43 protein-coding genes and 3 pseudogenes are annotated in these 41220 nt (G+C 58.7%); 12 read left to right on the top strand and 34 right to left on the bottom strand.

The window, feature by feature from the left end:
- Window positions 1-159: 159 nt before the first annotated feature.
- The 5 genes from JCM12296_RS10610 (at window position 160) to JCM12296_RS44115 (ending at window position 4156) form a co-directional block, all read left to right on the top strand.
- Window positions 160-423: a hypothetical protein gene (locus tag JCM12296_RS10610; protein ID WP_054692443.1), complete on the top strand. Its 264-nt coding sequence runs from the start codon at window positions 160-162 to the stop codon at window positions 421-423.
- 159 nt (window positions 424-582) lie between these two features.
- The gene (locus JCM12296_RS10615; RefSeq protein ID WP_054692446.1) at window positions 583-2520 is read left to right on the top strand and encodes a cache domain-containing protein; all 1938 of its coding nucleotides are present in this window, start codon (window positions 583-585) and stop codon (window positions 2518-2520) included.
- Window positions 2517-2888 (top strand): response regulator, encoded by a 372-nt coding sequence (locus JCM12296_RS10620; protein WP_054692449.1) that lies wholly within the window; start codon window positions 2517-2519, stop codon window positions 2886-2888. The genes JCM12296_RS10615 and JCM12296_RS10620 overlap by 4 nt, the downstream gene beginning before the upstream one ends.
- A gap of 18 nt (window positions 2889-2906) precedes the next feature.
- Window positions 2907-3521 carry a response regulator gene (locus JCM12296_RS44110; RefSeq protein ID WP_246804142.1) on the top strand — a complete coding sequence of 205 codons (615 nt, stop codon included), beginning with the start codon at window positions 2907-2909 and terminating at the stop codon, window positions 3519-3521.
- Window positions 3410-4156 (top strand): formate/nitrite transporter family protein, encoded by a 747-nt coding sequence (locus JCM12296_RS44115; RefSeq protein ID WP_246804143.1) that lies wholly within the window; start codon window positions 3410-3412, stop codon window positions 4154-4156. Before JCM12296_RS44110 ends, JCM12296_RS44115 begins: the two co-directional genes overlap by 112 nt.
- A 77-nt stretch (window positions 4157-4233) precedes the next feature.
- Here the strand turns inward: JCM12296_RS44115 and JCM12296_RS44120 are convergent, their stop codons facing one another.
- The gene (locus JCM12296_RS44120) at window positions 4234-4389 is read right to left on the bottom strand and encodes a hypothetical protein (RefSeq protein WP_246804144.1); all 156 of its coding nucleotides are present in this window, start codon (window positions 4387-4389) and stop codon (window positions 4234-4236) included.
- A 7-nt stretch (window positions 4390-4396) separates the two neighbouring features.
- A complete protein-coding gene (locus JCM12296_RS44125) occupies window positions 4397-4969 on the bottom strand; it encodes a type 2 periplasmic-binding domain-containing protein (RefSeq protein ID WP_246804145.1) in 573 nt (190 codons plus the stop codon).
- A 251-nt stretch (window positions 4970-5220) separates the two neighbouring features.
- On the opposite strand from JCM12296_RS44125, the pseudogene JCM12296_RS50385 reads away from it, so the two are divergent.
- A pseudogene (locus tag JCM12296_RS50385) lies at window positions 5221-5628 on the top strand (chromate transporter); the annotation flags it as partial.
- Here JCM12296_RS50385 and JCM12296_RS39760 read toward each other — a convergent pair.
- Complete coding sequence (locus tag JCM12296_RS39760) at window positions 5571-5855, bottom strand: hypothetical protein (protein WP_172683844.1); 285 nt, start codon at window positions 5853-5855, stop codon at window positions 5571-5573. The pseudogene JCM12296_RS50385 and the gene JCM12296_RS39760 overlap by 58 nt on opposite strands.
- 44 nt (window positions 5856-5899) lie before the next feature.
- Here JCM12296_RS39760 and JCM12296_RS38135 point away from each other — a divergent pair, with 44 nt between their 5' ends.
- Window positions 5900-6505 (top strand): chromate transporter, encoded by a 606-nt coding sequence (locus JCM12296_RS38135; RefSeq protein WP_218188041.1) that lies wholly within the window; start codon window positions 5900-5902, stop codon window positions 6503-6505.
- 79 nt (window positions 6506-6584) lie between these two features.
- On the opposite strand, the gene JCM12296_RS10650 is transcribed toward JCM12296_RS38135, so the two are convergent.
- From JCM12296_RS10650 to JCM12296_RS10785, 30 genes are all read right to left on the bottom strand, one after another.
- On the bottom strand, window positions 6585-9695 hold the full coding sequence (locus tag JCM12296_RS10650) for an ATP-binding protein (RefSeq protein ID WP_054692464.1): 3111 nt from the start codon (window positions 9693-9695) through the stop codon (window positions 6585-6587).
- Between the two features lie 34 nt (window positions 9696-9729).
- Entirely contained in the window at window positions 9730-10542 is an 813-nt protein-coding gene (locus JCM12296_RS10655; RefSeq protein ID WP_172683846.1) for an NAD(P)H-dependent oxidoreductase, read from the bottom strand.
- Window positions 10512-11108 carry an NAD(P)H-dependent oxidoreductase gene (locus JCM12296_RS10660; protein WP_054692470.1) on the bottom strand — a complete coding sequence of 199 codons (597 nt, stop codon included), beginning with the start codon at window positions 11106-11108 and terminating at the stop codon, window positions 10512-10514. Before JCM12296_RS10660 ends, JCM12296_RS10655 begins: the two co-directional genes overlap by 31 nt.
- On the bottom strand, window positions 11105-12202 hold the full coding sequence (locus tag JCM12296_RS10665; RefSeq protein ID WP_054692473.1) for an ATP-binding protein: 1098 nt from the start codon (window positions 12200-12202) through the stop codon (window positions 11105-11107). Before JCM12296_RS10665 ends, JCM12296_RS10660 begins: the two co-directional genes overlap by 4 nt.
- Window positions 12187-14031 carry a CHASE2 domain-containing protein gene (locus JCM12296_RS10670; RefSeq protein WP_054692475.1) on the bottom strand — a complete coding sequence of 615 codons (1845 nt, stop codon included), beginning with the start codon at window positions 14029-14031 and terminating at the stop codon, window positions 12187-12189. Before JCM12296_RS10670 ends, JCM12296_RS10665 begins: the two co-directional genes overlap by 16 nt.
- 81 nt (window positions 14032-14112) lie before the next feature.
- The gene (locus JCM12296_RS47330; protein WP_054692478.1) at window positions 14113-14715 is read right to left on the bottom strand and encodes an OmpA family protein; all 603 of its coding nucleotides are present in this window, start codon (window positions 14713-14715) and stop codon (window positions 14113-14115) included.
- Between the two features lie 80 nt (window positions 14716-14795).
- The gene (locus JCM12296_RS10680; protein WP_054692481.1) at window positions 14796-15239 is read right to left on the bottom strand and encodes a FecR family protein; all 444 of its coding nucleotides are present in this window, start codon (window positions 15237-15239) and stop codon (window positions 14796-14798) included.
- 18 nt (window positions 15240-15257) lie between these two features.
- Window positions 15258-17609, bottom strand: coding sequence for a PAS domain S-box protein (locus JCM12296_RS10685; RefSeq protein ID WP_054692483.1), 2352 nt, complete (start codon window positions 17607-17609; stop codon window positions 15258-15260).
- Window positions 17610-18027: 418 nt separating this feature from the next.
- Entirely contained in the window at window positions 18028-18456 is a 429-nt protein-coding gene (locus JCM12296_RS10690; RefSeq protein WP_054692486.1) for a response regulator, read from the bottom strand.
- A complete protein-coding gene (locus JCM12296_RS10695) occupies window positions 18453-18770 on the bottom strand; it encodes a response regulator (protein WP_083456044.1) in 318 nt (105 codons plus the stop codon). The genes JCM12296_RS10690 and JCM12296_RS10695 overlap by 4 nt, the downstream gene beginning before the upstream one ends.
- The gene (locus tag JCM12296_RS10700; RefSeq protein WP_083456045.1) at window positions 18743-19255 is read right to left on the bottom strand and encodes an ATP-binding protein; all 513 of its coding nucleotides are present in this window, start codon (window positions 19253-19255) and stop codon (window positions 18743-18745) included. The genes JCM12296_RS10695 and JCM12296_RS10700 overlap by 28 nt, the downstream gene beginning before the upstream one ends.
- Window positions 19198-20766 (bottom strand): PAS domain-containing sensor histidine kinase, encoded by a 1569-nt coding sequence (locus JCM12296_RS10705; RefSeq protein ID WP_054692501.1) that lies wholly within the window; start codon window positions 20764-20766, stop codon window positions 19198-19200. Before JCM12296_RS10705 ends, JCM12296_RS10700 begins: the two co-directional genes overlap by 58 nt.
- 87 nt (window positions 20767-20853) lie before the next feature.
- On the bottom strand, window positions 20854-21360 hold the full coding sequence (locus JCM12296_RS10710; protein ID WP_054692502.1) for a response regulator: 507 nt from the start codon (window positions 21358-21360) through the stop codon (window positions 20854-20856).
- A 40-nt stretch (window positions 21361-21400) separates the two neighbouring features.
- The gene (locus tag JCM12296_RS41670; protein ID WP_157067526.1) at window positions 21401-21940 is read right to left on the bottom strand and encodes an ATPase, T2SS/T4P/T4SS family; all 540 of its coding nucleotides are present in this window, start codon (window positions 21938-21940) and stop codon (window positions 21401-21403) included.
- A 23-nt stretch (window positions 21941-21963) separates the two neighbouring features.
- On the bottom strand, window positions 21964-22773 hold the full coding sequence (locus JCM12296_RS41675; RefSeq protein WP_157067527.1) for a GspE/PulE family protein: 810 nt from the start codon (window positions 22771-22773) through the stop codon (window positions 21964-21966).
- Complete coding sequence (locus JCM12296_RS41680) at window positions 22773-23843, bottom strand: response regulator (RefSeq protein ID WP_157067528.1); 1071 nt, start codon at window positions 23841-23843, stop codon at window positions 22773-22775. The genes JCM12296_RS41675 and JCM12296_RS41680 overlap by 1 nt, the downstream gene beginning before the upstream one ends.
- Before the next feature lie 11 nt (window positions 23844-23854).
- On the bottom strand, window positions 23855-25018 hold the full coding sequence (locus JCM12296_RS10720; RefSeq protein ID WP_054692504.1) for an ATP-binding protein: 1164 nt from the start codon (window positions 25016-25018) through the stop codon (window positions 23855-23857).
- Between the two features lie 8 nt (window positions 25019-25026).
- Window positions 25027-25251, bottom strand: a complete 225-nt coding sequence (locus tag JCM12296_RS10725) for a hypothetical protein (protein ID WP_054692506.1) — start codon at window positions 25249-25251, stop codon at window positions 25027-25029.
- Window positions 25248-25904 carry a GTP-binding protein gene (locus JCM12296_RS10730; protein WP_054692508.1) on the bottom strand — a complete coding sequence of 219 codons (657 nt, stop codon included), beginning with the start codon at window positions 25902-25904 and terminating at the stop codon, window positions 25248-25250. Before JCM12296_RS10730 ends, JCM12296_RS10725 begins: the two co-directional genes overlap by 4 nt.
- A gap of 14 nt (window positions 25905-25918) precedes the next feature.
- Window positions 25919-26758, bottom strand: a complete 840-nt coding sequence (locus JCM12296_RS10735) for an ATP-binding response regulator (protein ID WP_054692512.1) — start codon at window positions 26756-26758, stop codon at window positions 25919-25921.
- A gap of 6 nt (window positions 26759-26764) precedes the next feature.
- A complete protein-coding gene (locus JCM12296_RS10740; protein WP_172683847.1) occupies window positions 26765-27592 on the bottom strand; it encodes an HDOD domain-containing protein in 828 nt (275 codons plus the stop codon).
- Entirely contained in the window at window positions 27480-29021 is a 1542-nt protein-coding gene (locus JCM12296_RS10745) for an HD domain-containing phosphohydrolase (RefSeq protein ID WP_172683848.1), read from the bottom strand. Before JCM12296_RS10745 ends, JCM12296_RS10740 begins: the two co-directional genes overlap by 113 nt.
- Before the next feature lie 32 nt (window positions 29022-29053).
- Window positions 29054-29737: a sensor histidine kinase gene (locus tag JCM12296_RS10750; RefSeq protein ID WP_157067529.1), complete on the bottom strand. Its 684-nt coding sequence runs from the start codon at window positions 29735-29737 to the stop codon at window positions 29054-29056.
- A gap of 38 nt (window positions 29738-29775) precedes the next feature.
- Window positions 29776-30429, bottom strand: a complete 654-nt coding sequence (locus tag JCM12296_RS44140; protein WP_083456047.1) for a PAS domain-containing protein — start codon at window positions 30427-30429, stop codon at window positions 29776-29778.
- Window positions 30338-30805, bottom strand: a complete 468-nt coding sequence (locus tag JCM12296_RS10760; RefSeq protein ID WP_054692531.1) for a response regulator — start codon at window positions 30803-30805, stop codon at window positions 30338-30340. Before JCM12296_RS10760 ends, JCM12296_RS44140 begins: the two co-directional genes overlap by 92 nt.
- Before the next feature lie 98 nt (window positions 30806-30903).
- Entirely contained in the window at window positions 30904-32103 is a 1200-nt protein-coding gene (locus JCM12296_RS10765; protein ID WP_054692533.1) for a response regulator, read from the bottom strand.
- Entirely contained in the window at window positions 32100-34130 is a 2031-nt protein-coding gene (locus tag JCM12296_RS10770; protein WP_054692536.1) for an ATP-binding protein, read from the bottom strand. The genes JCM12296_RS10765 and JCM12296_RS10770 overlap by 4 nt, the downstream gene beginning before the upstream one ends.
- A gap of 155 nt (window positions 34131-34285) precedes the next feature.
- On the bottom strand, window positions 34286-35473 hold the full coding sequence (locus JCM12296_RS10775) for an HD domain-containing phosphohydrolase (protein ID WP_083456048.1): 1188 nt from the start codon (window positions 35471-35473) through the stop codon (window positions 34286-34288).
- Window positions 35454-35939: a response regulator gene (locus JCM12296_RS10780; RefSeq protein WP_054692537.1), complete on the bottom strand. Its 486-nt coding sequence runs from the start codon at window positions 35937-35939 to the stop codon at window positions 35454-35456. The genes JCM12296_RS10775 and JCM12296_RS10780 overlap by 20 nt, the downstream gene beginning before the upstream one ends.
- Before the next feature lie 226 nt (window positions 35940-36165).
- Entirely contained in the window at window positions 36166-36534 is a 369-nt protein-coding gene (locus JCM12296_RS10785) for a response regulator (RefSeq protein ID WP_054692539.1), read from the bottom strand.
- A gap of 416 nt (window positions 36535-36950) precedes the next feature.
- Between JCM12296_RS10785 and JCM12296_RS44145 the strand changes: the two genes are divergently transcribed.
- From JCM12296_RS44145 to JCM12296_RS44155, 5 genes and pseudogenes are all read left to right on the top strand, one after another.
- A complete protein-coding gene (locus JCM12296_RS44145) occupies window positions 36951-37730 on the top strand; it encodes a carbon starvation CstA family protein (protein WP_281491972.1) in 780 nt (259 codons plus the stop codon).
- Window positions 37730-38695 (top strand): carbon starvation CstA family protein, encoded by a 966-nt coding sequence (locus JCM12296_RS47335; protein WP_281491973.1) that lies wholly within the window; start codon window positions 37730-37732, stop codon window positions 38693-38695. The genes JCM12296_RS44145 and JCM12296_RS47335 overlap by 1 nt, the downstream gene beginning before the upstream one ends.
- A gap of 87 nt (window positions 38696-38782) precedes the next feature.
- Window positions 38783-39217 carry a hypothetical protein gene (locus JCM12296_RS10795; RefSeq protein ID WP_054692541.1) on the top strand — a complete coding sequence of 145 codons (435 nt, stop codon included), beginning with the start codon at window positions 38783-38785 and terminating at the stop codon, window positions 39215-39217.
- The gene (locus tag JCM12296_RS10800) at window positions 39214-39504 is read left to right on the top strand and encodes a DUF7990 family protein (RefSeq protein ID WP_213182396.1); all 291 of its coding nucleotides are present in this window, start codon (window positions 39214-39216) and stop codon (window positions 39502-39504) included. The genes JCM12296_RS10795 and JCM12296_RS10800 overlap by 4 nt, the downstream gene beginning before the upstream one ends.
- Window positions 39504-40429 (top strand): annotated as a pseudogene (locus JCM12296_RS44155) (ArsA family ATPase). Before JCM12296_RS10800 ends, JCM12296_RS44155 begins: the two are co-directional and overlap by 1 nt.
- On the opposite strand, the pseudogene truD reads toward JCM12296_RS44155, so the two are convergent.
- Window positions 40413-41215 (bottom strand): annotated as a pseudogene (truD, locus tag JCM12296_RS10815) (tRNA pseudouridine(13) synthase TruD). The pseudogenes JCM12296_RS44155 and truD overlap by 17 nt on opposite strands.
- Between the last annotated feature and the right edge of the window lie 5 nt (window positions 41216-41220).

The following is a 41220-nucleotide window of genomic DNA, read 5'->3' on the forward strand; positions in this document are numbered from 1 at the left end:
TCCGCGGCGGGAACTCACCCGACGACCGGGACGACGACATTGGTTTCCGGCTGGTTTGCCTCCCAGGTCAGTGAGCCAGGCAGCAGCGTAGCGTGGCGGCATTGATCCCGCAGACGCGGAGGGCCGTGCCGGAGCAGGCTCGTAGCCGTCGGAGGGGCAATGCCGTCATCGCGTAGCGGCCAGGCCGGAAAAGAGAAGAATGCGCCGCAGGCCGCGCACATTTTTAGCCTTTTTTATCGATCTGCAAAAAAACCTGACGCCTTTCCTTATTCTGTCAACCCCGCCGATCGGTACACCGGATCGGCGGATAGATCGGCTTCCAATCCCCCGCGAGACCTCGCAGCACCTTTAATCCCCTTGAATATTCAGCCCGATTCTTTCCTTCCATTTTTCCTGATGAATGTCTCACCCTTCGGATTTTGATCATTCTCGCAGAAAAGGCATGGGTCTTGCCGTAGTCAGTCGGTAAGGGCGACGCGCAGGTCAACCCTGTTGGCCGCAACCTGTTCGTCAGATTGCGTGAGAAATGCGATTCGTGCGAGCCGCCTCGCGACTGCTGAACTCCCATTGCCGGATGCCGCCATGTTCCACTCCATACGCTTCAAACTGATCGCCAGCCTCATCGCCGTATCCCTGCTCGTCGGCTTGATTTCGATTCTCGTCGGCGGAAACCGTTTATATCAGTCGGTGCTCGACGAGGCCCATAACCGCATCCGCCAAGATCTCAACGTCGCGCGGGTGATTTATGATGATCGGGTCGACACCATCCGCATGGCCATGGAAACCATCGCCTCCACGACGACCCTGAGCCAGGCGGCGATGGTTGCCGATCCTTCATCGGTCCCCCCGTCGGTCAATGCCTTGGCCAACCGTATCCATTTGGACTTTCTGGGGATTACCGATATGGCGGGGCAGGTTTTTTTCCGTGCCGGCAACCCTGCACCGGAGAATCGCGTCATCAGCGAAAATCCCCTGGTTCGTTGGGTGGTCGAGCGGAACCAGCCCATTGCCGGAACCGTGGTCCTGAGCGATGCCCAGTTGCGCGCCGAGGATCCGGAATTGGCCGTTCAGGCCCGAAGCACCATGCATGCCTCTCCGTTGGTGCCTGGATCCAGCGACGGGCTGACCATCGGCGCGGCGGTCCCGATCGTCGCCGACGGCCGCAGGGTCGGTGTGCTCTACGGCGGCTGCCTGCTCAATGGCGATACGGCAATCGTCGACAAGATCGGTGAGACGGTCTTCAAGAACGAGATCTACAAAGGGCGCCACGTGGGAACGGCGACGATCTTCCATAACGATCTCCGGGTCGCCACGAGCGTCAAGGATGCCGCCGGCAACCGCGCCCTGGGAACGCACGCTTCACCGGAGGTTGCCCGTCGCGTGCTGGGAGAAGGCAAACGCTGGACCGACCGTGCCATGGTGCTGGCCGACTGGTACATTACCGCCTATGAGCCGCTGGCCGATATCGCCGGCAACCGGGCGGGCATGCTTTACGTGGGCGTGCTGGAGAACAAGTACGCGGACATTCGCAATAAGGCCATCGCCATGTTCGCCGGCATTACCCTGGCCGGCGTGCTTTTCGCCATCGTGCTCAGCTGGCTGCTCACCGGGCGCATCATGCGGCCGGTGAGCTATCTCATCCGCGCCAGCGCGGAGATCTCCAGCGGCAACCTCCATCCGAACATCGGACCGATTTCCAGCGACGACATCGGCCAGCTGCAGAAGAAGTTCATGGTCATGGTGGAGGCCTTGCAGGAGCGGGAACGGATGCAGCGCAAGGAGAGTGAAACCCGCCTGATCCAGTCGGAGAAGCAGGCCAGCGTGGGTAAACTGGCCGCCGGCGTGGCCCATGAGATCAACAATCCGCTGACGGCCGTCCTGACCTTCACCCACTTGATCCTGCGCCGCACGGACCTGCCCGAGGACGTGCGCGACGATCTTGCGGTCGTGGCCGCCCAGACCGAACGGGTGCGCGGCATCGTCAAGAGCCTGCTCGACTTCTCCCGCCAGACCGAACTCACCCCCACGGCCATGGATGTGAACGTGCTGGTCGAGGACAGTATCCGGCTGATGGAGAACCAGGCCCTGATCAAAGGCATCGACCTGGTTTTCAAGCCCGACCCGACCCTGCCCATTCTGGTGCTCGACCGGAACCAGTGCCAGAGCGTGTTGATCAACATGATCCTCAACGCCTTCGACGCCATGGCGGCCGGCGGCCGGATCGAGATCACCACCCGCAATGCCGGCGAGGGGCCGAAAGGCGGTGTGGAAATCAGCATCGCCGACACGGGCAGCGGCATCCTGCCCGATCACCTGGACAAGCTGTTCGATCCCTTTTTCACGACCAAGCCCGTGGGCAAGGGCACGGGATTGGGCTTGGCCGTATCGGCCGGCATCATTCAGCGCCATGGCGGGGTCATCACGGTCAAATCCAAACCCGGATCCGGCGCCACCTTTACCATCTGGCTGCCCCACCGTCCGCAGGATGGAGGGCAGGAACTTCCGGAGGTCCAGTCATGAGAGTGTTGATTGTCGATGACGATGCCATCGTGATCCGAAGCTGCCGACGGGTCCTGGAGGCCGAGGGCATGGACGTCCATACGGCCAGCACGGTGGAGAAAGGAGAAGAAATGCTCGCCGATGGCGATTTCGACCTGATGCTGACCGACATCAAGATGCCCGGCCGGGACGGCTTTGAAATGATCGCCCGGGCCCGCCGGATCCGGCCCGGGTTGCCGATCCTGATGATGAGCGGCTATTCGACCGCCGGGACCATCGCGGACGGCCGTCGCCTGGGGGCGGACCATTTTATCGCCAAACCCTTTACGCCGGACGAGCTCTTGCAGGCCGTGCGGCATACGATCGCGCAAGTTGATGAACCACGCTAAAACGGGAGGAACAGGGAAATGGCACAAACGATGTTGATCATAGACGACGATACGGCGGTACTGGCATCCTGCCAGCGCATTTTTACCGAGGAGGGCTTTGAGGTGACCACCACCACGAATCCGTTGGACGGTCTCGACATGGCCCAAACCAAGGCCTACACGGTCATCCTCTGCGACTGGCATATGCCCGAGCTTGACGGCATGAACGTCGTCTCCCGGCTTCAGACCCAGGCGCCGGAATCGGCGGTGGTGATGATCAGCGGGTATCCGTCGGTGGACCGCGCCACCGAGGCCATGAAGCGCGGCGTGATGGACTACCTGCCCAAACCCTTCACGCCCGAGGAAATTTCCAAGGCCGTCAACAAGGCCATCTCGGCCAAACTGCTCCAGGAGAAGAAGACCATGGGGATGTTCGAGAAGTTCATGGAGAAGTTCCCCACCCAGAGCCTCGATGACAAGGGACCCAAAATCATCGCCGAAACCGTGGCCCAGACCGTGGGGGTCGCCAAGGCCACCTCCCCATGGCTCTCCCTGTTCGTCCTCGGCGTGATGGCCGGCGCCTATATCGGTTTCGGCGGCCTTTTTTCCGCGTCGGTGACCTTCGACATGCGCCCGCCCTGGGCATCGGACTGAAGAAGCTGGTCACCGGCGCCGCCTTCAGCCTCGGGCTCATGCTGGTGGTCATCGCCGGCGCGGAGCTGTTTACCGGCAACAACCTCATGGTTTCCAGCGTGATCACCGGACGCACCACCTGGCGCAAGGTCCTGGCCAAATGGGGGCTGGTTTACGGCGCCAACTTCATCGGCTCGATTTTACTGGCGCTCCTGTTCTATGCGTCGGGGCTCTGGAAGACGGGCAACGGCGCCTTGGGGCTGGTCGCCTTGAAGACCGCCTACGCCAAGGTGCACCTTTCCACCGGCGAGGCCTTTGTACGGGCCATCGGCTGCAATTGGATGGTCTGCCTGGCGGTGTGGATGGCCCTGGCCTCGCGCCAGACGATCGGCAAGATCTTCGCGATCTTCTTTCCCATCATGGGATTCGTGGCCATCGGCTTCGAGCACTGCGTTGCCAATATGTACTTCATCCCGACGGGTATTTTTCTCAGCCGCTGGGCCGGGTTGAGTGCCACGGGACTCGACCTTTCGACGCTGACCTGGGGAGCCTTCGTGGTGAAGAATCTGATCCCCGTGACCGTCGGCAACATCATCGGCGGTGCCGTTTTCGTGGGCCTCGGCTACTGGGGCGCCTACCTCAGGCCTTCGCGATAGATCCGCCCAATCCGCCATGGCCGTCTTCCCCGGCATGGGAAGACGGCCATCCGTTGGATCGGCCATGCGATTCCCGATTATCGGTAGGCCGCATGGATTTTCTCCAGTTCACCCCCATTGATCAATGCCTTCAGCGCCGTATCAAAGGCCGGTAGAATCGACGCATAGGCGGATGACTTGCCGATACACAGGTTGAGCGAGGTCGATTCCAATACGTTGGGCAGTTGAATCACGCTTTTCTCATATCCCAGCTTCTTGATATGATAACCGGTCGATATCGCGCCGCCGATGTAAACGTCGTATCGGTTTTGAGATATCAGAAACAAGGCTCGATCCAGCGTCGGAACCCAGGCCACCTGCCGCTTCCCAAGATTTTTTCGGGTCCAGCCGTTGCCGATGTAACTGACCGTCGTGAACCGCAGTAAATCGGAGACGGTTTTGACGGTTTCGATTTCCCGAACGCGGCTGTTTTCCGGGTTGCTGAACAGCGTCACGGTTACCGTTGACACCGGAACCCTGCCGATGTTCGTATACGCTTCGTGCCGGTGTGGGAACGGAAATAAAGGCATCCGCTTCGCCGGTTCTTACCATTGCCTGCGCCCTTTCCCATGGGTATCCCGTGTGACGGACCAAAAGACCCATTTGGGTACGGACGATCCGGTCGGTGACATCGATCAGAATGCCCTTCATGCAGCCATCTTCCCGATAGGAATAGGGCGCGAAGTCTTCAAAATAGACAAACTTCATCGGATCCTCGGCAAAGGCCGAGCCGGTAACGAGGAGAAAAACAAGCAACGCGCCTGAAAGTCGCATCTATCCCTCCGAATCGATCATGACGAATCTGAAATATGTCGAACTTAGGATTCTGTATGCTGCCGATGGAATCGCTTGATCGATTTTCAGGACGAGGGTGACAATCGTTGTTTTGCGGAGAAGCCGGTTTCCATGCCGGTGGTGCTTTGATTCATCGGTTGATAAGCATTATCTTCGTTCAAAGACATGCAGAAATCAAGCACCTTCAAACGGGAAAAATAAACATGAGCCATTCACCCCATAAGGGACCGATGTCAACGGCGTCCTTTCCGGAGGCGCTCAAATTCTGGACCAAGCTGGGCTTTATCAGCTTTGGCGGGCCGGCCGGACAGATCGCCATCATGCACCAGGAGGTGGTCGAACGCCGAGGCTGGCTGGGCGAGAATGCATTTTTGCGGGCGCTGAACTTCTGCATGCTGTTGCCCGGACCCGAGGCCCAGCAACTGGCCACCTACATCGGCTGGCGGCTGCATGGCACCTGGGGCGGAATTGCGGCCGGATCGCTGTTCGTGATTCCTTCGATATTCGTCATGCTGCTGCTCAGCTACCTGGCCGCCGCCCATATCGATATCCCGGCCGTGGCGGCGGCCTTCTACGGCATTCAGCCGGTGGTGGTCGCCGTGGTCATCGAGGCGGTGCTGCGCATCGGTAAAAAGGCCCTTCGCCACCGCGTGCTCCATGCCTTTGCCACCGTGGCCTTTATCGCCATTTTTTCTTCAACATCCCCTTTCCCTATATCGTGGCCGCAGCCGCCGTCGCCGGCCTTCTCATGCAGCCTCGCCTGCCCCAGGTATTCTGCAAGGGACAATTCGACGCCAACACCCGTGAGTGCCGGGTCGAAGCAGAGGCGCGGCTGCCCAGCCGGTCCAAGCCGACGCTCGGCCATGTGGCCCGCGTTTTTTCACTTGCTTCGTGCTCTGGGCGGCGGTGGTGGGCGGCATTTGGATATGGCGGGGAAGCGAGGATACCGTGACCCAGGTGGGGCTGTTTTTTACCCAGGCCGCTTTCGTCACCTTTGGCGGGGCCTATGCCGTTTTGAGCTATATTACCGCCGTGGCCGTGTCCAGCGGGTGGTTGTCCACCGGGCAGATGCTCATCGGCCTGGGGTTGGCCGAGTCCACGCCCGGCCCGCTCATCATGGTGACCCAATATGTCGGCTTCCTGGCTGGCTGGCATCTGCCCGGCGGGCTCGATCCGTTGCTGGCCGGAGTCATCGGCGCTTTGGTGACCACCTATGTGACTTTTTTACCGTGCTTCTTCTTCATTTTCGCCGGCGCACCCTTTATCGAGGCCATGGCCGGCAACCAGCGCATCCAGGCCGCGTTGACCGGCGTTACCGCGGCGGTGGTGGGGGTGATCCTCAATCTGGCCGTCTGGTTCGGCCATAATGTCGTTTGGCCCGCCAGCGGTGTGGATCCGTTCGCACTGGCGTCCATGGCCATTTCACTGGTGTTGCTGCAGCGATTCCATTTCCCCATCCAGTACCTGGTGCTGCTGGGCGCGGCGTCTGGCGTTGTCTGGCGGATGATGGCCTGACGCCAGGATGCCATGCGCGGTTGGGGGAAGGACGGCACCGTGGTCCGTAACGGCCGATTTGCCGTTACGCATCCGGGATTCAGGCCATTCCGCCGGCAAACTCCGTCTTGAGGACTTTCGCGAGGGTCTGCAGGGTGTAGGGCTTTTTCACATACGGTCCGGCACCCAGACGTTGGGCTTCCTTGATTGCCGCGGTCTCCGAGAAGCCACTGACGATGATCGCCTTCTGACCGGGGCGAATGCGGATGATCCGCCGGTAGGTTTCGAGTCCGTCGATGTGGGGCTCCATGATCATGTCCAGGAGAACCATGTCAACCGGGTGCTTGTTCAGATAGGCGATCGCCGCCTCGCCATTTTCGACGCAGACGGCCTGGTACCCGAGCGTGCTGAGCATCTCGCGGGCGATTTCACGCTGGACCCGCACATCATCCACGACCAGCACGGTTTCCCCATGGCCCCGAAGGGATCCGATTTCCAGGGGTGCCTGATCGGCCGTCGGCACCTGGCGGGTGGCCGGCAGGTAAATTTCGAAGGTCGTCCCCCGGCCCGGCACACTATGCACTTCGATATAGCCCAGATGGTCCTTGACCGTTCCCCAGACCACGGCCATGCCCAGGCCGGTGCCGCTGCGGCCCATTTTCTTCTTGGTGTAGAAGGGCTCGAAGATGCGCTCCAAATCTTCCGGTGAAATGCCGATGCCCGCATCGGCAACGCGCAGCACCGCATACTCCCCTTCCTGGACCGCTTCGTAGCCCTTGAGCGGCCGGTCCACATACCGGTTGGCCGTGGTGATCAGCATCTTACCGCCGTCCGGCATGGCCTCGGCGGCATTGGAGACCAGGTTCATGACCATTTTGGACAGATGCACCGGCGATCCCAGGCAGTTCAAAAGATTTTGATCCAAGTCGGTGTCGAAGTGAACCTGGGGGTGATGGTGCATCAGGTGCCGATGTTCCGGCGTGGTCAGGTAGGTGAGGACAATCTCGCTGAGATTGGTGACCTCCATGACCGGCACGCCCCGCCGGGCCAGCGTCAAGAGATCCTGAACGATGGCGCCGGCGCGCAGACCGGATTCCCGGATCGTCTGGATCGGTTTGCGCAGGGGATCGGCCGGACCCAGCTGCATCAGCAAAAGATCCGGATAGCCGACAATTCCGCTCAGGATGTTGTTCAGATCATGGGCCACGCCGCCCGCCAGGGTCCCCAAGGCTTCCATTTTTTCCGCGCGCTGCAGCTGTGCCATGAGCCGCAGTTTTTCTTCGGCGGCGTGTTTCTGTTCGCTGATGTCGATAGCCATCTCGTAGCGTACCCGGCGACCGTCCGGCCACTGGATGGCCTTGTCGATGCATCGGTAAAAGCGGCCGTTGGACTGGTTTTCATGCTCCCAGATATGTACCTGGCCCGACTTCTCACCGAAGATGATGCTGTTGGTGCAAAAAGGGCAGGGGGATTGACGGTTCTGCAGCACCTCGTAGCATTTCCCCTCCGACCAGAATGGCCAAGTGCGTTTGATCGCTTCGTTGGCATACAACAGTTGATAGGTGTCCGGTGTGCTGATGTAAATCGGTTCGTCGATGCTGTCGAAGATGGACAGCAACTGACGGCGTTCGACATCGAGCATTTTTTCCACACGCCGGCGTTCGGCGATATCCACCTGCAGGCGGTCGTTGGTCAGGGTCAGCTGTTCGGTGCGTTCGGCGACCATTTGTTCCAGATGCGTCTGGTGTTCCTTGAGTTGTTCCTCGGCACGCCGAGCGCTGTTTTCCGCCTGGTTGGCATGCGCGACCTGCCGCTGGAGATCTTCATGCAGCTTCTTGAGGTCGTTCGCCATGGATGTGAAGTTGTCGGTGAGGCGGTCCAGTTCGACCACCGGGCTGGGCGGCATCTGGGTTTCGTACACACCGACGCCCAGCCGCTGAATGGCCGTGGACAATCCGCTGATGGGATCGGCGATGCGTCCCGACAGGTGGCGGGTGTTGGTCACCAGGTACAGGAAAAAGAGAATATAGAACAGGATCATGAAGCCGATGGCGGCGTATCCGATCAGACGGGCATACTGTTCCTGGTGGAGGATGGGATCCAGGATGGTTTTGCGATCCGCAATCACCATGAGCTTCCAGCCGGTGGCCGCCACGGTTGTCTGGCAGACCAGATAGGTCTGGCCGCCAAGGGACAGTTCGATCGACCCGCTTTGGGTCTTCATCAGACCGGCAACCGGTTGGCGCACATCCGCCAGAATCGATGCGAGAAGATTGAATGTCTCCGGCTTGCCGGTGTCGTGTTCCACCTGGGTGTGGTAACGGAAGTCCGAAAGTTCACTCAGACCGAATATCTGCTCGACCTCCGGCGGCATGGCCATGATCGTCCCCTGGGCATCCACCAAAAAGGCGTGTGCGCCCCAGGGCAGTTGGAGGCCGAGCAGGTTGTCGATGAAGTTCTTGACGGTCACGTCGATGCCGGCGACCCCTTCGAGAAAATCATCCCGGTAAATCGGTACGATGCACGACATCATCCAGCCCATGCCCATGGGATCCAGATAGGCTGCTGTCCAGACCGGTCCGCGGCCGGGATTGTGCGCCAAGTCGGCGAGATAGTAGAAATTGTATTTGGGGATGTTCATGCGGGCGGGCAACTGCGCGTACACGTTCTCGAAAAAGGGATAGTAGCGTGACATGGAGTCAAAGGTGTTGAGATACACGGCGACGACGTTGGCGTCGGTGTCGGCGATGGCCTTGTAGAGCGGGTCGAGCCTTTCGCTGCGCAGGGCTTTGTCCGTTTCCCGGTCAGCGATCGGCGTCCGGCCGGAGTAGAAGAGGCTGCAGCCGCCGTTGTCAATTTGTTTATGATAGACGCCGTTGGGCGCAAAACCGAATGACGGCGGCGGGTCGGGCAGGGAAAACTGCTCCGGATGGTCGAAAAAACGGGTGGTTTCCTGCTGCAGAACCCGGGCCAACTGGGACACGCCCTGCAACTGGGTGCCCACAATACGCGCCTGACTTTCGGTGATGCCTTGCAAATGGGACAGTCGGTCGACGCGCAGTGTACCGACGGACTTATCAAAGAGGTGGGTGTTCATCAGGAAATACAAGGCCAGGAGGGTGACTTCGATGACCAAAAGGGGCAGCAGGGCGGCCTTGAAGAATTCTCGTGAGATAAAGGTTTGCAGTGAGATGTTACGTTCGGGTGTCATTGCCATCCATCTGTACGCGATCGTCGCAGGCTCATTAGCGGGTTTTCAGATATCGTCTAAAGGGCCGGATCATCTCATCTGTCATCCGCCCTTGAAGATGTCGGCGGAATGGGGCGAAACTTGACAGAAACAGCAAAAGGGCGTTTGTCAGGCGTGAGCGCCAGTGCCGCTGGGGAAAATCGAACCCGCCCAGGCGTCGGAATGTCCGGCAGTCGGCGCGAAAGGGAAATCGCAGCCGGCCCCAGATTTCATCGCGGAAAAGGATCCTGCCGGAATGGCCCAGGAAGGTCGACGAACCGATAAAACCATGCTCGGCGCAGGCCACCAGGCGCTGGGCCAGGGCGTCCACCTGGTCGTCGATCGCACCTGAGAAGGTGGGCGCATCCGTGGCGATACCGGCCAGATGGGCCTGCTGCATTTCAATATAGGCCTCCAGGATCTGCCGCAGGTTGGCGTTTTGGGTCAGCGGGCCGGAGATCAGCAGGCCGATCTGTTTGCCGCGCAGGGCGGGCACGTGACCCATGAAAAAGGACCGATCGAAAAACCGCTTCCAGCGTGCGGATAAATAGCGGTCGGTCACGGTCCCGGCCAGGATGAGAATATCCGCCTTCATGACGCGATCACGAAAGAGCTCCATGAAGGCGTCGTGGCCCTGGTAGACGCAGATGTTGGCATCGGCACAGCGCAGGCATCCCTGGCAGTCTCCCTGGGGACCCTCGGCGGATAGGTCGATGGTCTCTATGCCGCCTGAAAAACAGGTGCGCATGCGCTGAATCATTCTACCCAGGTTGGTGGCCGGGGAAAGTTCATCGGTGATCAAAAGGACCCGCCGGCCACCCGGGTCCACGGGATGGGGCTGCCCGCCGGCGCGTAGGTGCCGCCGGACCAGACCAACGGGGGAAATTGCCGGTGGGCCGGTCGCTGGCTGGCCATCTCGGTGAACATCAGCGCGGCGAAGGCCGCCAGGCGTTTGCGTTCCGGGGCCTTGAGCAAATCGTACATGTCCGCCGAATAGCAGCCCACATGGCGCATGGCCAGATCGTCGCAGATGGCGTGCAGATAGTTGTGGGCGGTGTGGTCGTAGAAGTGGATCGAGGTGGTCAGAACGGCGGTGGGTTTTCCGTCAAAGACCGCAGCGGCGTTCTTCTCGAATACCAGCTCGATAAACCGTTTATAGCCCGCGGGGACGAGAAGATGGTAGACCGGCGTGGCCCAGAGGATGGCGTCGGCGGCCCGAATTTCGTCCATGACGGCATCGAAAGCGGCGACATCCCTTTCCAGGTGCCGGATGCGCCGGGAGATATGAATCGTCTTCAGCGTATGGGCGGGAAAGTGCTTTGCGATATAGGCCACATACTGCAGGGTCACGCTTTTGGCGCCTTTGGGGCTGCCGTTGAGGACGATGACGTTCATTGGCGATCCAGTTCCTGTCGCACGGCCAGGCCGATTTTTTCCAAGGTGTACGGCTTGCGCAGATACCCGCCGGCGCCCAATACCTGCATGGCCTTGACCCGATCGGAAGGGGCATAGCCACTGGCGATGATGGCGCGCTGCGCCGGGCGTATCTCGAGAATCTTTTGATACGTCGCAAGCCCATCCATGCCAGGTGGCATGACCATGTCGAGCACCAGAAGATCCACGCTTTGGGTGCGAAGATAATCCACGGCGGCCTCTCCGCTGTCTGCCGCGGTGACCCGATACCCCAGCTTGCCGAGCATGCGCACGGCAATGTCGCGCTGCTCCGGAACGTCATCGACGACGAGCAGGGTCTCGCAGCCGGTGTAATCCTGGAGCACGATCCGTTCCGCCGGCTTGCCGATCTCCTCGCGGGTGGCCGGCAGGTAGACATCGAAGCGGGTGCCGTCACCTTCACGACTGTGGATGTCCACGAATCCGCCATGGTCCTTGAGCGTGTTCCAGACAACGGTCATGCCCAGGCCGGACCCGCTGTGGCCCATGCGTTTCTTGCTGTAGAACGGTTCGAAGATGCGATGCAGATCCTCGGCGGCGATGCCGACCCCTTCGTCGACGATCTGCAAGATCACATACTCCCCCTCGACGATGCGTTCATACCGATCGACTTCCATGTCCAGATAGCGATTGAAGGTCGTCAGCGTGATGGTTCCGCCGGCTGGCATGGCCTCGACGGCGTTGCCCACCAGGTTCATGATCATTTTCAGGATGTGCAGATGGGATCCCCGGATGTTGATCAGGTCGTCGGCCAGTTCGGTGGTGATGCGGATGTCGGCGTGTTTTTCCAAAAGACGTTTGCATTCGGGGGTATCTAGGTAACTGCTCACGATGTGGTTCAGATTGATCACCAAGTGGTCCTTGACCCCGCGACGGGCGATCATCAAGAGATCCTGGACGATGTCCGCGGCCCGTTGACCGGAGCGCTGGATCGTTTCGATCTTGCTGCGCATGGGATTATCGGCGGCCAAGTCCAATAGCAGTAATTCCGGATAGCTGACCAGTCCGCTGAGGATATTGTTCAGGTCGTGGGCCACGCCGGCGGCCAGGCTGCCGATGGCTCCATCTTTTTGGATCGTTCCAGCCGACGTTCAAGATGTTTGCGTTCGTCGATATCCTTGGCGATCCCCTGGGTCCCGGCAAACAACGGTTTGTCCGCCTGGGATGGGGTGTAGATCCCTTCGGCCGAGATGCTGAAATAACGACCGCCGCAGGCTTTGGCGTCGCCATCGAGGGAGAGCAGCAGGCGCAGCTCCATATCCCGTGTGGCGCGTGGGCCCGTGCGCCGTTCGTTGATGCGGAAGGCGGCTGCGGCTTTGTCCTCGGGATTCACCAGGTCGAGGATGTGACGACCGATCAGCGTCTCGGGGGCCTTTTGATACTTGGTGATCGCCGGGCTGATGAACGTGATCCGGCCGCTTTCGTCCAACCGGAAAACGATATCGGGGATCGTCTGAATGATGGCGTTGAGATGGCGTTCGTTGTTTTTGATCAACACCAGGGCATTGCGTAGCTGTTGGCTGGCCTTGCGCTGACGTGTCCAGTACTTGAACAGCATCAAAAAAAGGCCGCCGGAAATGATCACCGCTGCGGGCAGAAGCGGCAGTACCAGGATCCGGCGGCTGATGAAGAGGACATGTGTACCGATGCCCAATACCAGGAGGCCGGCTGCGCCGGTAAGGATCGTGGGCAGAAATTCGAGGCGGGCGATGCACAGGCCGTACAGTCCCGCGACCAGCAGGGCCAGCAGGATTTCAGCGTACACGATCCCGGCATATCGGCGAATGGTGCTGCCCGACAGGATGGTCTCGACCGCCTGGGCATGCACGTCGACGGCGGTGACATGGCTGTCCTGAGGCGTTTGGTAGACGGGGGTCAAGCCAATGGCCGACAGCCCCACCAGGACGATCCGGCCCCGGACGGCCCGTGCGGAGAGCTGATCGGCCAGGACCTGGGTGGCCGGAAAGTGGTGCAGGCGCGGCTGGTTCTTGGTGAAATGGATCAGCAGATTGCCGTTCTCGTCGATGGGAATCGTATGAGGGCCGAAAACCAGGCGGTTCTGTTCGCCCTGCCGCTGCCAGATCGTGAGCGGCTCATGCGGCTGGGTGGCCAGCAAGGCGGCCAGGGCCAGGTTCGGATAACAGGTGCCGTTATAGGTGATGATCAGGGGTAGCCGTCGCAACAGGCCGTCCCCATCGGGTTGCCCGTTCAAAAATCCGGCATAGGGCGCGTTGACGGCCAACTGAGGGATGTTGCAGATGATACCCTTTGCCTCGTAGAAGTGGATACCGCCGACCTCAAGGGCGGGGTGCCGGATGTTGATGATTTCAAGGGCTGGCAGATGACATGCGCTTGACGGCGGCGCATGTCCGCCAAAGTCAAACCCATAGCCCAGGACAAACGGTCCCGTGGCCAGTGTGGCGGCCAGAACCGCATCGTTGTCGGTCGGGCCGTCCGGCGTTTCTCTGACCATCACTTCCGATGCACATGCCGAGGTGCCGTTGGCGCCGCCAGGGCTGGCGGTGGGCCGTCCGGTGCGATCCGGTTCGGCCATGATGAAATCCAGGGCGATACTCTTGGCGCCCAGGGCCTTGAGTTTTTCCAGCAGGCAGGCCAGGCGGGTGCGCGGCCAGGGCCATTGCCCCCATGTGGCCAGCGACTGTTCGTCGATTTCCACCACGACGACCTGGTCGCTGATGGGAACATTCGGCGCCGTTGCCACAATGGCGTCGGTGAGTTTCAGTTCCAGGTGACCAATAAAAAAAGGATGGATGACGACCACGGCGGACCAGGCGAGGGCCAGGAGGAGCGCCAAGACGACCACCAGACGTGCCGAGGGGTCGAGGTTGTTTTTGGAGTTTCGCATAGGCGCCGTGCATTTGACCGGTACGATGATGTTTTTGCTCGGGTGGCCGTCCTTGCGGTGGGCCGTCGACGGGTGTGCGGATCAGCGGACCACCACTTCCACACGGCGGTTTTGGGCATTGGCGACGTTGTCGGCGGTTTTGATCAACAGGTTTTCCTCGCCATGGGAGGAAACGTCGATTATGTTGTCCGCAATGCCACTGTCCACCAGCAATTTCCGGACCGCCTGGGCGCGTCGCATGGAGAGGGCCACGTTGTAGGCTTCGTTGCCCACGGTATCGGTATGCCCGATCACGGAAACGCGTGTGGGCATACGTGCCGCAATGGCCGTGAGAATTTTGGGCAGGGCCTTCCGGGACACCGGCAAGAGCTGGTCCGAATCGGACTGAAAGTGCAGGATAAAGTGGACCGGTGGCGGCATTGGGGTGTTCACAACGGCGCCGAACAGCTTTTCGAGCTGTGCCGCGTCGACCGTTGTCGGTGCGCTTGGCACCGTCTGATCGTCGCGGATCACGGTGGTTTGGTTGGCCTGATCGATGGCAATGCTGCCGGCGGCATTGGAAACGGTGACTTGGCCGACGGCGCCATCCGGGTCGGGGACCAGGGCCACCACGGAGCGGTGACTGCAGGCCGCGACGAGCATCATGGCCGCCAGAACAATCCAAACGGAAGGATATCTGTGCATGGGATCACTTGTCCTTTCTTCTGTGATAAAACCGGATGGATCCACGCTTGGGATTACCCCCCAAACGCGCGGGGGTGGTTTCATTCGACTTTCATCAGTACATGGGTCCCGCGCACACCGATGGTGGCGGCGGGCATGACCAATTGTACCGATTCGGGCGCGAGCTTGGCGATCTGACCCGAAATGAACGACATGGTGCCGCGGATCAGCTGGATGACCAGTGAGAGTTTTTTCCCCAAGGGCTCGAACAGGTAATCGTCAACGCTGATTTCGGTGCCCGGTCCCAAGGCGATCATGCTGTCATCGGAGAAGATCAGACCGACGAGGCCGTCACGGGCGGTGCGGACGATGTCGGCCTGTTCGATCTCCATGCCGGTGACCACGTTCAGGGTTTTGCCCTTGCGCGTAATGGTGGCTTCACCCTCTACGGTTTTGACCACACCCACGAAGGCGTGGGCGGCCGTTGAAAACATGCCGGCCAACAAAAACGCCAGACAGAGCCGTCGGAAAAGTATGATTTGCATGCATGCCTCCTTTTGGGGTTAGCGATCCAGTTCGGCCCGAACGGCCAAACCGATCTTCTCAAGCGTATAGGGCTTTTTGATGTAACTGCCGGCGCCCAGCTGTTGGGCTTCGCGGACGCTTTCGGTTTCGGCATAACCGCTGGCGATGATCGCACGCTGGTTCGGAACCCGTTGGATGATCGCCTTGTAGGTATCCAGCCCGTTCATGCCACCGGGCATGATCATATCCAGGACCAAGAGGTCAAAGGTCCGCTCGGCAATCATGGCCAGGGCCTCCTCCCCGCTGGCGGCCAGGTCCACGCCGTAGCCCAGCCGTTGCATCATCCGGCGCGTCAGGTCACGTTGTTCCGGGGAATCGTCGACCACCAGGATCGATTCGCCCTTGCCCAGGTAGTCGTCGATATAAACGGAACCTGTATCCTCTTCCTGGGTGCGTGAACCGGGGAAGTAGAGCACGAAGGTCGTGCCGGCACCCTCCTCGGTGATGATGTCGATGAAGCCGCCATGGTCTTTGAGCGTTCCCCACACCACCGACATTCCTAACCCCGTGCCGCTGCGGCCCATGACTTTCTTGGTATAGAAGGGCTCGAAGATTTTTTCCAGGTCGGTGGCGGCGATGCCAATGCCCCTGTCCGCGACCTCCAGAATGGCATATTCCCCCTCGGGGATGATCTCGAAACCCGGATGAGGCGTGTCGATGTAGCCGTCCCGGGTGCGGATGGTGATCCGGCCGCCCGAGGGCATGGCATCGGCGGCGTTGGCCACCAGATTCATCAGGGTCTTGGAAATGTGGGTGGCCGATCCGAGGACGGTCAGGGTGCCGGGCCGAAGATCGGTCTGAACACTCAGCTGAGGCCGATCGCCCATGATCTTGCGGTATTCCGGGGAAGCGAGGAAATCGTTGACGATGCCCTCCAGCCGAACCACCTTTTTGGTACCCACATTGCGGCGGGCCAGGGTCAACAGATCCTGAACGATTTCGGCGGCCTTTTCACCCGATTTTTTGATCATCAGCAGGGGCTGGCGCAAGGGATGGTCCGTCGGAAGATCGAGCAGCAGGAGATCAGGGTAACTGACAATGCCGGAAAGAATGTTGTTCAGGTCGTGGGCCACGCCGCCGGCCAGGGTGCCTAGGGATTCGAGGCGCTTGGCATTGGCCAGGCGGTTTTCGAGATTTTTTTTCTCGGCCTCGGTTTTTTTGATCGCGGTGACGTCGTGAACGACGGTCATGGCTCGCTTGGGTTGGCCATTGTCTAAGAAGAACTTGAAATTCATGATCACCGAGAGAATTTCGCCATCTTTGCGTTTGAATTCAAGCCCCAGGGACGCCGCCTGACCGACGGGCGGCGCTTCCAAAAGATGGCGGATTTTCAGCTGGCCGGCTTCGTCCAGCAGGACGAAAGGGTCGATGGCCAACAGTTCATTCTCGCTGTAACCGGTATATTGGCACATGACGTCGTTCACCGCAGTAAACCGCAGACAGGCCAGGTCGAGTTCGAAGATTCCGGCAGGGGCGAACTGAACCAGCTCTTTGTATTTTTCCTGGCTTTCCCTGAGTGCCAGCTCGTAGCGCATCCGCTCGGTAACATCCCGGGCGGCGGCTTGGATGCCCACTGGCCTGCCATCACTGTCCCGAACCAGACGATTGCGATACTCCAACGTCACTTCGCGTCCCGAACGGGTGGTCATGCGCATATACCCATCATCGAACCCCTGGGTGGTCACGCGGGAGAGGTAGTTCTTAAAATCGGCTTTATAGCGGTCGGGCAGAAAGCTGCGAATGTTGATCCCCTGAGTATCCTCGTGTTGCCAGCCGTACTCCTCCTTGAAAGGCAGGTTGGTCTCGATCAAGTTGCCTTCCAGGTCGTGGATGCAAAGCAGGTCCGATCCATTTTCGAACAAGTATCGGTATTTACGTTCGGAATCAACCAGCTGGGCGTTTTTCTGGGTCAGGCGCCGGTTGGCTTCGATCAGCTGGGCGACGGTTTGGCGATGGCTTTTACACCGGCGATAAAATCGCGTGAGAAAATTGCCCGAGAAGGGCGTCCAGGTAATGCGATACCGGCACGCCGGACCGGATGCCGTGCGTTGGCGTTCCTCCACCTTGGCTTGGGGCAGCCCCATCCGGGTGGGCAGCGCGGCCAGCAGACCGCGGACATAGTCGCCATCGAATGGCGTCCGCTGGTGACCGTCATGGAAATGATCCGTGATAACGGCCCATCCGTTTCCGATTTCATGGATTTTGAGGGTGTCAATGGTCGTTGTGGATCGGCTGTAGGTGGATATTCGGGTATATGCCCATTTTGGATTGCCGAGTAACCGGGCGATCCATCCCCCCATCCCCAGGGCCTCGAAGGGGTCGGTGGCCAAGCCAGGTGATAGACGGCGTTTTTATCGTTCAGAAGGGCAATCATCCGGGCATAAAGGGTTTGCAGCAGGGCATGCGAAATCCAATGGGCCGGATCCATCAGGAAGGGTTCGTCCACGGGCAGCCCCACCAGCAGGTCGCCCAACCTGCCGTGGTTGTTTTCACGAATATGGATGAGTAGCGAGCGCGTAATTCGGCAACTGATCTCCTTGGCCATGGTAGCGGGGGTGCTTTCGTCCATCGGTCCGTTGGCAAGCTATGGGTTGCAGGATACGGTTTGTCCGCTGGCGTCGTCCCGCCCTTTGCCCAAGAGGATTGTCACACGCCGCACTGGCGGGCGGAAGACGCATGCAGGCAGTCGTGGTGGTGTTTGCCCGAATGCTGAACTCCCTCCTGAATTATTCGGTTTTTAAGTGAAGTTCAAGCCTTGTTCTGCGATTGTGAACAATTTTGGTGCGGGATGGGGCCACCGGCCAGGTGCGCGGCAACCCGCGCCACCAGTCTGGCGATGTCGATGGGCTTGACCATGGTTTCCACCACGCCGATCTTTTCGGCGATATCCAGATAGGTCCGGGGATCGAGCTGGCCCCCGCCGGAAATGGCGATAATCGGCATTGCCGGTCGTTCTTTGCGCATTTCCAGGATGGTTTCGATGCCTTCCTTCTTCGGCATGATCAAGTCGGTGATGACCAGGTCCACGGGCGTTTGCCGGAACCGGCGCAGGGCCTGATGACCATCCGCAGCTTCCAGGGTGGCATAGCCGGACCGTCTGAGCGTGACATTGAGTAGCTTGCGGATCTGGGGATCGTCGTCAACGATCAGGATGATATATTGGCGGTGCGTTGTCATCGGGACAGGCTTTCAGCGGATTCCATCTTGACCCGCTCGCCGTCGAGGACGCGGCGGACCAGGGGGAGCATGTCATGGGTGGAAAAGGGCTTCATGATCAAGGCCCGGATACCTAACGCGGTGGCTGTGTCGGCGTCGATTTTTTTACTGTAGCCGGTACACAGGACGACCGGTATGTCCGGTCGAATGGCCAGCACCTCGGCGGCCAATCGGTCGCCGGTCAGATTGGGCATGGTCATATCGGTAAGTACCAGATCGAAGGCCTGGGGTTTGTTTTTGAACAGGTTCAGGGCCTCGATACTGCTGGTGCGAATCGTGACACGATAGCCTTACGTTCCAGCATCCTGGCGCCCACGCGGGCAATCACCAGCTCATCGTCAACGATCAGAATGTGCTCTGTCCCGCCCGGCAGATGTTCGGCCAAGGCGGGTTTCTCAGGAATGTCCGGGTTTTCGATACACGGCAGGAAAACCTTGAAGCAGCTGCCTTGACCGGGTGTGCTGGTCACCTGAATGTCGCCGCCATAACCACTGATGATACCGTGTACCACGGCCAGTCCCAAGCCTGTGCCTTCGCCGACATCCTTTGTGGTGAAATAGGGCTCGAAAATCGATCCCATCTCTTCGGCCGGGATCCCGCAACCGGTATCGGAGATGGCGAGTACCCCATACCGCCCGGCCTTGAGCGGATCCATGAGGCCCTCGATGCCGGCTTCCAGGAGAACGTCGCCGATGGTGATGGTCAGGTCACCGCCACGCGCTTCATGGCATGGACCGCATTGGTGCACAGGTTCATGCAAACCTGGTGAATCCGGGTGGGGTCGGCCAGCACGGTGACCTCACTTTCCACGGTCAGACGGATGGCGATGGTTGCGGGTACTGTTGCGCGCAAGAGTTTGGCCACTTCCCTGACAATACTGCCAAGGTTGAACGGTTCGGCGCGTTCCTCCGTCTGATGGGCGAATGCCAGGATCTGGTTGACCAGGTCGCGGGCGCGCATGCCCGAGATGCGGATTTCCTTGAGGTAATCCTCCAGGGGCGAGCCCTTCTCCACCTCGTCGAGGGCCAGTTCGGCAAAGCCGATCGTCGAGGTCAGGATGTTGTTGAAGTCGTGGGCAATGCCGCCGGCCAGGGTGCCGATGGCCTCCATTTTCTGGGATTGCCGCAGGCGGGTCTCGATTTCGATCTCCTTGCTGATATCCCGTTTGACCGCGACATAGTGGGTGATCTGCCCGCTTTCGGCGATCACCGGGGAGATGGTCGCCTCCTCGGTGAAAAACTCCCCGTTTTTTCGTCGGTTGACGATGCGGCCGCTCCACACGCGGCCCTGGGTCAGCGTTTGCCACATGGCGTGATAAAAGGCGTCGTCCTGCCGGCCGCTTTTGAGGATGCGTGAGCTTTTTCCCACGGCTTCGGCCCGGGAATAGCCGGTGGTGGTCTCGAAACCCGGGTTGACATACTGGATGCATCCTTCCCGGTCCGTGATGACGATGGCCTCGGGACTTTGCGCGATGGCCGTGAAGAGCAAGGTGCGTTGCTCCTCGGCGGATACCTGGTCGGTGACATCCGTGGCCACGCCTAGCACGCAGCGCGGATGGCCGGGAAGACGGATGGGGATCGTGGCGGTGCGCAGCCAGTGCACCGTTCCGTCTTTTCGGATGAAGTTTTCCTTGGCGACGGTCAAGGGCTGCTGGCGGTCAAGGACCTCGGCGTCATGACGGCATAAAGATTGGACATCGGCGACGTGGAGGCCGGCCCGTTCGGCCAGTTCCATGTCCGTTCGGCCGACCATCTCCTTTTCCGGCATCCCGTAGAGATCGGCGATGGTTTGATTGGCCAGCAGGTAGGCCCCCCGGTGATCCTTCACAGAGACATAGTTGGGGCTGGCATTGAGGACGGTTTTCATGGTTTGTTCGCTCTGGCGCAGCTGCTTCTCGGCATTTTTATGCGCGGTCAGGTCCCTGAAGATGGCGACGATTTCTCCGGTGCCGAGGCGGCAGACGTAGTTCTCCACCCACAACCGGATCTTTCCGTCCTTGTAGCGGGTGATCGGATGCTGCCGCGGATGGCCGGTGTGCCAGACGGATCGGAAGACATCCAACAGCCCCATTTGGACGATTCCCGGAAACACCGCCTGGACGCTGCGTCCCACCACTGCCGTGGCATTCACCTGAACCAGTCTGGCGCCTGCGGGATTGACGCCCTGGATAATGAAATCCGCACCGTTGTCGGATGCCCGGTAGATGGCGACGCCATCATGCATGTTCATGAACAATTCCCGGAAGCGTTCTTCAACAACGATATCCTTCATGGATTCCTCATGGACGCATCCCGCGGCGGATGGGGCAGGGTGAATTGGATTTTCATGGAGAAATGGATCCTCCCCATAGCCCAGGGGCTATTCTTCAATAACCAGATAGCCTTCCGCATCCCGTTCGACCCGCGTGATGCCCGGATGTTTTCTTTCCAGCGCCTTCAGGATGGCATCCCGGCTGCGAATTTTCTGCAGGAGACGATCTCGCTCGGTGGCCAGGTCGATGGCTTCCAGGGCGCGTTGGATCGTGATTTTGAGGTCGGTATCATCCCATGGCTTTTGAATGAATTTGTAAACCCCGGCCTCGTTGATCGCCTGGATGGCGACCTGCATTTCCGCCTGACCGGTGAGCATGATCGTCAGGATGTGCGGGTAGCGTGTTTTGACGGTTCTCAGAAAATCCAGTCCGTTCATCCCGGGCATGTTGTAATCGCTGATCACCAGACTGACTTCACGGGCTTCGAGCAGATTGAGCCCTTCCTCACCGCCGCCTGCGGTCATCAGGGTGTAGGGCGCCTTACGCAGGACGCGCTGGAAGGCTTTGAGAACGTGGGGTTCGTCATCCACCATCAGGATTGCGTGTTGGGCCATGTTCGATGGGTTCCTTTCCAAAAATGGCGAATTGCCACGGTTATGAGAAACATTGGGTTGGCGGTGGGTCTGCCTCGCCGTCGGCCTGGGTGGGGATGCCGCACTTGGGGCAATGGTGCCAGTCCCGGGCCAGCAGCTGGCAGCACTGCCGACAGCGTTTAATCAGTTCCTTGCCGCAATACGGACAGAAATGGTGACGTTGTTCCATCAGGCTATTGCAATGAACACAGGTGATTTGGGTTGTGTTTTGGGGTCCGAAGACGCGCAGAACTTCCTCACAGGTGGTGATTCCTTCGCTGATCTTTTGAAGGGCGTCGTCCAAGAGGGTGGTCATGCCGGTCAGTCGGGTGGCGTGCAGCAGTTCGGACTCCGCGGCCCCCTGGTGGATCATGCGCTTGATTTCGTTGTCGACCTGGAAAATTTCGTAAACACCGATGCGTCCCCGGTAGCCGCTGCCGTTGCAGTCGTCGCAGCCGGTGCCGCGAAAGGCGCTGAAATCCGGATCGATGATATTCAACGCCTGGCGGATTTCTTCATCCGGTTGATCAACCGTGCGGCAGGTCGGACAGATGCAGCGCACCAGCCGCTGGGCGATGATTCCGATCAGGCGTCGGAGATCACGTAGGACGCCAGCCCCATGTCCCTCAGGCGCGTGATGGCGGCGATGCTGGAATTGGTGTGCAGGGTCGACAGCACCAGGTGGCCGGTAAGGGCCGCGTTGAATGCCACCTCGGCGGTTTCGTGGTCCCGGATTTCACCGAGCATGATCACATTGGGATCCTGGCGCAGAATCGCCCGCAGCACGTTGGAAAAGGAGAGGCCGATCTTGTCGCGCACGTTCACCTGTTCGGCCATGTTCATGTAATACTCCACCGGGTCCTCGATGGTGGTGAAGTTCTTGGTGATCTTGGCGCCTTTGCGCAGCATGCCATACAGGGTCGTGGTTTTGCCGCTGCCGGTGGGACCGGTGGCCAGGAGGATGCCCTGGGGGCGTTCGATGAATCGGCTGACCGTCGTCAGGTCACGACCGCTGAAACCCAACTCTTCGATCTCCCGGCTGGCCGCGTTCTTGTCCAGGATACGCAGGACCACCTTTTCACCGTTGATCGTGGGCAGGGTCGAGATGCGCATATCCACCATGCGGGTCGAGGATTTGACCGTGATGCGGCCGTCCTGGGGCCGACGGCGTTCGGCGATGTCCAGGTCGCTCATGACCTTGATGCGTGAGACGATCGCCAGAAGCATATTCTGGGGGATGTGCAGTTTATCCACCAAAAGATCGTCGATGCGGTAGCGGACCATGACGAATTTGGTTTTGGGTTCGATGTGCACATCCGAGGCGCCATGCCGCAGGGCATCGGAAATGATCGCATTGACAATCCGGATGGCCGGTGGCTTGTCCTTGGCGCGCATCAGCTCCTCGATGTCGGAGGCTCGTCGGTCTCATCGAGGATGATTTCGATCTGTTCGGTCGGGTCGCTCAGATCGATCTCCGAAAGCGCGATTTCGAAGCTTTCCGCCTCTCCGTAGGTCTCCTTGATTTTTTCGAGAATTTCCCGACGGCTGGCCACCACCGGTTGGATCGGCATGCCGGTGATGAAGGTCAGGTCATCGATCTTGTTCTGATCCGTGGGATCGGCCATGACCACGATGAGTTTCTGGTCGCTGCGCTTGAGCGGCATCAGGATGTTCTGCTCGCAGATTTCCCGGGGAACCAGTGCCGCCAGGGCTTCGGGAACACTGAACTCGGCCGGCGACACCCGGTTGATGTCCGTGTGGTGTTCGATGGCGGCGATGATGGCCTTTTCGGACGCAGCACCGATATTCACCAGGATTTTGGGCAGGATGCCGCTGGATTTGGCCTGGATGGACAAAGCTTTTTCCAGCACCGCCCCGTCGATCAGGCCCGCCTTGACCAGGATGTTGCCCAATTGGCTGTGGTGTGTGTTGATGAACCGGCTGAGCCGCTTGAGCTCCTTTTGCTGATTTTCGGCCTGTTGTTTCAGGGATGTGTTTTCGCGAATCAGATCATACTGTTCGAGCGCCAGGCTCACGGTAAGGCGCAGGTCGTCGTCGTTCCAGGGCTTGGTGATGAATTTGTAAACGGCACCTTCATTGACGGCCCCCATGACCGCGTCGGTATCGGCGTAACCGGTCAGCATGATGCGGATGGTTTTGGGGTATTTGGCCTTGATCTGCTTGAGCAGTTCGGTCCCGGTCATGCCGGGCATGCGATGGTCGGAGATGATGACATGCACGGGCTGATGCTTGTCCAAAAGGGCCAGGGCCTCGGGTCCCGAACCGGCCGTGATGACTTCGTAGTTTTCGTGCCGGAAGATGCGGCGCATGGATTTGAGGACATTGATTTCGTCATCGACGAACAGGATCCGATAGGCCTGGGGCGCTTCCGACGGATCTGCCACAGCGGCCGTGGTATCCGTGGCGGTGCTGCTGTCCAGAAAAAGATTGGCAAATCGTGACATGGCTGTGGATGCTACTTTCCAAGGGTCGCCGGAGCGCTGCCGGGAATGGGCTCAGCGGTTGCCGAGACACCGTCGGTGACGGGAATCCGAATGGTGAACGTGCTGCCCCTGTCGGGCGCGCTTTCGACCCCAATGGTTCCGCCAAGGGATTTGACGCTGTTGTAGGCGTGGAAAAGCCCCAGGCCGGTGCCGTCACCGACCTCCCGGGTGGTGAAAAAGGGATCGAAGATGTTGGCTTGGTCGTCTTCGGCGATTCCGACCCCCGTATCCGTTACCGCGACCACCACATGATTGCCGTCTTCAGCGGTCCGGAGGGTGACGGATCCCTGGTGGCCGACGGCCTGGATGGCGTTTTTCAGAATATTGAAAAAGACGTAGTTGATTTCCCGCAAGTGGCAGGTGATTTCGGGAATGTCGCCATACTCACGATGCACGTTCACTCCCGGCTGCACGTGGCTGGACAGCATTGCCAGGGTGGTGTCCAGACAGGTGTTGAAATTGACGCTTTCGGTCCGTTCAATGCTGGGATGGGCAAAGTCTCTCAGGTTTTCGACGATGATGTTGACCCGTTTGGCACCATCCAGGGATTCCTCGATCAGGCTTTGGGTGTCTTCGATGACGAAATCCAGATCCATTTCCCGGATCAGCTGGGTGATGGCCGTTAGCTGGGTTTTGATCTGGGACGCCGCCGCGGTACCCGTTTGACCGATGAGAAGATCGGCCAGTTTGCGATAACGGGTGATTAAAAGGACCAGCTCCGCCGTGCTGCCCTTGAGCGTGTTCAGGTTGCTGATGATAAATCCGATGGGGTTGTTGATTTCATGGGCCATGCCCGCTGCCAGTTGGCCGATGGCAGCCATTTTCTCCTGCTGGAACAGAACCAGTTGGGTGTTGCGGATCTCACGGGTCTTCTTCTCCACCTCGATCTCCAGATCCGTTGCCAACCGTCGGTAGCGTGCTTCTGAAAGGGCCAGCTGGTCGGCCTTTTCCTTGAGTGCGATGTAGGATTCGTTGACCACCTGACCATGCAGGCCGGCAGTCATGCGGTTGCGGTAGGTGAGATCCATGATTTGGACGATCCACCTGGCGGTGAATCGTGCCAACCGTTCCAGCCGTGTGATTTCGGCCGTGCTCTCCGCCGGCGCGGTGAGCCGCAGGCGGCCGATCACTTCCATTTCGTGGATCAGGTCAATCCGGACCGCAAGCGTCGGTTGGCCGTTTTTTTCCGTGTCGCGCCGTCGCCATCGGCAGGGTAGTAGACCTTGCCATCAGGATACAGGATCGAAGCCGCCGCCCGGCCATTGATGTCGGCCAGAAGCACCTTTGCCAAGGATAGCGGAAACAATTCGGCCAGGCTGTATTCGCGGTCGAATTCACCCATATCGATATGCTCATTCATGGTTGTCATGAAGTCACCGCCTTCGGCACCACCGCGGCAAAATGTTCGGGCAGGATATCATGCCGCGCTTTCAGTTCGAAACGCCGATCGAGGTCAATGTAGACCGCTTCGATCAGACGCATGAAGGTCTCCAGAACGCCGTTACCGGTCAATGCCGAACTGAACGTCACCGGCAGCCCCGTGGGTGCCCAGCGCTGCTGAATTTCCGCCTCGCTGATGATATCGGGGAGATCGCGCTTGTTGAATTGCACCACCAGGGGGAGCCGATCGAAATCGAGCCCGACACGAGCGGCGTTTTTCTCCAGGTTGTCGAAACTCTGGAAGTTGCTCATCGCCTGGCTGGTCTGCGAGTCGGCCACGAAGACCACGCCGTCGGCCCGTGAAAGAACCGCCTTGCGGGTGGCGTCATGGGCAACCTGGCCGGGAACCGTGAAAAGTTTGAATTTGACCGTGAATCCTTGCCGGGTCCGGATCAGAAGCGGCAGCAGATCGAAAAAAAGAGTCCGGTCTCCCTTGGTTTCAAAGGTCATCAGCTCGCCGCAACGGCCGGTCTCCATCAGGTCGTGCAGACGCATGAGGTTGGTGGTCTTGCCACTCAAGGCCGGACCGTAATAGACGATTTTGACGATCAGTCTGCCGCTTTGCGGGATGAATTCGGCCATGGCTTTTGCCCTCCTCAACCCACGGGTGTATGACATACCGGGGAAAGGGCCATGATCACCCCTCGCCCTCGGTAGCGACCGGTAAGGGGAATAAGTTCCAGATCGAAGGCGCTGCCATCCTTGCTGCGGGCGGAGATGCTGCGCTTTTCAAGCGCTTGGAGGCATTCCCCCAGGCTGGTCTCGACACCGTCGTCAAAACTCTCCCCGATGCCGCTGCCAATGGCCGGACATCGATCCGACCCCATTTGCTGGCGGGCGGCCTTGTTGACCATGACGACCAGCATTTCCGAACTGATGCCCAGAATCGGCAGCGGCAGCTCCTCGAGAATGGCATGGGATACCTGCAGGGCCTGGTTTTGGATTTTGAGCGAATGGGTCCGCTCCTGGACGATCGATTCAAGGTTCTCGTTCATCTGCTTCAGTTCTTCATTTTGCTGGTAGAGTTGGTCGTGCAGGGCTTTGTTGGCCTGGATCAAATCGTATTGTTCCAGCGCCTGACGGATTTCCAACTTCAGGTTGTGGTCATTCCAGGGCTTCAGAAAAAATTTATAGATATGGCCTTCGTTGATCGCCTCGGTGATGGTGTCCACATCGGTGTAACCGGTGAGGATGATGCGCAGGATGTTGGGATAGCGTTCGCGGACCTGTTTGAGGAATTCCGTACCGTTCATTTCAGGCATGCGCTGGTCGGAGACCACCACATGGACTTCATTTGCAGCCAGAATGTCGAGTCCTTCGCGGCCGCTGCTGCCGGTCAGCAGACGATAGTTTTCCTTGCGCAGAAGCCGTTTCAGGGCATTGAGGATATTCGGTTCGTCATCAATGCAGAGCACGGCGTGTGTGGGCGTTTGCATGGGATTTCAGCCTTGTTTGAAAAATTGGGTGGCATGATCGATTTCGGACCTAAGGGCCGGAAACCACGCGGCGGAGTCTTTGAGCAGCGCCACCATGGGTGCTTTGATGGCCGGCGGCAGCGTGTCGGTATCCAACTGGTAACCGACCCGACCCTCCATCAGGTTCACCAGGATATCGGCCACACGGACCAGACCGGCTACCGGTGGTGTATCCGCCCGATGGACCGCGTGGTGGTGGCCCTGAATCGACTTCTCCAGCATTTCCGGAAGCATCCAGCGCTTGGCGAGGTGGCTGCCGATGCGGGTGTGGGGCCAACTGTCCAGCGCTTGTTCCGCTGCGAAAAAGGTTATTCGGTCGGTCTGGATACGTTCCAGGATGGCGCTGAAGCGATCGGGGAAACTGTTGATCAACACCACCTTGCCGATGTCATGGACCAAACCGGCCGTAAACGCTTCTTCGGCCAAGGCCAGGCGGGTACGGTCGGCCAGGTGACGGCACATGACGGCGACGCCGATGGCATGAGACCAGAACGTGGTGATATCGAAACCCTTAAACGCGTTTTTCAGCGTGAGGGCATCAATGACGCTGATGGTCACCACGGCACTTTGCACGGTGCCGTAGCCGAGCAGGGTGATGGCATGACGCAGGCTACTGACCCGGTTCTTGAGCCCGAAGAAAGAGGAGTTGACCAGCCGCAGGATTCTCAGAACCATGGATGGATCACGTTCCAGAACCGTTACAAGCCGTTCGATGGGCGTCTCGATATCCTGCAGCATCCGGTTGATTTCCATGGCCACGGTGGGCAGGGTCGGCAGGTTGGTGAGGGCTTCCACCTTCCGTATCATCTGCTCCCGGTTCAAGGTCGACCTCCCTGCGGGGTATCCTCGCCGCCCTCCAGGGTGACCACCACCGCGTCAGCATCAAGCCCTGGTCGCCGAAGGTCAGAATGCTAGACAGGCTGTTGTCACTGATCACCGTGTCGCGTGTGAGAAGCAGGCGGCCGTCATTGAGCCGCAGGTCCTGGTTCAGGGTCATGCCCGCCTTCAGAAACCGGTAATCCAGGTGTTTGATCAGGCTTAGGGCGGCCTGGCTGCCGATGCAGTCCAAGAAGTGGCGTACCATGGCGCCATCGTAACGGATGTCGCTGTCTTGCAGGATGATCTTTTCGGCGATGGTTTGCCGCAGGCTGTCGTCCATGCGGAACTCGAGGTCATCTATAACCGCTTTGGGCAGATAGCGGCGGGCCGAACTGATCAAGGCATTGATCTCGTCGGGCCACAAATGACGGATCGTGCAATAGTCCGCGGCAATGGCCAGAATGCGGGCCCCCAGGGGAATCGCATCCCCCTTGAGACCTTCGGGAAAACCCGATCCGTCGATGTTTTCATGGTGGCTGCGGATGAATTCACCGACCTCCTTGAGGCCCTCCACCGAAGAGAGCGAGAGGGCCGCGATGGCCGGATGTTGGCGGTAGGCGTCGAATTCGGCCTTGTTCATGGCACGCTCGTCCTTCCGTAACAGGCTTTCGGCCATGCCGAGCAATCCGATGTCGTGGACCAACCCGGCCATCTCCACCCGATCCTGCTCGGCTTCGTCCAAACCGGCCGCCGCGGCGATCGCCCGGGCCAGTTGCGACGCCTCGCGCATGGTATGGCCCAGTGCGGGGTTGCTCGATTCCACCAGCGAAATCAACAGGCGAACGGTCTGCTTGAAGCTTTTCTCCAGGTTGACGTTGAGTGACTGGAGCATCTTGTTCTGGTATTTGAGCGCCCAGGTGCGTTCGTTGACCTTGGCTTCCAGGTTGTGGTTGAGTTCGGCCAGTTCGGCATTCTGGCGTTGGGTCAGCTCGGTGAGACGAATGTTTTCCCGTCGCAGTTCCACCTGCAGGAGGGCATCGCGGACCAATACGAGAATGTCCGCATCGTTCCAGGGTTTGGTGATGTAACGGTGAATTTTGCCCTTGTTGATGGCATCCACCACCGCGTCCATGTCCGAATAGCCGGTGAGCAGGAAGCGGATCGAATCGGGAGAGAGTGCGATGGATTGCTCCAGGAAACTGGCCCCGTTCATTCCCGGCATGCGCTGGTCGGAAATGATCAGCGATATGGGTGCCGCCTTCTGCTTGATCACCGCCAGGGCGTCTGAACCGCTCTGGGCCGTCAGGGTTTTGTATCCCTTTCGCCGGAAAAGGCGCTGCAGGGCACTCAGGATTGACGCTTCATCATCCACCAGAAGAAGTGTATGGGTTTGTTTTAATTCCATGGGATCGTCATTTCCCAACTTGGTCATGGCTGTCAGGCAGAAGCGGTCATGGCCGGGTCCGGACTGCCGGCTTCACCTGGATCGGCATCGGCGGGCAACTGGATGATGAAGGTCGTGCCTTTGCCCTTGGTGCTCTTCACTTGGATGTCGCCATTGTGCTTTTTGATGATGTTGTACGCGATATTCATGCCCAGCCCGGTGCCCTTGCCCACGTCCTTGGTGGTGAAGAAAGGGTCGAAAATACGGGGCAGGTGCTCAGGTGAAATACCGCGGCCGGTGTCACTGATACGGACCTCCACCATCTGGTCCACCAGTTCCGTTTCAATTGTGATTTCGCCGGATTTCTCGATGGCTTGGGCCGCGTTGACCAGAATATTCATGAAGACCTGGTTGAGTTGTTGGGGAAATCCGTACACCATTGGAAGATCGCCGAGGTCCTTGGTCACCGTGGCTTTGTATTTGATTTCATTGTAAACCACGTTCAAGGTGGATTCCAATCCCTTGTTGATGTCCGTTTCGGTCATGCGATCCTCACCCGGGTGGGCGAAATGCTTCAGGTCCTCGACGATTTTTTTAATGCGCTCGGTGCCCTCCCGGCAATCGGTGATCAGTTCGTTGACATCCTGCTGGATGAATTCAATGTCGATCTCTTCCTCCGTGGTTTCCGCTTGGTCGACCAAGCTGAGAACGGCTTCCGGGAGGGCTTCGGACGGCATGGCCTTCAATGCCGCCTTAAGGGCCTGATACACCTGAATCAGACGCCCCAGTCTTCCTGATAATCGCCGAGGGTCTTGATGTTGCTGCTCACAAAACCGGTGGGGTTGTTGATCTCGTGCGCTACACCGGCGGCCAATTGACCGATGGAGGCCATTTTTTCGGATTGCAGCATCTGGGCCTGGGTTCGCTCCAGGTTTTTCAGGGTACTTTCCAGGGTCGCATTTTTTTTGATCAACTCACTGGAAATCTTTTTGAGCTTCTGGTTCAGACCGCGGATCTCCTCGTTGCGCTGGTGAGCGTCGGTGATGTCCCGGGAAACGATGGTGACGGTCTGCACCTTGCCGTCTTCGCTCATGACCGGGATCAATGTTCGCTCTTTGATGACCTCCTGGTCGTCTGCATTGCGGAAACGGTCCAGGACCCTATTGGTACGACGGGTCTCAAAGGCTTCCTGTACCAGTTGCTGGAGGTTGCTGCGGTAAAATGTGTCGCCGGATTCTTCGATTAATTCGCAGCAGGGCTGACCCACGACTTCGGAGTAGGTCCCCCGCATGATTTTCATGGCCGCCTTGTTGATGGAGTCCAGGTTGATGTTTTGATCAACGCTGATGATCTCCTCGGTGAGCGCATCGAAGACGGTCTGAAGCTTGGTGCGGCTCCGGATCAGTTTTTTTTTGCAGGGCCTGGTGATTGTCTTCCAGCTGGATGATGCGTTTGCCCGTGTTCAGGCGGGCATTGAGCTCACGCAAGTCATAGGGCTTGGCCACATAGTCGTCGGCGCCGGCTTCGAACGTGGTCAGCACATCTTCCTTTCGGTCCTTGGCGGTCATGATGATGATATACGTGTAGACCGCCGTTTCGGTGTCGCGGATTTTCCGGCACAGGTCGATGCCGGATAATTCCGGCAGCATCCAGTCACTGATGACGATGCGTGGTTGATCCTGAACAAAACGTTCCCAGGCTTCGGCCCCGGTGCGCGCGGTGACGAGCTGGGCCTCGGTCTTGCTCAGATTCTTCTTCAGTAAGGCCAGGGAGACCGGATCATCTTCGACAATCATAATCTTCATGACGGACCTCCGTCTGCAAGTGGACTGCTCATGGTATTTCTTTTCGATTTTTTGGTGCCAAGGGTGCGACGTCCATAATAAATCGCGGATTGATGATTTCAGGCATGCTCAACCGCCAGAGCCCGCCATTCGTTCAGGCGGGTGAGCATGCCCACCTCTTTCAGGTAAACCGTGTCAATGCCGTCAACCGGGCTGTCATCGGTGGTGTGGCCTTCTGGGTGATGGCTCAGGACGCTGGCCACATGAACGGCGCCCAGAACATCGAAGTCCATGCTAGGGCATTGGCTGGGACGGTGATGAAATGCCACGGCCTCCACAATGGGGTGGGGCAATCCCCATAAGGCGATCAGATAGGCGCCGATCAGGTTAGGGTGGATTCCCCGGATTTCCATTTCGGTGGCATGATGGCCCGCGTCGGTGTCCAGCAGGGCGGCGAGCCGCTCTCTATCCGTGGCCGGCAGATTGGCAACGAGGATCAGTTTTCCCAGGTCGTGCAGCAGGCCGGCCATGAAGGCATCGTCCACGGTTTTTTGGGCCATGCCCACGGAAAGCGCGATCTCACGGGCCAGGATGCCGGTCTGCATGCAATGCGCGTAAACGTTTTTCAAAACCGCATCCGGGATACCGCTCTTGTCGAACTGGGCGAAGATACCGATGGTCAGCACCAAGGCGCGGATGATATCCATCCCGAGGAAAACGGCGGCCTCTGCCGGACTCGCGACATGGCGGGCGATGCCGAAAAAGGCCGAGTTGACCAGCTGCAGGATCTTGACCGTCATGCCGATATCCTGGGCGATGATCTCCCCCACGCGATGGATGGAGCATTCCGGATCATCGAGTGCCGCCATCACGCGGGTGTAGAGGTCGGGAAGTCCGGGCATGATGTCCATCCCCGCGATCTGACGTCGCAGGTCCGGATCGGCCAGCAGCTTGCTGAACGTGCAAGCACGCGCAATGACGGTCTTCAGGGTGTTCGTATCGCTGGGTTTGGCCAGATACTGGTGCGCCAGACGGGTCGTCTGCATGATCGCCTGCGGATCGGCATGACCGGAAAGAACGATGCGTACCATATGTGGATAATCGGCCTTTACCCGTGACAAAAGGTCGATGCCGTCCATATCCGGCATGGAAAGATCGGAGATGATGATGTCGAACGGCGAGGCGGCCAATGCATCGAGCGCCTGGCGGCCGCCGCCGACGAAGGTCATCGTCCACTGGTGGCGCATGCTGCGGAAGAGCCGCTGCAGTCCTTTCTGGATTTTTTCTTCGTCATCGACAAAAAGGATTCTATGGTTCATTGGGCCTCTCCTTGATCGGCGACGACTTCCAGGGGAAGGGCGATGACGAAAGTCGTTCCCTGCCCTTCGGTGCTTTCGAAGTAAATGGTGCCCTGGTGTTTGTCGGCAATCACCGAATGCGCAATGGCCAGGCCCTGGCCGGTTCCCGTGCCCACGGGCTTGGTGGTGAAAAAAGGATCGAAGACGCGATCCTGGATGGCCTTGGGGATACCGCCGCCGGTGTCGCTGAAGCGGATCTCCACCGTGTCGCCAGTTTGCCGGGTACTGATGCGAATGCGGCCTTTACCGGTTTTGCCGCCCTGGGTGACCTCCCCGATGGCATGGGCGGCATTGATTAAAAGATTCAGGAAGACCTGGTTGATTTCACCCGGCAGGCAGTTGACCATGGGTAAGTGAGGATTGAAATCGGTTTCGATGTCGGCCACATACTTCCATGCGTTGCGGGCTACGGTAATGGTGGTCTCAAGGGCTTTGTTCAACTCCACCGGCGATTTGCGATCCGACCCCGGATGGGAGAATTGGCGCATGGCGGTGACGATCTGGCTGACGCGCTGAATTCCTTCCAGGGTTTGTTCAATGGCATTGGGGATCTCATCGGCCAGGTAAGACAGATCCGCCTGTTCGATGGCGGCCTCGGCCTCGGCAATGATCGACGCGTTGACCGCATCCGCTTTAGCCGCCGCCAGCAGTTCGCCGTAAGTCGTCAAGGCGGCACGCAAATCGGTGAAGGCATCTTCCAGGAAGGCCACGTTGTCGCCCACGTACTGGATCGGGGTGTTGATTTCGTGGGCGATACCCGCCGCCAGCTGGCCGATGGCTTCCAGTTTGCGGGCCTGTTGCATCTCCCGTTCCTGGATGATTTTGTCGGTAATATCTTCCACCAGCATGATGGCGGCCGTTACCCGATCGTTGACATCGTGGATGGGCGAGGCGACACGCCGAAGATGACGCTGCCGGGCGTGAATGGTGGTTGTGGAAATGGACTCGACGCGTTTGCCCTCTCGCATGGCCTGCATGGCGGGGCAGCGGTTGCAAGGGGTTTCTAATGCCGGGGTGTTGAAGAACCGATGGCAGATGGCGGTTCCGTCATCACGCGCCTCCGGAAACCATTTGGCCATCTGGGTATTCATCCACAGAATTTCCATTCGCGAGCCGATGACGGCCACACCGGTACCGATATCTTCAACGATTTGACGGAATTTTTCTTCCGAGAGGCGCAGTGCCTCCTCCGCGGCCTTGCGTTGGGTGATATCCATGAGGACGCCGACGAGCCCCGCCGTCCGACCCTGGAGATCGTGATAAACGGACTTGTTGAACAAGATCCGGTGCGGCTGATTCTGCTGATCGATCAAGGTGGCTTCATAGGACAGGGGGCCACTGGAATTGCGCAGGCGGCGGTCCGTATCAACGAAAACGGCTGATTGGTTGAGCGGCAGGATGTCGTCGATGGTCTTTCCGACGATGGTTTCCCTGGCGACACCCATAAGCGCCGTAAAGGCCGCATTGCATCCCTGAAAGCAGCCGTTGGTATCCTTGTAAAAAATGGGTGTGGGAATCGCGTCGATGATGTGTTGGTGAAAAACGCGTTGGTCGTTCAGGGATTCGGTGCGTTGCTCGACCAATGCTTCCAATTGCTTCAGATGAACGCGTTTTTCCTGTTCCAGATGCGTGCGTCGAAGGGTGTTGTCGACATTGATCAGGAGGGCGTTGGCGGTGAACGGTTTGACCACATAGCCGTGCACGCCGATTTCCAGGGCATCTCTTGCCAAATTGGGGTCGTCGCTGGTGGAGACGATGATAATGGCCGTTTCGGGACAGGTTGTCCTGACATCCCTGGCCATTGCCAATCCCGATCCGTCCGACAAGTTGACGTTGCAAAGCAAAAGATCAATGGCGGTTTCGTTCAGCAGACGGTAAGCGCTGGCGGTATCCCCGGCAATACGGCAGTTGTAACCACGGCCGCTCAGTGCCTTTTCGGAGAAGCTTGCCCCTTGGGAGTCGTCATCAACAATCAGAATGGTTTGCATGGTCTTCTTATCTCTTTGCCGCGACCCGAATGCACCTTGGCTTTACATCGGGTTAACCGGATGGCCCGTATCCGACGGTCTGTTTTCATGATGCGAAGCAACGGCTTTTAAATCGCCATCCATCATTTGCCTCATCGGTCATTTGACGGCGAACTTTACACAGATATACTCGTTGCTTTACGGCCGGTTGTATCCATGGGCCGACCGGTGGGAAGATCTTGTCGGTAGATAATTGGCCCGGCCAAGGGCGTTGACGCAAGGCTTGCCGGCCCTTCTTGGAAACGCGCTTTGATCTCCCGAATTTCATCCTGAATGGCAAAAAACGCCCTGACCACATCGGGATCGAAATGAATGCCGTTGCCCTCGATGATGATGCGATGGGCCGTTTCGATGTTGAATGCTTCCTTATAGGGCCGTTTCGATGTCAGTGCATCGAAGACATCGGCCAGGGCGACAATTCTTCCCACCAAGGGAATCCGGCGGCCTTTCAGACCGTTGGGGTAGCCGCTGCCATCCCATTTTTCGTGGTGGGTCAGCGCGATAACTTCGCCCAGACGGACAAAGCCGATCGACGAGCCCCTGAGAATGGCGGCGCCGATGGTGGTATGGGTTTTCATGGTCTGCCATTCGGTGTCGCTGAGAGGCCCCTCTTTCAGCAGGATGCGATCGGGAATGCCGATTTTGCCGATGTCATGCATCGGTGCCGCATAGAGGATGGTTTCGACGGTTTTCTGCTTGAGGCCCATCCGACGCGCAATGGCTGCCGCATAGTGGCTCATGCGCTGAATGTGGGCACCGGTTTCGTTGTCACGATATTCGGAGGCGGTGGTGAGCCGCCAGATGACTTCCAGGGAAGCATCTTTCAACCGCTCCAATGCCAGGGCGAGTTGTGCCGAAGTGAGTGAGATCGTATGGTGGTAGTACTGCTGGTCGCTATGCATCTGGTCCAACACGCGCTTACGGTTCAGATGGTATTGGACGCGGGCGATGATTTCCGATGGATCGGCGGTTTTGGAGATGAAGTCGTCGGCGTATTCGCCCAAGGCCCGCGGCAGAATGTCCATGCCGCTGAGACCGCTGAGAATGATGATCGGAACATGCCGCATCTGTTCGACGACCTTAATCTTCTCGGCAACTTCAAAACCGTCCATGTGCGGCATGGAAAGGTCCAGCAGAACCAGATCCGGCGTCACCCGCTCAAGGTCGGCGAGTGCCTTCGGACCACTGTCGGCGAAGCAGCAGGCGTAGGGCTGGTGCCGGAAGATGCGGGCAACCATGCGGTGAATCGATGGATCATCATCGATCACCAGAATTGTCGCAGGATCATTGTTTGTACAGTTCATACATGCCTTGATCGGCTGAAGACAGAAGAACTTGATGGCTGCCGGGGCAAAGAATTGGATACACGGCTTTGGGCATGGTGCCGTGCGAGCCACGGATGGTTCGAAAGCCGCGTGACAATGGCTTCATTTCGTCATCCCATGGCTTTTGGATATAGCTGAAGACATGCCCTCTGTTGATCGCCTCAACGGCCGATTGAAGGTTGGCGTGTCCGGTCAATACCATCCTGATGGCATCCGGTTGTGCGGACTTTGTTTTTATCAGAAAATCGATGCCGTTCATTTCCGGCATCCTGAGATCGGAAATAATCACCGCCGGCTGCATCGCTTTGATGGCATCGAGTGCCCGCAGGGGGGAATCATAGTTCACCAACGCAACCGGCTCATGGCGCAACAGCCGTTTGATGGCCTTCAAGTTGGTCGCTTCATCGTCAACATAAAGCACAATGTCTTTGGGGGGCGCATCCATTTACCACAATCCTTTGGTTATAGGATTTTGTCAAAAATCACGGGATTGTGTAGAGCAATCAGCATGCCAGTTGTCAGGATGGGGTTGAAGCGGTGGAAATGGCCCCATTCCATTGCCGTGGTCGCCGACATATGTCAATTTGACCGATGCGGACAATCAATTTGGGATATCGGAACATGGGTGCACGCCGATGATGGTCTGACTGGAAGCTTCCCGTCCGTCGGGGTCAACCGTTCAAAAGCTGCCGGACCATGGCGACGAATTGTTCCCGATCGATCGGTTTGGGGATAATCCGGTCGGCACCGATTCGCTGGGCTTCTTCAAGATAAGCGTCCGACGTCAATACCAGACCTCCCGAAATAGCCACCACCTTGGCGTGGCAATCATTTTTCTTCAGCTCCGCAATTGTTGTGAGGCCGTCTTGTTGCGGCATGATGATATCGATGACGACGAGATCAATGGTTTGGGTTTGGATATGTTCCATGCACTCGATACCATTTTTCGCCTCGATAACCGTTATGCCTTCCCTCTGGAGCGTTTTACAAAGGAGTTTGCGGATTCCTGGGTCGTCATCGACAATCAGTACTGTGCTCATGGGCTATACCCCCTATTCATATTCATAATTCATAAATGTTCGTGTTGTTGAAATCCATATGGGGTGATCATTCCATTGGCAGCGACGAAGTGGGTGAAATGGCGGCGGCGAAGTGGGTGAAAACGGATTTCAGCGAGCTGGCTTAATTTACACCTCCGATGAAACCTTTGACAAGGAATTGTTCTCGGGCGGGAGAGATTGCCGCATGCTTGGCGACAGCGACGCGTCTGACGTCAAGCACGGGAACACCTGGGCCGGTGGGTCGTTGCCGATCACAGTCGATTCGGCGGTTTACAGGATGAGAAAAAAGGGGTAGGTAAAATGTCCCATGAATGGCCTGTAGGCCGTTTCCCACATATTCCAGGTCCATCGCACGGGGCTGGAACCGGCTTTCCAACATGAACAAGGAGGAAGTGATGGAAGCGCTGCTGATCATGATCGTGGCATTTGTCGGCTATATCATGATGTATCGGATTTACGGACATTACATCGGCGGAAAAATCTTCAAACTGTCGGCTGCCGCCGTCGTGCCGTCCGTGACGATGGAGGACGGCATTGACTATGTGCCCACCAAGAAGGAAATTATTTTCGGCCATCATTTTACATCGATTGCGGGAACGGGGCCCATCGTCGGCCCGGCCATTGCCATCATTTGGGGATGGCTGCCGGCACTGATATGGGTGTTCGTGGGCAGCGTGGTGATGGGTGCCGTGCACGATTTTGGCGCGCTGATCATCTCCATGCGTAATCAGGGCAAGTCCATCTCCGATTTCACGGCCAAATACGTCAACAGCCGTACCCGTTTCCTTTTTTTCCTGATCGTGTTCCTGGAGCTGTGGATCGTGATTGCCGTGTTCGGCCTGGTGATCGCCATCATCTTTGCCATGTATCCCCAGTCGGTGATGGCCGTGTGGGTCGAGGTGCCGATTGCCATGATTTTGGGATATCTGGTCTACCGCAAGAACAAAAGCGTGATCGGCCTTTCCCTATGGGCGGTGCTGGTCATGTATGCCTTCGTTTTCCTGGGCCCCTACCTGCCGATCAAGATGCCCACCGTTTTGGGGATCCCGGCCACCGGGGTGTGGACGATCATTCTTCTGGCCTATGGTTTCATCGCCTCGGTCCTGCCCGTGACGGCGCTCTTGCAACCGCGCGATTTCATCAACTCCCATCAGCTGGTCATCGCCATGGGCTGATGATCCTGGGCGTTTTGGGGGCGGCCTTTGGCGGGCATCTGGAGATGGTTGCTCCGGCCGTCCAGCTCACGCCGGAAAAGGCGCCCTCCATGTGGCCGTTTCTCTTCATCACGATTGCCTGCGGGGCCATCTCCGGCTTTCACGCCCTGGTCTCGTCGGGGACCTCGGCCAAGCAGGTCCGCAGTGAGCATGATGCCTTGTTCGTCGGCTATGGATCGATGCTCATGGAAGGTGCCCTGGCCACCCTGGTGATCGTGGCCGTGGCCGCCGGTATCGGCATGGGCTACACCACCAAGGCCGGCGAGACCTTGACCGGCGTGGCCGCCTGGACGACCCATTATTCGTCATGGGCGGCGGCGGCCGGCCTGGGGTCCAAGATTTCGGCCTTTGTGGATGGGGCGGCCAACATGATTAACACCCTGGGAATTCCCAAGCAGTTCACCCTGGCGATCATGGCGGTTTTCGTGGCCTCCTTTGCCGGCACCACCCTGGACACGGCCACGCGTATTCAACGTTATGTTCTCAGTGAACTGTTCATCAGCTTCAAACTTGATTTTCTCACGGGAAAATACACGGCCACCGCCATTGCCGTGGGCAGCGCGATGATCCTGGCTTTCGCCACGGGTGCCAGCGGAAAGGGCGCGCTCAAACTTTGGCCGCTTTTCGGGGCGGTCAACCAGACGCTGGCGGCCCTGGCCCTGATTATCATCACCGTCTATCTCAAAACCCAGGGCGGGGTGAAATGGCTGGTGGCCGGCATCCCCGCCATCTTCATGTCGGTGATGACCCTCTGGGCGGCCGTATTGAACCAGTTGCAGTTCAACAACGCCCACAACCTGCTGCTGGAAACGATCAATGCGATCATCATCGCCATCGCCGCCTGGATTCTTCTCGAAGGCATCATCAAGTTCTTCAGCACCGAGGGCGATTCCGATCAACCCATCGAAACCGCTCCGGTGCTTTGATACCCGGCCCATGGCCGGTCTGCCGTCGCCTGCCGGGCATGCGCGGCAGATCACCATGGGCGGACGCTCATCGGAAACGGGAAGACCATGCAGATCAGACTGCGGAAATTCTATTTTCGGATATTGCTTCCGCCGGTGGCCGGTCTGGCAGTACTGCTGGCTCTTCGCGCGGGGCATCTGATCCAACCGGTTGATCTCGATCGGGGACGGCAGCTGGCCCCTTGGCTGTTTTTGTTGGCGATCGTTCTGGCCGTGGCGGCGCCGGTCTATTTGCGGGCCAGCTTTGCCCATCGGATGCGCAAGGCGCATCAAACGCCATCGAGCGATTTTTATGGCTTCCAGCGGCGGCTGATCGGCATATCCCTGGCCAGTGTGTATCTCCTGCCCGTGATTGGTCTGGTCCAACTGTCGCAGTTTTACCAGAGTGGGGTTGTTTTGGCGGCCCTGTACGCCATTTACTACCAATATCCATCCCTGCGCCGGCTGGCCTTTGACCGGCGCCTGTTCCGGGTGCTTCCATGAGATCGACCCTCCAACGTTTGAAGGATAAGATGGCGGAACTGTGGCACGTGGCCGACCAGGTCGCCCGTGGCCAGGCGGTGGAGACCCTCGAACATGAGGTCGGTGAACTGAACCATATCTTCGCCCTCTTGGTTCTGGGCGTTTTTGTGGGTTTGCCTGCGCCGCCGGTGCAGCTCACCCTGGAGCTGATGCCCGAGATGGAGACCGAATTGCAGCTGATGCTCGACAAGGTGACGGCCGCCCATGACCCGCTGGGGGAGTTGTTCTCCGTATTGGGCATTGATTGATGAGATCCAGCCACACCGTATCTCCTATCATTCACTTCTTCGTCGGTAAGGGCGGTGTCGGCAAATCGACCACATCGGCCCTTACGGCATTGCATTTGGCCCGTTGCGGTTGTCCCACTCTGCTGGTTTCCATGGATCCGGCCCATAATCAGTGCGACCTTTTCGAAAGTACGTTTTCCGAGAAACCCCGCTGCATCACCGACGGGCTGTGGGTCAAGGAGGTTGATGCCGACTTCTGGATCACGCGTTATCTCAAGGAAACCCAGGCCCAAATCCGCCGGACCTACATCTATGAGAGTGCTTTCAATCTGCAGAAGCATTTCAAGGTGATTCGATTTTCTCCCGGCCTTGAAGAGTATGCTCTTTTGCTGGCCTTTGAAAATGTGCTCTCACAGGCCACGGACAAGCACGCCCTTGTTTTCGATATGGCCCCGACGGCGCTTTCCCTGCGGTTTTTTCGCTTCCCGGGGTTTCGTTGACCTGGCTGGACGAACTGCTCCGTCTGCGCGATCTGATCTGCCGCAAAAAAGAAATCGTATCGAAAATCCGCCTGGGCAAGATAACCTTGGAGCAGGATCGCGTGAAACAGAAACTGGGCAGCCTGCATGCGCGGCACGAGGCGTTGCGGGCGCGTTTTTTGGACAGCCAAACCCACGTTCATTTGGTGATGAACAGTGACCGGTTGTCCCTTGCCGAGGCGCTGCGCATCCGCGGACGGCTGACGGATATGGACATCGCCATCGACAAGGTGGTGGTCAACAAGGTGAGGCCCGGGAGCGACATCAATGCTATCGAAAGGTCCTTTGCGGCGGAGCACCTGTCAACGTTGCCGCTGGCCGACGGTGATCTTGTGGGGATGGCAGCCCTCAAGGCCTATCTGGACGCCCATGGGGAGGTGTTTGCGCATTTCAGGCCGAGCGGGTGAATTCACGCATCACGGTGGTGGCATAGGCGCCGGACGGCAACGTGAAGGCGAATTGAAGCCCGTCGTCCACCGGGGCGATCTCAAGATCGGTCAGCTCCAGGATGGCCTCCCGGCGCGATCCGGGTGCCGAAAGGGTTTGAAATCCGCCAGGGCCAGGCCGAAACGGTCGAGCAGGGCCATTTCCCGCTCGCCGGCTGCCGCCTGGGCGGGCTTCATCTTGAAACCGTAAATCGGGCCGGTGTAGGTGATCTCGCCTCTATCGAAGCGTTCGGTGTCCACGTCGAGGTCTTCCACGCAGAACATGCCGCCCGTGTCGGTCTTCTTCACGATGTCGCCGTTCAACAGCCGCCGGTAGTTGCCGTTTTCCATGCGCAGGCGCAGCCAGATGTTGAACAGGGCCGATTGTACCGCCGAAATCAGGAAGGCATCCTTGCGGCCTTTGCGGCCGGGAGAAAAGAGGGCGAGCCCGTCCTGAATGTTGCGCATGCCGTGACCGAAACGCTGGGGACCGTAGAAGTTCGGCACCCCGGTCGCTTTCAGCCGCTGGGCAATGGCCTGGGCGCGGGGCAGGGCATCGGCGCAGGGTGCGCTGACCACGATGGTGAAATGGTTGGACGCCACATGGCCGGTCTTGATCTTGTTGCGATGGCGCTGCATGTCGAGAATCTCGAAGGGCAACTCGGCCAGGGCCTTTTGAACGGTGTCCAACGGCGCTTTTACCCCGCAGCGGAAAGAGAGGGTTTGCACGACCACGGCGGTGCGGTCCTTGCGGCCGCCCCAACCCACGTCGG

It is taken from the genome of Desulfosarcina cetonica JCM 12296, from assembly GCF_001311845.1.
Taxonomy (GTDB): domain Bacteria; phylum Desulfobacterota; class Desulfobacteria; order Desulfobacterales; family Desulfosarcinaceae; genus Desulfosarcina; species Desulfosarcina cetonica.

Coding starts and splice junctions, on each gene's coding strand:
- JCM12296_RS10610 (WP_054692443.1), top strand. CDS start 160: ATGCCGTCATCGCGTAGCGGCCAGGCCGGAAAAGAGAAGAATGCGCCG.
- JCM12296_RS10615 (WP_054692446.1), top strand. CDS start 583: ATGTTCCACTCCATACGCTTCAAACTGATCGCCAGCCTCATCGCCGTA.
- JCM12296_RS10620 (WP_054692449.1), top strand. CDS start 2,517: ATGAGAGTGTTGATTGTCGATGACGATGCCATCGTGATCCGAAGCTGC.
- JCM12296_RS44110 (WP_246804142.1), top strand. CDS start 2,907: ATGGCACAAACGATGTTGATCATAGACGACGATACGGCGGTACTGGCA.
- JCM12296_RS44115 (WP_246804143.1), top strand. CDS start 3,410: ATGGCTCTCCCTGTTCGTCCTCGGCGTGATGGCCGGCGCCTATATCGG.
- JCM12296_RS44125 (WP_246804145.1), bottom strand. CDS start 4,969: ATGCGACTTTCAGGCGCGTTGCTTGTTTTTCTCCTCGTTACCGGCTCG.
- JCM12296_RS39760 (WP_172683844.1), bottom strand. CDS start 5,855: ATGGCCGAGCGTCGGCTTGGACCGGCTGGGCAGCCGCGCCTCTGCTTC.
- JCM12296_RS10650 (WP_054692464.1), bottom strand. CDS start 9,695: ATGACACCCGAACGTAACATCTCACTGCAAACCTTTATCTCACGAGAA.
- JCM12296_RS10660 (WP_054692470.1), bottom strand. CDS start 11,108: ATGAACGTCATCGTCCTCAACGGCAGCCCCAAAGGCGCCAAAAGCGTG.
- JCM12296_RS10670 (WP_054692475.1), bottom strand. CDS start 14,031: ATGCGAAACTCCAAAAACAACCTCGACCCCTCGGCACGTCTGGTGGTC.
- JCM12296_RS47330 (WP_054692478.1), bottom strand. CDS start 14,715: ATGCACAGATATCCTTCCGTTTGGATTGTTCTGGCGGCCATGATGCTC.
- JCM12296_RS10680 (WP_054692481.1), bottom strand. CDS start 15,239: ATGCAAATCATACTTTTCCGACGGCTCTGTCTGGCGTTTTTGTTGGCC.
- JCM12296_RS10690 (WP_054692486.1), bottom strand. CDS start 18,456: ATGACAACGCACCGCCAATATATCATCCTGATCGTTGACGACGATCCC.
- JCM12296_RS10705 (WP_054692501.1), bottom strand. CDS start 20,766: ATGAAGGATATCGTTGTTGAAGAACGCTTCCGGGAATTGTTCATGAAC.
- JCM12296_RS10710 (WP_054692502.1), bottom strand. CDS start 21,360: ATGGCCCAACACGCAATCCTGATGGTGGATGACGAACCCCACGTTCTC.
- JCM12296_RS41675 (WP_157067527.1), bottom strand. CDS start 22,773: ATGCGCGCCAAGGACAAGCCACCGGCCATCCGGATTGTCAATGCGATC.
- JCM12296_RS41680 (WP_157067528.1), bottom strand. CDS start 23,843: ATGTCACGATTTGCCAATCTTTTTCTGGACAGCAGCACCGCCACGGAT.
- JCM12296_RS10720 (WP_054692504.1), bottom strand. CDS start 25,018: ATGGAAGTGATCGGCCGCCTGCGGCTCACCGCGCCGGCGGAGAGCACG.
- JCM12296_RS10725 (WP_054692506.1), bottom strand. CDS start 25,251: ATGACAACCATGAATGAGCATATCGATATGGGTGAATTCGACCGCGAA.
- JCM12296_RS10730 (WP_054692508.1), bottom strand. CDS start 25,904: ATGGCCGAATTCATCCCGCAAAGCGGCAGACTGATCGTCAAAATCGTC.
- JCM12296_RS10735 (WP_054692512.1), bottom strand. CDS start 26,758: ATGCAAACGCCCACACACGCCGTGCTCTGCATTGATGACGAACCGAAT.
- JCM12296_RS10745 (WP_172683848.1), bottom strand. CDS start 29,021: ATGGAATTAAAACAAACCCATACACTTCTTCTGGTGGATGATGAAGCG.
- JCM12296_RS10750 (WP_157067529.1), bottom strand. CDS start 29,737: ATGCCGTCCGAAGCCCTCCCGGAAGCCGTTCTCAGCTTGGTCGACCAA.
- JCM12296_RS10760 (WP_054692531.1), bottom strand. CDS start 30,805: ATGAAGATTATGATTGTCGAAGATGATCCGGTCTCCCTGGCCTTACTG.
- JCM12296_RS10765 (WP_054692533.1), bottom strand. CDS start 32,103: ATGAACCATAGAATCCTTTTTGTCGATGACGAAGAAAAAATCCAGAAA.
- JCM12296_RS10770 (WP_054692536.1), bottom strand. CDS start 34,130: ATGCAAACCATTCTGATTGTTGATGACGACTCCCAAGGGGCAAGCTTC.
- JCM12296_RS10775 (WP_083456048.1), bottom strand. CDS start 35,473: ATGAACTGTACAAACAATGATCCTGCGACAATTCTGGTGATCGATGAT.
- JCM12296_RS10780 (WP_054692537.1), bottom strand. CDS start 35,939: ATGGATGCGCCCCCCAAAGACATTGTGCTTTATGTTGACGATGAAGCG.
- JCM12296_RS10785 (WP_054692539.1), bottom strand. CDS start 36,534: ATGAGCACAGTACTGATTGTCGATGACGACCCAGGAATCCGCAAACTC.
- JCM12296_RS44145 (WP_281491972.1), top strand. CDS start 36,951: ATGGAAGCGCTGCTGATCATGATCGTGGCATTTGTCGGCTATATCATG.
- JCM12296_RS47335 (WP_281491973.1), top strand. CDS start 37,730: ATGATCCTGGGCGTTTTGGGGGCGGCCTTTGGCGGGCATCTGGAGATG.
- JCM12296_RS10795 (WP_054692541.1), top strand. CDS start 38,783: ATGCAGATCAGACTGCGGAAATTCTATTTTCGGATATTGCTTCCGCCG.
- JCM12296_RS10800 (WP_213182396.1), top strand. CDS start 39,214: ATGAGATCGACCCTCCAACGTTTGAAGGATAAGATGGCGGAACTGTGG.